This is a genomic window from Stenotrophomonas sp. FW305-C-20-S1, assembly GCF_058783335.1.
Window position 1 is genome coordinate 1 of record NZ_JBYTEK010000028.1, and the last position, 54,884, is coordinate 54,884.

Genomic DNA, 54,884 nt, shown 5'->3' on the forward strand with positions numbered 1-54,884 from the left:
CCTCATGACCGTAGTGTGCATGCCGTTGCCGGCCAGCGGCCGGCACGACCAGGCGCAACACCCATCCACGCATGGCGTGAACGGGCATTGCCAACCAAGGTTGGCATCTACCGGAACAGGCCCAGTAGATCCACGCCATGCGTGGATGCCCTTCCACTACCGGTCAATCGCCGGCAACGCATCGGACAACAACAACCGATCGATCCGCCGCAGCGCGTTTTCCAGTTGCCGCCGGTCCGCAGCCAATCCCAACGACAGCCGCACCCCGCTCGCGAATGGCGCGCCCGGCGGACAGAACGCCGATGAAGGCGCGATCGCCAGGCCCTGCAGCTGCGCCGTACGCACCAGCGTGGCGTCGGTCCACGGCGCTGGCACCCGGCACCACGCATGCAGCCCATCGGCGCGCTCCAGCAACGAGGGCGCCAGCAGATACCGCGCCATCCGCGTGCGCTCGCGCGCTTCCTCGCGTACCTGCGCCAGCAGCGCCTGCGCCGAGCCATCCAGCAGCAGCTGGCTGGCCAGCGCGGATACCAGCGGGTGACCCATCAACCGCGTGGCACGCAGTGCGGTGGTCATCGCCTCGGCATGGGCGGCGCCCGGGCATTGCACGAACGCGGTACGCAGGCCAGGGCTGATCACCTTTGAAAGCGTGGCCACATGGAACACGTGTCGCGGTGCCAGCGTCGCCAGCGGAATGGGCGCGGTGACGGCCAGGTGCCAGTACGGATCGTCCTCGATCGCCAGCAGGCCTTCGCGCTCCAGCACCCGCGCCAACGCTTCGCGCCGCGTGGTGGGCACGGTCAGCGCCGTCGGGTTCTGGCAGGTGGGGTTGAGGTAGACCAGTCGCGCGCCACATTCCCGCGCCCGGCGGGCCAGCGCCTCCGGGCACATGCCATGTTCGTCGCCCTCCACTGTGACCAGCCGCCGTCCCAGTGCGGCGGCGGCCTGCAGCAGACCCGGATACACCAACCGGTCGCAGAGGATCGCATCGCCCTCGCGCCCCTGGCTGAGCAGGATCGCCGCCAGCGCCACCTGCGCGCCTTCGGTCAGCAGCAGGCGTGCGTCGTCCACCGTGCCCAGCATCGGCTGCAGCCAGCGCGCCGCCGCGTGGCGGTCGGTCGGGTTGCCACCGCCCAGGTGATAGGTCATCAGGTTCGGCGCATTGCTGCGCGCAAGCACCGCCGCGGCGCCTCGACGCAGCATTTCCGCCAGTGCATCGGCGTCGGGTACCGGTGGCACGTTCATGCTGAGATCGACGGCCTGGTCAAAGCCCGCCTTGGGCGGCGCGATGAAGCTGCCCTGTGGCCCGCGTGCTTCGATCAGTCCACGCTTGCGTGCTTCATCGAAGGCGCGGGTCACCGTGGTCAGATCCACGCCGAGCTGCTGCGCCAACGCGCGCTGCGAGGGCAGCCGTTGCCCGGGGGCAAGGCCACCGCGATTGATGGTGCGTTCCAGCGTGTTGACGATGCGCAGGTAGATCGGGCCGCTGTGCACGTGCACGTCCTGCACCCAGCCCAGCCCTGCAATGCCAGGCCCTGCGACATCGGGTCGCGGCATGTACGGAGGATGTCGGGGCGTATCGTTGCTTCCAACGGCGGGAGCCTGTCCATAACCATCGGTCGGTTCGGACAGGTGACCGCCGTTGTTGTGTGTGGCGGCTGCGCCAGCCAGCGTCGGTGATGTCATCGCGCGTCCTCAGCGCTGGGCCTGCCAGGGGCAGTAGCAGCCCACGGCAAGCAGTCCTTTCGGGCGCACGGTTTCCCCGCGCACCAGTCTGTCCAGCAACGGTTCGACGAAGCTGTTGGCCGAATTGCAGACCATGCCGATGCTGTAAGGGCCGGCATAGGCCAGGTGGCCCTGGCGGTCCCAGATCGCCACCGCCGGGCTGGCCGGAATGTTCCCGATGCCGTCGATGGTCGGCAGGGGGATCACCTTGTTGCGCAGCGGCTCGGGCAGTTCACCCTGGGTGCCGGGGCGGCGGATGGCATAGAAGTCGATGCCGGCGCGGCGATACATGCTGATCAGGTAGCTCAGGTGCGCACTGGTTTCGCGGTTGCACACGCCGCAGGCCGGGTCCCAGAAATGCACCACGCGGATGCGGCCGGTGTCGCCGGCCAGTTCCGCCGGCAACCGCAGCTGCGAGTCATCGAAGACGATGGCCTGTTCGGCGAACGTGGACTGCTCGCCATAGCCGAAGTACTGCCACAGGGCCGCCGCCACGCCGGCCATGAACAGGCAGGCGAGGGCGATCATCACCGGCAGCATCGAACGGCGTGGGCGCCGCGCGGCTGCGCCCATCAGGAGCCGTCCGCGCCGAACTTGTGCACGTACTGCTTGCGCATCTCGCGGCAGGAGTCGGCCTGGGCGCGGCGCTGGATCTCGCTGCGCCCCGCGTCCTCGCTGCGTTGCAGGCACTGTTCAATGGCGTGGCGCTCGGCGGCCTGCACATCCACGGTCTGCGGTTGCAGGCAGACCCAGGCCAGGGCGGCCAGCATCAGCACGACGAACCCGCCGCAGCCGGCCATCACCAGGTGGAACTTCAGTTTGTCGGCGGCCATCTGCGGCACATCCTTCGTCCATACATTGCATACAAGATATCATCTTGTATGGGTATGGCCCACGGGATGGCTCAGACGATCGCCGAATGCCGCGCGTCGGGCGCCTCGGACAGGATCTCGTTCAGCTTGGCCAGCGCGCCGGCCAGTGCCTCCTGGTCCACCGCACCGCCCAGCGACAGGCGGATGGCGTTGCCCGGTGGCGGTTCCTCCACGCTGAAGGCGTCGGAGCTGGCAATGCCCAGGCCCTGTTCCTGTGCCGCCTGGATCAGCCGGTACTGGTCCAGCCGCGGCGGCAACGGCAGCCACACATGCAGGCCGGCCGGGTGGGCCTGGCGGCGGGCGGGCAGGTAGCGGGCAGCAATGGCCTGGCGCTCGCGCAGTTCCTGCTGGAAGCGCTGCACCATCGCCTGCGCCTGGCCGGTGCGGATCCAGTGCGAGGCCACGGCCACCATCGACTGGGTGGGCATCAGCGCGATCGCACGCAGGGCGTCCAGCACCGGCTCCATCGGCTCGCCGCCCGGCACCACCAGGTAGGCCGTGCGCAGGCCGGGGGCCAGGCACTTGGACAGGGTGGAGATGTAGTAGACCGGGCAGCCACCGTCGGCCAGCGCGGCCAGCGGCGGGGCCGCATCGCCGGCCAGCAGCCAGTAGGGATCGTCCTCGACCACGGTCAGTTCGTGCCGCCGTGCCACCGCCAGCAGGGCCTGCCGGCGCTGCGCCGACATCGTCGCCGTGGTCGGGTTCTGGATGGTCGGCACCAGGTACAGCAGGCGCGGCCGGCGCTGCTGGCAGGCTTCGTCCAGGGCATCGGGCAGCATGCCCTCGGCGTCCATCGCCACCGGCACCACGCCCCGCTGCAGCACGCGCGCAGCGGCCAGCAGGCCCGGATAGGTCAGTTGCTCGGCAGCGATCAGTTCGCCCGGCTGGGTGCGGGCCAGGATCAGTGCGCACAGCGCAGTCTGCGCGCCGGGGCAGATCACCACCCGCTCGGCGCCCACCGGGCCGAGCACCGGCGCCAGCCATTGCACGGCCGCAGCGCGGTCGTCGCGGCTGCCGGCACCGACGTGGTAGCTCATCAGCTCGCCCTGGCCCAGCTGCTGGCCCAGGTGCTGGAACCCGGCCTCCATGCCCTGTGCGAACGGCGCGCTGCCCAGCAGCGGCGGGATGTTCATGCTCAGGTCGACCGAGGTGCTGCGGTTGCCGGCGGACATCGCAATGAAGGTGCCGCCCGCGCCCTGCGCGTCCAGCAGGCCGGCCTGGCGCAGTTCGGCGAAGGCGCGGGTGACCGTGGTCAGGTCCACCCCCACCTGCTGGGCCAGGTCGCGCTGCGGCGGCAGGCGATCGCCCGGGCGCAGCACGCCATCGTCCACCGCCTCGCGCACCTGCTGGGCGATCTGCAGGTACAGCGGTCCTGCGCCCTCACGGAACGGGCGGACCCAGGTCCGGTTGGGGTGTTTCAGGCGGCGGCCGGCAGCAGGAGGCGTCATCGGTCGGATTTTTCCATACGTGCAGATGCACAAGTCCATACAATGCTGTATCTTGTATGGGCTTGATTGGAGTGGCTCGCCTGTTTGTAGGCGACCTCGTACCCACAGTGTAGCCGCTCCACGCCCGGGCGCTGCGCGCAGGCGAGCCGGTCAAGCGCGCATCTTCAACAGGGTTGACCACCAATGAATATCTGCTGGAACCGCATCCGCCTGGCGCTGGTCGCCCTGGCCTGCATCGCCCTGACGGGCTGCGATTGGGTGCTGCTGGATTCGAAGGGCATGGTCGGGATCGCACAGCGCGACCTGATCCTGATCTGCATCGGCCTGATGCTGATCGTCGTCGTGCCGGCCATCGTGCTGACCTTCGTGTTCGCCTGGCGCTTCCGCGCCGGCAATACCAAGGCGAAGTACACGCCGGACTGGTCGCACTCCACCAAGGTGGAAGTGGTGGTCTGGGGCGTGCCGTTGCTGATCATCGCGGTGCTGGCGGTGATCGTGTGGAAGTCCACCCACGAGCTCGATCCGTACAAGCCGCTGGACGTGGCCGGCGAACCGCTGCACGTGGACGTGATCGCCACCGACTGGAAGTGGGTGTTCGTGTACCCGGACCTGGGCATCGCCACCGTCAACCAGCTCAACTTCCCGGCCAACCGCGCGCTGGCGTTCAACATCACCTCCAACTCGACGATGAACACCTTCTTCATCCCGCAGCTGGGTGGACAGATCTACGCGATGGCCGGCATGCGCACGCAGCTGCACCTGATCGCCAACGAGCCCGGCCAGTTCCGTGGCATGTCCGGCAACTACAGCGGCCATGGCTTCTCGAACATGAAGTTCATCGCCACCGCCAGCAGCAACGAAGACTTCGATCGCTGGGTGGCCGAGGTGCGCAGCGCACCGGATGCACTCAGCTTCGAGCAGTTCAAGGCGCTGGCCGCACCGTCCAAGAACGCGCCGGTGCAGCACTTCTCCAGCGTCGAACCGCTGCTGTTCAAGAAGGTCATCGACCAGTTCATCGGCGTCGGTGAGAACACCGCTGCTGCAACCCCGGCGGGCGCTGCCGGCGGTGCCCAGGTTTCCCAGGAGTAACGAACATGTTGGGTAAATTGACGTGGGAGGCCGTGCCGCTGCACGAGCCGATCGTCGTGGTCACGTTGGCGGCCATGGTGCTGGGCGGCCTCGCGCTGCTCGGCGCGGTGAGCTATTTCAAGCTGTGGGGCGTGCTCTGGCGCGACTGGTTCACCACGGTGGACCACAAGAAAATCGGCATCATGTACGTGGTCGTCGCGCTGGTCATGCTGGTGCGCGGCTTCGCCGATGCACTGATGATGCGCGCACAGCTGGCGGCGGCCGGGCCGGGCAGCGATGGCTTCCTGCCACCGGAACACTACGACCAGATCTTCACCGCGCACGGCGTGATCATGATCTTCTTCGTGGCCACCCCGTTCGTGGTCGGCCTGATGAACATCATCGTGCCGCTGCAGATCGGCGCGCGCGACATGGCGTTCCCGTTCCTCAACGCCTTCAGCTTCTGGATCTTCGTGGTCGGCGCTGCGCTGATGATGATCTCGCTGGGTGTTGGCGAATTCGCGATGACCGGCTGGGTCGCCTATCCGCCGCTGTCGGGCATCGAGTTCAGTCCCGGGGTCGGTGTCGATTACTACATCTGGGCGTTGCAGGCCTCCGGCATCGGTACCCTGCTGACCGGCGTCAACCTGTTCATCACCATCCTGCGCATGCGTGCGCCGGGCATGACCCTGATGAAGATGCCGGTGTTCACCTGGACCGTGCTGGTCACCAGCGTGATCATCATCGCCGCCTTCCCGATCCTGACCGTAGCCCTGGGTGCACTTACCCTGGACCGCTACCTGGACTTCAACTTCTACACCAACACGTTGGGTGGCAACCCGATGATGTACGTGAACCTGGTGTGGGCCTGGGGCCACCCGGAGGTGTACATCCTGGTGCTGCCGGCGTTCGGCATCTTCTCTGAAGTGACCGCCACGTTCTCGCGCAAGAAGCTGTTCGGCTACAAGTCGATGGTCGGCGCTACCCTGGCGATCGGCATCCTGTCCTTCATCGTCTGGCTGCACCACTTCTTCACCATGGGTTCCGGTGCCAGCGTCAATGCCTTCTTCGGCATCATGACGATGATCATCGCCATCCCCACCGGCGTGAAGATCTTCACCTGGCTGTTCACCATGTACGGCGGCCGCGTGGAGTTCAGCGTGCCGATGCTGTGGACCATCGCCTTCCTGGTCACCTTCACCATCGGTGGCATGACCGGCGTGCTGCTGGCCATCCCGGGCGCGGACTTCCTGCTGCACAACAGCCTGTTCCTGGTCGCGCACTTCCACAACACCATCATCGGCGGTGCGCTGTTCGGCTACCTGGCCGGCTTTGTCTACTGGTTCCCGAAGGTGTTCGGCTTCACCCTCAACGAGCGCCTGGGCAAGTGGTCCTTCGCCTGCTGGGTGATCGGCTTCTACCTGGCCTTCATGCCGCTGTACATGCTGGGCTTCATGGGCATGACCCGGCGCATGAACCAGTACGACAACCCGGCGTGGACGCCGTACCTGATCGCCGCCTTCATCGGTGCGCTGTTCGTGTTCGCGGGCATCATCCTGATGCTGGTGCAGATCTACGTCAGCGTGCGCGACCGCAAGCGCAACCTCGACCTCACCGGCGACCCGTGGAATGCACGCACGCTGGAATGGGCCACGCCGTCGCCGCCGCCGTTCTACAACTTCGCCGTGGTGCCCAAGGCCGATGAGCTGGACGCCTTCCACGAAGCGAAGAAGCGTGGCCTGCCGCCGCCGCCGAAGAAGTACGCGCCGATCCACATGCCGAAGAACACCGGTGTGCCGCTGATCCTCAACGTCTGGATCCTGGTGCTGTGCTTCGCCCTGGTGTGGCACATCTGGTGGATGGCCGGTGCCAGCTTCATCGCGATGATCGTCACCCTGATCGCGCGCTCCTACAACGAGGACGTGGATTACTACGTCAGCTCCGAAGAGGTGGCGCGTACCGAAGCGGCCAACCACGCCAAGCTGCAGGAGGCAGGCGCATGAACCTGTTGACCCGTCCGCAACTGGACAGCGATGTGCTGGTCCACGACGACCATCACGAGCACGATCACGCCCACGAACAGGGCGGCATGAAGGTGTTCGGCATGTGGGTATACCTCATGTCCGACCTGGTGCTGTTCGGCTCGCTGTTCGCCTCGTACGCGGTGCTCAGCACCGCCTACGCCGGCGGCCCGACCGGCAAGGAACTGTTCTCGCTGCCGTTCGTGATGGCCGAGACCTTCATCCTGCTGGTGTCCAGCATCACCTATGGCCAGGCCGTGCTGGCCATGCACCGCCTGGACAAGGCGGCGGTGCTGCGCTGGCTGGGCGTGACCTTCGTGCTCGGCGCCTCGTTCATCGGCATGGAGCTGTACGAGTTCTCGCACCTCATCCATGAAGGTGCCGGTCCCAGCACCAGTGCCTACCTGTCGGCGTTCTTCGCCCTGGTCGCTACCCACGGCCTGCACGTGGCCAGCGGCCTGATCTGGATGGCGGTGGTGATGCACCAGGTGTATCGCCGCGGCCTCACCCCGACCAACATCACCCGCGTGTCCTGCCTGAGCCTGTTCTGGCACTTCCTGGACCTGGTGTGGATCTGCGTCTTCACCTTCGTCTACCTGATCGGAGCCTTCTGACATGGCCCACGTCGAAACCTCGCGCGCCGGCAATGCGCACGGTTCCACCAAGTCCTACCTGATCGGCTTCGTGCTGTGCGCGTTGCTGACGGTGGTGCCGTTCGCGCTGGTGATGAACCCGGTGCTGTCGCGCCCGGTCACCCTGTTCCTGCTGGTCGGCTTCGCGGTCGCGCAGATCCTGGTGCAGCTGGTGTACTTCCTGCACATGGACCGCAAGTCCGAAGGTGGCTGGAACCTCGCCAGCTTCGTGTTCACCCTGGTGATCCTGTTCATCGTGGTCGCGTTGTCGATCTGGATCATCTGGAGCATGCACTACCACATGATGATCAACTGACCGTGGCCGGGGCGATCGGCAAGGAGTGCACGATCGCCCTGGCACCTCAGCCCTCTCTCCCCCCAGGGCAGGCCTGACCGAGACCGCGCCCACCTCGTGTTGGTGGTACCCGTGATGCGTGTTGCTTCCGTTGTTCGTTCCCTGCGCCTGCCGCTGCTTGCCGCAGGCCTCGCACTCGGCCTGCTGGCCGGCTGCAGCGCGCAGTCGCGCATGGATTTCTATTCCAAGGACATCGCCTGCGAGGAACTGGGCCAGCACTGGACCATGCCTGACAGCGCCGGCACCCTGCGTGGCCCGAAGGACCTGCAGGGGCAGGTGACCTACCTGTTCTTCGGCTTCACCAGCTGCCCGGACGTGTGCCCGACCACCATGGTCGAACTGAGCCAGGTCAAGCACCTGATGGGCAAGGATGCCGACCAGCTGCAGGTGGTGTTTGTCAGCGTTGATCCGGCGCGCGATACCCCCGAAGTCGCGCACACCTATGTGCACGCTTTCGATCCGAAGGCGATGGCGCTGGTCGGTGACGAGGCACAGCTCTCGGCGATGGCCAGTGACTTCAAGGCGTTCTACGAGAAAGAGCCCGGACAGCTGCCGGACACCTACACGATGAGCCACATCGCCGGCGGCTACGTGTTCGACCGCCAAGGTCGCCTGCGCCTGTTCGCGCCCTACGGCATGCCGGTGGAGCAGCTGTTCTCGGACGTGCAGCGGTTGCTGCTGGAGCCGGAACATCCGGCCGCAGGCAGTGAAGCGTTGGCGGCGTGCAAGCTGCCGCACAGCGCGAGCGTCGCCGCACGCTGAACGACGCATCGCCCTGGTAGGTGTCGACCTTGGTCGACACGCGATGAATGAATCTGGCGGATGCCGACATCCTGATTCTGGCGGGTGCCGACATTGGGAACCTGGTGCATGCCGACCGTTGGGATTCTGGTGGATGCCATTGGAATCTGGTGGGTGCCATTGGATTGTGGTGGATGCCATTGGATTGTGGTGGGTGCCGACCGTTGGTCGGCACGCCCTCCCGCTCGCCAATCCCCCGGCCGGCCAGGAGAGCCAACCGGCCGGGGGCACCACGCAACGCCCTAGATCACTTCTTCTCTTCCCACTGCACCACGTCTGGCTCGGCTGCGCGCACGCCCGCAGTCGACAGCAGCCGGGTGCTCGCATCCAGCGCCGCGTTCACCGACGGGTACTCGACGATGGCCAGACCGGCAGCCTTGGACACCTTCACCACGGTGCCGCCCGTGGCCTTCGCCGCGCGCTGTGCAGATGCCGCATCGGTAAAGAACACCTTCACCCGCGAGGTCGCCACCACCGGCGCACCATCGTTGGACACCGCAGCGGCGAACTTGCCGGCGCCGGCATCAGCGTCGGCTGCTGCCGCGCCATCCAGCGAACGCTTGCTGCGCGAACTGGTGGTGGCCGCCGCCTGCGGCGTGATCCGGAACTGGCCGCCCGCAGCCTGCTGCACCGTGGTCGACGGGGACAGCTGGAAACGCGTGCCGCCCACGTCGAACGAACGGCCGGTGGCCGAAGCTTTCAGTTCCTGTGCATCCACGGTGGACAGGCTCCGTGCCGGTGGGGTCTGCCCCGAGCTCTGTGCCCAGGCAGGGGAGGTCATCGCCGCGAAGGCGAGCGTGCTCAACAGAATGGTCGTTTTCATCATCAGTGCCCCAGAACGCGGATCTTGAAGAATTCGAGGTTGCCGCGCGATGCAGCATTCGCGGCCTGCCCCATGTCGGTCACTTCCAGCGTCCAGGTGCCGGTGGCACTTTCATCCAGGAAGGCATTGCTGGACAGCAGATCCCAGTTGGTGAAGTTGCGCTGCACGCCATTGGTACCCGAACCGATGGCGGTGAAGGCCGGCTGCACCACGCTGCGCGTACCACTGGGCGAAACAAGCACGAACTGCAGCTGGCGGGTATTGCTGTGGTTCACCCGGAAGCCCAGCTGCACCGACTCGATGTTGCGTGCGCCATTGGCCAGCTGGAAGGTCAACCGCGCGGCGGCGGCGGAGGTGTTGCCGATGGCCACCGTGCGCGTGGTGGTGCGCCAACCCGTATCCAGCAGCGGGCCCAGCGACTGGAAGTTCTCGGCGACCTGCACGGCGCGCGCCGCGTTGACAACACCGAAGCCGTACCAGTTGCTGTAAGCGCGGTTGGCTGCATTCACCGTCCAGCCCGGCACCAGTGTGCGGCCGTCGGCCAGGGTCACCGCTGGCTGGTTCGGATGGTTGCGGGTGGCAGTGGTGGCGAGGATGTACTTCACATCGCGGTAGGACAGGTTCGGGTTGGCCTCCAGCACCAGCGCCGCCACGCCCGACACCATCGGCGCCGACGCCGACGTACCGTTCATCTTCGCGGTGTAGTTGCAGGTGCTGTCGATCGCCGACAGGTTGCTGTCCAGCGTGTTCTGGCGGTTGGTGTTCTTGTTGCTGCCCTGGGTGCAGCCGGTCACGTCGGTGGTGACGATGGCCGGATCGTACGCACGTGCCACCAGGTTCGGGGCGTACTGCGCCTGCAGGCCGTACTCGCCACCAAAGGCCGACACCCACAGTGCCGAACCGGTGGACGAGTACGACGAACGCACGCCATCGGCGCGCACTGCACCCACGGTGATCACGTTGAACAGGTTGTTGCGTGGATCGCGGCCGGCCGGCACACAGCCGGTGTTGCGGTTCTTGGTATCGGTGGTGCAGACGTCCTGGGTCTGGCTGATCGAGGCGTTGTTGAAGTTGTTGCCGGCTGACTTCACGTAGATGCCGCCGCGGCCACCGCGCGTGCCCGACAGTGCCTGCTCGTACGAACTCACCGTGTTCTGGCTGTAGGCCACGGGCAGGTTGGGGTTGCCCGGGCCAGCGCCCCAGCTGTTGTTGAACACCTGAACATCGGCCGACTCGGCGCCATCCCACCAGGCGTATTCGATGTTGCTCTGCTGGTTGCCCTGCGCATTGGAGGCCAGCACGTTGAAGCCCTTCAGCGTTGCCGCCGGGGCCACGCCACGCACGCCCAGGTTGTTGGCGCCCACCGCACCGGCGATGCCGCCCACCATCGTGCCGTGGTTGTCAGCATCGGGATTGGACGGCGTGGGATTGTTGGAGCCGTTGGCGAAGTTCTTGCCCGCTACCGCCGCCACGTTCGCGGCCAGGTCCGGGTGGGCGATCTGCAGGCCGTCATCGACGATGCCGATCACCACGCCCTGGCCACGGATGCCATTGCGGAACAGGCCATCGACGTTGAGATCGTTGCCGGCCACCGGCAGCGTATCGGCCGGCACCGTCTGCCCGGTATTGAGCAGATGCCACTGGATACCCGCCAGTGGGTCGGCCTGTTGCGCCTGGGCGGTAACGGCCAGGCTGCCCAGTACCAGGGCAGTGGCCAGGGCCAGGCGCGCAGAGCGCGGTGGCGCGGAGCGTTGCGTGTGTCGCTTCATACACGAATCCTTCTGTTGTGAATCGGCATGGCAGGACGGCGGGGCGGATCTGCCCCATCGCAACGAGCCAAACGCGACACAACGAACAACCCCCTACCTCTTCACGCAGCCGATGTGCGGATGTGCCAAATACGTCACAAACACTTATGCCGCCTTGTAATGACGACTGCGCCGCTCTGGTCGGTGCCCCGGTAGGTGCCAACCTTGGTTGGCACAATCCACCCGCACCGAAACCCCACCGCCATGCCACCATGCCCAGGCTCCCCGGAGGACACCGGATGAAACGCCCCAATGCCCGCGCCCGCGCCGATCTGGCCCCACTCACCGTGGCCACCATCCGCAAGGTGGTGCTGTCGATGTATCACCGTGGCCACGATTACTGGACCGACGCGGACATCGCCGAGCTGCTGCCGGAGCTCAGCGCATTCAACATCACCACGGTGAAGCAGCTGCGCCTGCTGACGAAACGGCACCGCCGCGCGCTGCTGCGGGAGGAAAGTACAAAGATGCCCCGGGCACAGACGCTGGATCTGCTGGCAGGGGGCGGTTGGCATGGCATCGATGTGCACGCCAATATCAGCTGGTTCGCCATTGGCGGCCTGGTCCGCATCAGCATGGAACACGAATTCGGCTTCGAAACCATGCTGCCATTCCATGAGATACGGCACGCTGCCATGGAGCTGGATGCGGAGGCGCAGACGTGAAGAACCTGGCGTGGCTGTTGGCGATGGCAGCCGTGTTTTACGTGGGGGGATGCTCGGCTACTTCCATCCTGGCCGAGCGCGGCATCGCTTCCCTGCAGCCCGGGGACCGTCGAGAGGCGGTCATCGATGCGCTGGGCGCACCCGATGTCACAGAGCCGCGTGGACAACGGTTTTCCCGCTATGCCAGCACCCCATGTAGTGGCACCTGCGTGGAACGGCTGTGGTACGAAAATCCATTCCTGCCCCATATCGAGGCGTGGTCGGTGGAGCTGGATGGCACTGGCCACGTCGTGCGGACTTCGCATTGGGCATCGCCATAGCGTCGAGGCCATCCGATGCCCAGATCATCGCACCCCCTCCCGCCCCCCTGTGCTACTACAGCCCGTGCACCCCTTCCCCGAACGGAGCACGACCATGGTCAACCCCGTCGCCCAGGCCCATCGCGGCCTCGGCACAACACTCTTCAGCCTGTTGAATCCGATACCGTTCGGCTTCTTCGTGGCCGGCCTCATTTTCGACATCCTCTACCTCAACACCGCTGAAGTGATGTGGGGCAAGTCGGCGGCGTGGCTGATCACCTTCGGCCTGCTGATCGCCATCCTGCCGCGGCTGATCAACCTGTTCGCGGTCTGGCGCCGCAACGGCACCGCCACCGGCACCGACCGCCTCGATTTCCTGCTCAACCTGGTCGCCATCGTGCTGGCCGTCTGGAACGCCTTCGTGCACAGCCGCGACGCCTATGCGGCGGCGGTGCCGGGCACCATCCTCTCCGCGCTGACGGTGGCACTGATCGCGCTCGGCTTCATCGTGCTTTCACTGCAGCAGCCGGTGCTGCAAGGAGCCCGTCATGGCTAAGCGCATCCTGCCCGCCGTGGGCGTGCTTTCGCTGGCATTGGCGCTGGCCGCGTGTGCCGGCAAGGCCGAATACCACCCGGCCGACCAGTCCGGTGCACAGCCACCGCTGCCCGCGCCGCAGAACTACCTGATGCCGCCGATGCAGGTGCCCAAGGGCGTGGGCTGGGCCGAAGGCCAGGCACCGTCGGTGGCCGACGGCCTGAAGATCGAACGCATCGCTGCCAACCTGCAGCACCCGCGCCGGCTGCTGTCGCTGCCCAATGGTGATGTGCTGGTAGTGGAAGGCAACGGTCCCGGCGAAGAGCCGGTCACCACGCCCAAGCAGTGGATCGCCGGCAAGGTGAAGGCGCGCTCGGGCAAGGCCGGCAAGGGCGGCAACCGGGTCACGTTGCTGCGGCGCGCGCCGGGCACCGGCACCTGGACCCAGCACGTGTACATCGAAAACCTGCACTCGCCGTTCGGCATCCAGCTGATCGGTGACACGCTGTATGTGGCCAACACCGGCAACATCATGAAATACCGCTACGTGCCGGGCGAAACCCGCATGTCCGACAAGGGCAGCGAGTTCACCGACCTGCCCAGCACCATCAACCACCACTGGACCAAGGAACTGCTCGCCAGCCGTGATGGCAGCAAGCTGTATGTGGGCGTGGGCTCCAACAGCAACATCACCGAGAACGGCCTGGCCGTCGAGTACCGCCGTGCGGTGGTGCTGGAAGTGGACGTGGCCACCAGCGGCAGCCGCATCTACGCCTCGGGCCTGCGCAACCCCACCGGCCTGGACTGGGAGCCGAGCACCGGCAAGCTGTGGGCGGTGGTGAACGAGCGCGACGAGATCGGTGCCGACCTGGTGCCCGATTACCTCACCTCGGTGCAGGAGCATGGTTTCTACGGCTGGCCCTACAGCTACTACGGCCAGCATGTGGACGAGCGCGTGCAACCGCAGCGTCCGGATCTGGTGGCCAAGGCAATCCGCCCGGACTTCGCCATCGGTTCGCACGTGGCACCGCTGGGCCTGCTGTTCTACACCGGCCAGGCACTGCCGGCGAAGTACCACGGCGGTGCCTTCATCGGCGAGCACGGCAGCTGGGACCGCTCGCCACTGAGCGGCTACGAAGTGGTGTACGTGCCGTTCAAGGACGGCAAGCCTGCCGGCCGACCGGAAGCGGTGGTGAGCGGGTTCGCGTCCAAGGACGAGAAGACGCTGATGGGCGCGCCGGTGGGCATGGCCATTGATGCGGAGGGCGCGCTGCTGGTCGCTGATGATGTGGGCGACGTGGTGTGGCGGGTGTCGGCGAAGTAGCCGGTCGCCCGCGCATCACCCGTGTTGTAGAGCCGAGCCGATGCTCGGCTCTACAGCGCCGATGACCCGCTGCGGAAGCCACTGAACACCGATTCGGCCGCAAAGCCTACGCCGCCCAGCAGCACACCGAAGTACACCACCGACGCCACCACGAAGCCGTAGCCGGCCGCCACCGCTGCGCCATCGCGCTGGATGAAGCCGATCGCAAAGGACATCAGCGCCAGCGCCGGCAGCGTGTTGCTGAAGGGAATCGGCCCGGCCGGCAGCATCAGCAGGATCGTGGCGAACACCAGCGCCAGGTTGTTCAAGCGCATCATCTTCTTCGAGCGCACCATCGCTGCCAGCCGCATCGGCCGGGACAACCGCTCCATGCGGTGCACCCATTTCAGGGCACGGCCCAGGTTGGCTTTCAGCTTGTCGGTGGCGATCTGCTTGTCGGCCAATCGCTGCGGCACCCACAACGGACGGTCGCGCACGCGGCTCAGGCCGATCAGCAGGATGGACGCACCGAACACCGTGCTCAGCCCGGGAATCGATACTGGAATCAGGAAGATCGCCGACAGCAGGATCACCACCAGCATCAGGCCTTCGTCGCCCAGCGCATGCAGCAGCGTGCCGACGCGGATATGGTCGCCGGGCAGGCCGTCGATCAGGTCTTCAATCTGCTGGGCGAGAGGGGCGGTGTCAGTGGCGTCGGGCGCTTGGTAGGTCATGCGTCGAAAGAGTGTCCAGGGAAGGGCGGTCGATAGGGCCGTCCTGCGGTGGGGGACGCACAGGCCCCACGAGTATCCCCGGCCAGCGCCGCGCAGAGGTGAACGATGCATGAGGCCGGCGTTGCCAGGCGGCCTGGCCTAAAATGGGCGTCCCCCGCACTGGTTGAAGATGATGGACATGGGTCGCAGGCAATCGACCATCGAACTGGTCGCCATCGATATGGATGGCACCCTGCTGGACCCAGCCCACAAGCTCACCGCGCGCGTGAAGCAGGCCATCGCTCAAGCGCGCGCGCTGGGCGTGCACATCGTGCTGACCAGCGGCCGCCCGGTTCCAGGGCTGGCGCCGTTCCTGCATGAGCTTGGCATCGAGGGCGACGATGACTACTGCATCGCCTGCAACGGCGGCCTGGTGCAGCGCATCGGCCCGCGCGAAACCGTGGTCGAGTATCCGCTCAGCTTCGACGATTTCGTGTACTGCGAACAGGTCGCCCGCGAGCTCGGCGTGCACTTCCAGGCACTGGACGCGCAGCGCATGTACACGCCCAACCAGGACATCAGCATCTACACCGTGGCCGATTCGCATCTTTCGCGCATGCCACTGTCGTACCGCCGCGTGGCCGACATGGACCCTGGCATGTCCTTCATCAAGCTGATGATGATCGACGAGCCGGACGTGCTGGACGCCGCCATCGCGCGCCTGCCGGCCGCGCTGACCGAGCGTTTCGCGGTGCTGAAGAGCGCGCCGTTCTTCCTGGAAGTATTCGACCACCGCGCCGGCAAGGGGCCCAGCCTGCAGAAGCTGGCCGAGCACCTGGGCATCGACCGCGCCAACGTGATGGCCATCGGCGACCAGGAGAACGACCTCACCATGCTGCAGTACGCCGGCACCAGCGTGGCGATGGGCAATGCCATCGATGCGGTGAAGGCCGTGGCGCGCTTCGAGACCGCCACCAACGCCGATGAAGGCGTGGCCAGGGCGATCGAGCGCTTCGTGCTGCAGTAAGAAGCCGGCAATACGAAGAAGGACGCCGCCACGCACGGTGGCGGCGTCCCACCAACGGTTTTACTGGCAGACGTACTCGTTGCCCGACTGGACACTCTCTACATCGAGCTCATGGTTCTGGATCTCGATCGTTTCCATGCGGGTCGAAACAACCACCGCACGGGCACCGACGTTGCAGCTGGCAGGCAGGCCGCCAGCGTAAACCTGCCCATTGATCGCATACGCCAGGCCGTAGCAGGCCGAGCCGAGCTTCTGCGAGTCGAAGTGGCAGGCATTGAGCTGGTTGTTGGCCGATGCGCTGGCGGCGTTGTAGTTGGTCGTCCAACCGCTGAACGGATCGTTGGCGCAGGTGCCCGGGAAGTCCTGGATCGGCGTGCCGCCGGTCGTGCAGGTGTGTTCCCATGCGCTGGAGAAGGGGCTTTGCTTGAAGTACGCAGTGCGGCCGCTGTCGACCCATTGCGCGGCGGCGGCATTTTCGGCGAAGGCGGACAGGCCGAGCAGGCAAAGTGCAGTTGCGGCGAGCGGTTTCAATCCATTCAACATGACGTTCGTCCTTTGAAGTGTCGAGTTAACGCGTCGGAGCCTTGCATGGCAGCGCGTGCGGAAGGCATCGCAGATATCCGCGCGGCCGCCGCCGACATGATCATTCAGCATCCAGGGTGGCGCAAGTCGAGCCAGGCACGAATAGTCGAAAGGCTGACCGAGCGCACAGACATCACGCTGCAACGTGCAGGTGATAGCGCGGCATCGAAAGCGATACCTGCGTATAGCCGCGCTTTCCCACGGTGCAATGGCGGATGTGGCGGTCCGATGCAACACTTCCGCACGTCGAAATCACGCCATCGAATCGTTCGGCAGCTGATCGTCTTCGTCTGCCGCTGACCGGCGCGCGCGCAGCGCCGTTCCCGCCTTCAACGCAATCGCGTCACCAGCCACTGCATCGCCATCCGGCGCTGCATCGCGCTGGGCGTGCGCCTGCGTCCTCCTCTCCCCGCACCCTGGATCTGGCCATGAACACTCCACCTACGCTTCTTGCCCTGGCAATCGGCATCGCCCTCGTTGCACCGCTGCACGCTGCCGAATCCACCGACGCCGCGCACGACACCCCCACCACCTTGAACGCGCTGCAGGTCATCGCCACCCCACGCGGTGCTGCTGTCGCCCCCACCCAGGTGGTGGGCCCGAACCGCTACGTCATCAATGCCACCGACCTGGATGCGATGGTGACCGGCAACAACGGCCTGTCGATGCTGAAGAACGTGCCGGGTGCCAGCTACACCGCCACCGACGGTCTCGGCCTGGATATTTCTGCCACCAGCCTGTTCGTGCGCGGTTTCCGCATGAATGAAATGGGCATCACCTTCGAAGGCGTGCCGCTGAACGACAACGGCTTCCTCTCGCTTACCGGCACCAGCGTGGTCAACGTCGGTGTGCCCGATGGCATCGGTTCGATCACGGTCAGCCCGGGCGGTGCACCGGTCAGTGTGTTCTCCAGCAGCGTCAATGGCGGCAGCCTCGAGTACCGCCTGCGCGACCTGCAGGACACCCCCAGCCTGCGCATCAAGCAGGGCGTGGGCAGCAACAACACGCGGGTCACCACGGTCTCGGGCCAGAGCGGCCAGCTGGGCGAACACGGCCCGAAGCTGCTGGTCGACCTGCAGCGCGTGTCGGCCGACAAGTACCAGGGCGCCGGCACCCAGAAGTTCCTGCGCGGTGACCTGAAGGCGCAGCAGGATGTGGCGTGGGGTGACTTCACCGTGTTCCTGTCCGACAGCAAGGCCGCGGTGTGGGGCTACAACAACATCTCCTTCGACATGATCCGCAAGCTGGGCTGGAAGGCCGACAGCTTCTATCCGGACTATGCATGGGCGTACTACGTGGCCTCGCCGGAGAACGCCGACACGTCCTGCGGCGCCTACACCTGCGGCGAGCTGTCCGAGCTGATTCCCTACGACACCGGCCAGGTGACCCGCGACCGCGTCGCGTCGATCAACCATCGCTTCCAGATCACGCCCGCGCTCAGCGGCAACGTGCAGCTGTACAACGCCAACAGCCACACCCAGGCCACCTTGACCGACCCGACCGTGCCCTCGCCCAACGGCGCGCCTTTCTCCGAACAGGTGCAGACGCCGCACCTCAATCGCCTCGGTGGCATGTTCAACCTGCAGTTCGAGACCGGTGCGCACACCCTCACCACCGGCTTCTGGCAGGAGAAGAGCAAGGCGGCCGCGAAGACCGAGTGGTACCAGCAGCCGCTGCTGGGGCAGGGCAAACCACTGAAGGCGACCGGGCCGTTCGATGTGTACGGGCCGGCGTTCCAAACCGACAACGCATCCAGCTGGGTGACCCGCTCGCGGCAGTTCTACCTGCATGACAATTACGCCGTCACCGACACGCTGGTGCTGGGGCTGGGCTTCAAGGCCGTGGACTTCACTACCACCGGTGGTGGCATCGGCGACTCAGCGGAGCGCCCGGTGTCCGGCACGCTGCGCGCCAAGAGCAACTTCCTGCCGCACGTGTCGCTGTACTGGAGCCCGACCGAGCGGACCGACGCCTTCATCGACCTGGTCAACACCATGAACGGCTATCGCGTGGCCCAGCGCGGCAACATCGGCTATACCGCGTCGGCCTGGACCATCAGTGACCAGAAAGAGTTCGACCGCGTGGCCGGCACCCTGCGCCCAGAGAAGAACTGGAACCTGACCGTGGGCGCCAGCCACCGCTTCGACCGCCTGACCGTGACCGGTGATGTGTTCTACAACGACATCCGCAACCGCCTGCTGTCGGCGGCCATCGGCACACAATTCGCGCAGATCAACACGGTGCGCTTGATGCCGAAGATGCACGTGATCGGCGCCGACCTCGGCATCACCGCCGACCTGACCGACCACCTGCAGTTCTACCAGGGCATCGCACTGGCGCGCTCGTACTACGACAGCGATTTCGTGGTGGGCGATACCGTGTACCCGATCAAGGGCAACGCGCAGCCGGGCTACCCGCAGCTGTCGCTGGTCAGCGACCTGTCCGCGCACTTCGGCGGCTGGCGTTTCGGTGCCACCAGCACCTCATACCTGCGCCAGCCCTTCACCTATGAAAACGACATCCGCGTGCCGACGTTCTGGCAGGTCAACGCGTACACGGCCTACACCCTGGGCCCGGACAGCCTGCTGCCGGGGCTGGAGCTGCGGCTGGACGTAAGCAACCTGTTCAACCGCAACAACATCGGCACCGCCACCATCGCCGGCTCGTCGTTCTCGGGCGACTACCAGACCCTGCAGCGCAGCGCCCCCCGGCAGGTGATGTTCAGCACCTCGATAACCTTCTAAGTAGATCCACGCCATGCGTGGATGCACTTCGCGGCAGGCTGGGTAGCGCCGGGCCATGCCCGGCGGAATCCCTCCGGCGCCGACGCGCCTTGCCAACCAAGGTTGGCATCTACCCAAGCGTGGCCCTTCTCCGCACGCAATCCGGTAGCGCCGGGCCATGCCCGGCGAAATCCCTCCGGCGCCGACGCGCCTTGCCAACCAAGGTTGGCATCTACCCAAGCGGGCCCCCTCGCCGCACGCAATCCGGTAGCGCCGGGCCATGCCCGGCGGAATCGCTCCGGCGCCGACGCGCCTTGCCAACCAAGGTTGGCATCTACCCAAGCGTGGCCCTTCGCCGCACGCAATCCGGTAGCGCCGGGCCATGCCCGGCGGAATCGCTCCACCCAAGCGGGCCATCCGCCGCACTTTGCACAATCAGCACTGATATTCCGGCACCAACGCAAGGTTCCCACAATGTTGCTGGGTCATCCTGTACGCATGGCACAGCACAACCCCCGTTTCCCTCCGGTCCGCAGGCGCGCCCATGGACGTGCGCGTCCGGTGCCGTTCGCAGCACCGGCGGTCGACCTGGAGGCCGAATACCAGTTCTGGCAGGTCTATGACCGCGTAGTCCGCCCCCTGCCCGGGGGCGGGTTCCGCTTGGCCTGGCTGGTGCTGCAGGCCGTGTACCGGGCGCGGGCGCGCTATCCCGCCGACACCCACAAGGCGGCGCTGTCGCGGGTACTTTTCGGTACCAACATGACCGAGGCGCGCGCGGCCGAACTGGAAGAACTCTACGGGCTGGTCAGCCGCAGGCTGGCGGCGGTGGCCGTGCGCACGCTGACACCCGGCAGCACCGTCTAGCCCGCCTTGCAGGGCATGCAGATCCGTCCCACCCCACCGGCACCGGCGCGCAGGTCAGGGTCGAAGAACTCTTCCTGGCTGCGGATCTGCCCGCAGCGGCTGCAGACTTTCTTCTCTTTCGATTCCAGCCCCTGCACCTGCTCGATCACCTGATCGACCGCTGCCGAGCGGATCTCCGTGCCGGCCACTTCAATCAGGCGATAGAGCCGGTCGGACAGCGTCTGCACCGGGTCGCTGCCGAGGTTGAACCGGTTGATGCGCAGGAAGCGGTAGCCGTAGCTTTCCAGGGTCAGCTGGCGCTCGACGTCGGCCTCCACCAGATAGCGCTCGTGGTTGCCCACATGCACCGGCTTGTCGCGGCGGAAATGGAATTCGAAGCCGTCGTACTCGATCACGATCTGCAGCGCGCCACGCACGGTCTGCACGGTCACCAGGAAGTCCACGCGCCACGCCGGGTGCTGATAGGTCGGGTCAAGCTGGCGGAGGTAGTCACCCACCGGGAACTGCGGAATGATCTCGACCGCATCACCATGGGCAAGCACGAACGGCGTCTGCTGCAGCCACTGCAGCACCTTCGATTCCATCGGGCTGCGCGCATCGGTCTGCGCGGCGTTGGGCGCGGGACGGTCCAGCTGGCTGGCGTAGTAACGCAGCGCATGGCCAATCGCGCCGCGGAACGCATCCACCGGCATCGAATGGACGAACCAGATCGCCTCCTGCGCACGGGAGAAGCCGACATTCAGGCGCTGCACTTTCAGCTTGTCTTCCACCGCATCCACCGCGCCGCTCAGGCTGACCGGGAAGATGTAGTTCAGCGCATCCTGGCCGGCAGTCGCCACCATCGAATAGAAGATCAGCCCGCGTTCCTCACCCTGGCAGGAGTCGACCGTCATCACCTTCAGGCGAAGCCGCTCTTCGAACTCGCGGCCGCGCGGATGGTTGAACAGCGTCTTGGACAACAGCGTCTGCTGCTCGCGGAACGGGGTGATGATGCCCACCGTGGGCGGCGCATCCGTATCCAGCAGTTCCACCAGGCGCTCGGCGATGAAGGCCGCTTCGGCGTCGTTGGTGCTGCGGCTGGTGCGGTGCCCACTGGCATCGACCTGGCTGAAGCGGATCACTTCCTGCAGCGGCCGGCTGCGGATCTTCAGCGCCTGCAGCTGATGGTTGTAGAAGGTGGAGGACGAGAACCCGATCAGTTCCGCATAGCTGCGGAAATGCTTGCGCAGCATCACCGAGTACGAGGCTGAGAGCGAGCAGAACTCCAGCACCGAGCGCTTCACATCGAACATGGCCAACCGTTCCAGCACGTCGGCCTGCTGGCTGACGTTGGTGCGGAAATAGTTGATCAGGTCCGAGCGGTACTTGTCGTTCAGCGCGATGCTGGCGTTGGCGGCCTTGACGTTGGAGAACTGCTTGGAGTCGCCCAGCACCACCACCTTGCGCGCGCGCAGCAGCGCCGGCAGCGCCTGCGCCACCGAGACCTGCGAGCCTTCGTCGATCACCAGCACGTCGAACAGGTCCGGTGCCAGCGGCATGTATTCGCCGAACTCGCGGATGCTGGCGATCATCACGGGGAACGACTCGCGCACGCTCTCGAACTTGTCCACCGGGAATTTCTGCCGGTTGGCGATCACGCCCGCCAATGCCCGCGCATCGGCGCGGTGATGATCCATGAAGCTGATCAGGCGCCCATCCACATGGGCATTCATCACCGAGGTGTTCAGGCGCTCCAGCTTGGTCTTGGTGCCCACATAGTCGTACTGCGGCGCGTCGACGAAGGCCTTGCGCGTGGCCATCCAGCCCTGCAGGAAGCGCAGGGTCAGCGCCCACAGTGCGGGATCGTCCTTCGGCTCGGCCAGCAGGGCCTCGACGATGGCCGGATTGAGCCGCGCCAGCAGGGTCATCGCCTGCCGTGCAACCGCCGCACCCGGGCCCGGCGCGGCGCCGTGGGCGATCTGCCGATAGCTGGCCGGCAGCTGCGTGCCCAGGCCTTCGGCCTCCAGCTTCATGCGCAGCGCGTTTGCGCCCTGCACGATGTCCTGCAGGGCGGCTGCATCCTGCTTGAGCAGCAGCGGGCGGGTGGTGCCGAGCTGGTTGAGCTGAAGCTCCAGCCCGCGCACCGCATTGCCACGCAGCAGATAGCCCAGCAGCGGCATCTTCAGCTGCTGGTACTGCAGCAACAGCGTGCCCAGCAGCCGTAACTGCTCGGCATCCAACGACTCGAACAGCGCCCAGCCGTCAACCGGTCGGTCGGCGAGGAAGGCGGTGGTCACCGCATCGCGGCGGATACGTTCGTCCAGTGAGGCCGGCGTGTAGTCGGTGCTGCCGAACAGGTCGGCAAGATAGGCTTCCAGTGCATCCGCCTGCGCGGTCACCGCTTCCAGCTCGGACAGCACGTTGGCATCCATCACCGCGTGTACCTGCTGCAGCACCGCGGGGGCGCGCTCGCCCAGCGCCGCCTCCTGCTCGTGCATGGTCTTCACTGCAGCAAGCGATACACGCCCCAGCGTCTGCACGGTAGTGGAGATGGCCTGCCGCAGTGTCTGCGCCGTGTCCTGGCGCTCGCTTTCGAGGGCGGGCTGGTTGGCCTTCATGGCCTTGGCGAAGGCCGAAATCTGGCTGATCGTGCCGGTGGAAGTCAGGCGCTTGAAGTTGTCCGCCTGCTGGCCCAACCGCAGGATCGGGTTGGGGAAATCGCGATCATGGCGAACCCGGCTCATCGCATCGGACAGCTTGTCGTACACCACGTCCAGCGCTTCGGTCTTGTCCGACAGCACCAGGCAGCTCTTCTTGTTGAACGCACAGTCCGCAGCGATGGCGGTGATGGTGTGCGACTTGCCGGTGCCAGGCGGGCCTTCGACCACCACGATGCGGCCCTGTGGTTCGCGCACCGCCAGCAGGATCTTGCGCTGTTCCTCGTTCAACGGAATGGGCGAATCGAACACCATGCGCTCCACCAGCGGCAGCGCATCCCAGGCCGATTCCACGCGTTCCCCGATGGGCTCGGGGTTGCGCATCAGCACGCCTTCCACCATGCCGTGGAAAAGATCCACCAGTTTCGACCCCCCATTACGGGCCTGGTCGATGATCTCCTCGAAATCATTCAGCAGCGCCTCGTCGGCGCGCTCGAACGCAGCCAGGTGCAGGGCAGGCGACAGCGCCACGGTGGCGGTGGAAGCCTCGCTGGCAGACGAGGAAAGCGAGACGTCGCCGCCCAGATCCATCGCGTTGGCCACCTGCCGGAACAGCGACGCCGCCACTTCGAACAGGCTCTGCGCCGGGTCGAGGTACTGGATGCGCTCCTGGATCGGCGACACCCACTCGCGGGCCATGCCCACGGCCAGTTCCTGCAGCACGAAGTCGATCGCGCGGCGGTTGGCGAACAGGCGGTTGCTGAGGGTCAGGGTGTAGCCCGACCCATCCTTGGCCCGCACCACGTCCAGCGGCAGGTAGAACACCGGGTACTGCACGCCCGCGTACTTGAGCGTGCCCACGTAGAGATACAGCTGCAGGCCATCGCCGGTGGCGACATAGGTTTCCAGGTCGCGGAACTCATGGAAGGCGTCGGCCGCCACGAAGTTCTCGAAGAAGTCCATCAGCGCGCTGATCGTGCCGTCGCGGGTCAGCTGATGCTCGCAGGCCTGCTGCAGCGGCAGCTCGTCACCGGTGGCCAGCAAGCGCGCCAGCACCTCCGGCAGGGTCTGGTGCAGATCCACAACGGAGCGGGTGACCAGATCCGACTCGGCCGCGTGCAGCGAATCCATCACCCAGTACGCCTGGCCCTGCAGTGGGCCGGCCAGATGCGCGATCAGCGGCCGCACCACCTGCACGCACATCGCATCCACCAGGGTGCCCTGCACCGATTCCACCCAGGCTTCCGGGTCTTCCAGTGCACCGGCCATGCTGGCGCGCGCCTTGTCCAGCACGGCCACGCGCACCGTGGCGATGGCGGTCTGGGTGATGGCGTTGACCTGCTCTTCGACGATGCGGCGCAGCGTCGCGCTGATCGGCCGGGTATAGCTGCGCGGGCCGATGGTGAACGAAAGCTCCTCGCCGGAGGGCCGGCTGAGCAGCTTCCACAGCTCCTTGTCCAACGCCGGATACGGCGCGGTGCGCATGCCCGCGCGGAAGCCGGAATCGCTGGTCAGCACGATGCGGCGCCGCGGTGCCTGCGCGCGCTTGAAATCCGATTCAAGGAAATCGCGGAAGTACTGCGAGATCCGCACCGCGATTTCGCGCATCTTCGTTTCACCCAGAGGCCCGTCGCCGCCGGTTGCCGCAGGTGTCAGCGGGGTGGACGCATCGGAGGTCGGCAGGTGCGGCGGTTGCAGAGTGCTCATGGATCAGAAGGCCGGCCTGCTGGGACAGGCGACATCGTAGACAGGGCCTTGCATGGTCGCACGCGGCGTGTGTGGCGGGGAGGGGCGCCTCCCGCGCCGTTGCTTCTGCTCAGGCCAGGTCGCGGGCCCACACCTGGCTGGTCTGGTCACTGCCGAAGCTGTGGTGGTGCTCTTCCTCCACCAGCGAAAAACCGGTCTTCTCATACAGGCGCACCGCATCCAGCAGCACCTTGTTCGTCCACAGCACCATGCGGGTATAACCGGCGGCACGCGCAAAGCCGATGGCTTCTTCCACCAGGCGGCGGCCGACGCCCAGGCCCCGCGCGGTGGCATCCACGTACAGCATGCGCAGCTTGGCCGTGGTGGCATCGTGGCGCACCACGAACACCGAGCCCACCATCTCGCCCTGGCGGTCGGCGATCCAGCAGCGGTCGGAGGTAGGGTCGAACTCGCGCAGGTACTTGCCGACGATGTCAGCCAGCAGCGCCTCGAACTCCTGGTTCCAGCCGTACTCCTGCGCGTACAGCCGCGCCTGCTTGTGTACCACCAGGCCCATGTCACCCGGCTGCGGGGCGCGCAGCACAACATCTGCCGGGCGCGTATCCAGCAGTTGCCCGATGCGGTCCATCGCGTCCACCAGCGCCTGCTGCTGCGCCTCCGGCAACGGCGCCAGCATGGCCAGCACTTCCTGGCGCGACGCCTCCTCGAAAGGCTGGAACGTCTGCCGGCCAAGCGCGGTCAGCGCCAGCAACTGCGAGCGGGCGTCGTCCGGGTGGGGTGTCTTCTCCAGGAGCCCCTGGCTCTCCAGCGTGGCGATCACGCGGCTGAGATAGCCGGCGTTGAGGCCCAGCTCCGTGCGCAGGTCCAACGCCCGCGCTGCCCCGCGGCTCGACAGTTCGTACAGCACACGCATTTCCGTCAGGGAAAACGGGCTGCCCAGCAGGTGGTCCTGCAGCACGCCAATGCGGCGGGTATAGAAGCGGTTGAAACGACGCACCTGCTCGGCGCGGTCGAGGGCTTGGCTGTGCTGGGCGGGCATGGCGGGTGTTCTTTGATTGCCTGAGGCAACTAATATTGTGTGCCTCAGGCAAGCAAGTCAACAGTGTGAGGACGGGGCCGCTATGTGCCCGGCTTGCCCCGGTCCAGCTGCCGGTAGCCGATGGCCTCGGCCAGGTGCGCGGTCTGGATGGTCTCGCTTTCGGCAAGATCGGCAATGGTGCGTGCCACGCGCAAGATGCGATGCATCGCCCGCGCCGACAGCTGCAGGCGCTCGATGGCTTGTTCCAGCAGATCCTGGTCGGCTTCGCTCAAGCGCGTGCACGCGCGCAGGGCAGCAGGCGGCAGGTGCGCGTTGAGGCCACCACGCGCCTGTTGCCGCGCATGTGCCGCTTCCACCCGCGAACGCACGCTGGCGCTGGGCTCGCCCAGCGGCGTGCTCTCGCGAAGCTCCACCGCATCCATGCGGCTCACGTTGATGTGCAGGTCGATGCGGTCCAGCAACGGGCCCGATACCCGTGCGCGGTAGCGGGTGATGCGCTCGTCGCTGCACAGGCAACGGTTGCTGCGGTCGCCGGCCCAGCCACAGGGACACGGGTTCATCGCCGCCACCAGTTGGAAGCGTGCCGGGTAGACCACGCTGCGCGCTGCGCGGGAGATGCGGATGTGACCCCACTCCAGCGGTTCGCGCAGGGTTTCCAATGCGCTGCGATTCCACTCCGGCAGTTCATCCAGGAACAGCACGCCGTGGTGCGCCAGCGAGATCTCGCCGGGGCAGGGCGGATTACCGCCGCCCACCAATGCCGCCGCGCTTGCGCTGTGGTGCGGCGCCCGGAACGGCCGCTGTCGCCAACGCTTCGGGTCCAGCCCTTCGCCGCTGACCGAGGTGATGGCCGCCAACTGCAGGGCATCGATCTCTTCGGAATCCGGCAACAGGCTGGGCAGGCGCGAGGCCAGCAGGGTCTTGCCGCAGCCGGGGCTGCCGATCAGCAATAGATGATGACCACCGGCCGCCGACACTTCCAGTGCCCGGCGCGCGAGCGCCTGTCCACGAACGTCGGCCAGATCGGGCAGTGGCAACGGTGTGGTGTCCACGCGTTCCACCTGCGGTAGCAAACGCGGGTTGCCCAGCCCGGCGCAGCATTCCAGCAGCGTGCGCGCCACGCGCACATCGGCGTGCTGGGCCAGCGCGGCTTCAGCGGCATTCCCCGGTGGCACGATCAGGATGCGCCCCGCTTCGGCGGCGGCCATGGCGGCCGGCAGCGCGCCGGATACGGGACGCAGCTCACCGGTCAGGCCAAGTTCGCCGAGGAACTCGTACTGCAGCAGCGACTGCGGCTCTACCTGACCGCTGGCCGCGAGGATGCCCAGCGCGATGGCCAGATCGTAGCGACCACCTTCTTTCGGCAGGTCCGCGGGGGCCAGGTTCAAGGTGATGCGCCGCTGCGGGAAGTCGAAGCGCGCGCAGAGCATCGCGGCACGCACGCGCTCGCGCGACTCGCGCACGCTGGTCTCGGCCAGGCCGACGATCTGGGTGACGGGCAGGCCACCAGAGAGATGTACTTCGATGCGCACCAGCGGGGCGTCGACCCCGGCGCGCGCACGGCTGTGGACCAGCGCCAGGCTCATGTGTGGTTTCCTGCGGAGGGGCGCTTGATGGTGAGGGGGCGGTGCGCCGATCACCATCGGAGTACTCCGGCGGGGTATATAGGATTTGTCCGGCCAGCCACTACGTGTGGTTCAGTCGTCGGGACGACGTCAGATATGGCGTTCGGCAGACCTCATCAACTCAACAATGTTATCGAGGAGGGAGATCGGAAGGTTGCGCGATGCCGTCAACATGTGGGCTTCCATTTGCAGGCGCATACCTTCTGGCTTCCCACCGTCGGCGATGGTGTCCCCCGTAATCAGCCAAGATACGCTCACGCACGTGACCCTGCTCAGCGCATGCAGATGGTCGATGGACGGCACGAAGCCTAGTTCGCGTTCCCAGTGGCCCACCGTCGCCCGGTTTACGTTCAGGGCTTTGGCGAGATCGGTTTGAGATAGCCCGTTGCTGATACGCGCAACGCGGATCCGGGCGGACAGTGAATCAGTGCGGAACTCCATGAATACTCCCCTTCCTATGCTGCCTTGCACAGGGTGTGCGGGGAAGTGTGTGAGCGCCAATACAGATCGTCAATTCTGTAGCAGTTCTACATATGTCGGTTCTCGCATGAATCTCTTCTTGAATGCGCTGAGGAGGCTGCTTCTGACACGTGGCGATGCGGGATGAACGCCGCGTCCTCCCTATCCTTGGCCAAGACGTTAGCGACAGTGACGTCCTTTCAGGGCCAACACGCAAGTGCAAATGCAAGCACTCGCCCCGTGATGGTTGCCCTCTGCACGTAGTGAAAGCTGGGGCGCAACCGCCCAAGCGCGGCGGAAGCTGTGCGCGGCACAGCAGCGAGGTTGCAGCTGGATGCCGGCGGGCCGTTGAATCAAGTTGAGCCACAACGCTGATCACGTTCGCAGCTCAGAAGATCAAATGCCCACCATTACATGGAGTAAAGAAAAATGACCCAACGCACTGCTGTGAAGACTCTCTCGTCCCTCACGCTGATCATTGCGGGTGTCGCGGCCGCAGGTTCGGCTTCTGCTGCTGCATCGAACGGAACTTTCGCCAATGACATTGCGGCGTCGACGTCCATCCAGGCGGATATGCAGTCTCTGAGCATCAGTGAGTTCAGAGACGAAAAATCTGCGCTTCTCGCAGATGGGCACCATCACTCCGATTCTTTCGGATCCCATCACCATCATGACACGGCGAGCAAGCAGATGGCATTTGCCTCGCGCATCGCCGCGGATTCCCGATTCGACGTCTGAAGAGAGAGGGGCGGGGATCTCTCCGCCCCTTGCACGTGAATCACTGTCATGCAGAGCCTATGGAGGCCGGAGGTGGTTTTTTATATTGGGCCTCAAAGTGGATTTGAAGGGTGGATAAGAGCGGCCAGGAGCAAGTGGCGAGGACGGCGATCACCACATGGAGTAGGAGAATGAGTTCGATGGCCCAGGCGCAGCCGCCAGATGTAAAGAACCCGATCTGCCTGATGGAAATCGCAGATACAACAGAAAGCATGGAGCCGGTCGTCGAGGGCATCCTCTGGTCAAGACTCCGCAGGATGAGAGCGCGACTTCAGGAAGTGCTTGCCGACCAGCAGTACGGGGCCATGGCTCGTGCCATGCACCAGATGTACCAGTCAATCAGTGCCGATCGCCAGGCTCGCGTACTGCTGAGTTCCGAGTTCTGCGAGCAGTATCTGTGCCTGGAGTCCGCGCGGAAGGGCAGGCTGGAGGCCGGAGCCGACGAGCAGGAGAGGGCAGAGGAACAGGCCCGCGCGCTTGGCGCGCTGCACGACATCATCGCTCGGGAGAAGTCGATCGCCGAACTGGCACAGGGACGGACCGGCAGGTACCTGAGGGAGGCGCGGCAGTGGCAGCTCTACAGTCCGGTTGGAGACTGCGTTGCGGAAAAGGATGCCACGGGCGTGTGGACCCTTCGGCAGTTGCCGAAGCTGGGTGACTGTATCGCGTTGGATCTTGAGAGCCCACCGGCGCGGCACCATGAGCCACGCTCTGGAGTGCTGAGCCAACCGTGCCTGCCGCTGACCGATGCGGAGCGTGAGCATGTCTCGCGAAAGCTGGCAGAGGCGCTGGCGGCGATTGATCGGTCAGAACCCATGTACGGCCTTCTCATCCGCAACTTCGTCCGGCGGATCACCGTACGCAAGTCGGCAGACGTCACCTCCGACGAAGCCGGCCGCTACGGCTCCGAGCATGTGCCGAGGCAGCCGGGTTCCATTCGGCTGCTGAACACGCATAACCCTGAGCTTCTGGTTGAGGCGTGCATGGAGAGCATCATGCATGAAAGCACGCACAACTATCTGGCCGCGTGGGAGCTTGCCAACGGGTTCTTCGTTGCCAATGACTACCAGCACCGTGTCGTGTCTCCGTGGTCCGGCAATCCCATTCCCAACTCCTCCTACATCCACGCGGTCTTCGTCTATTACGTGTGTCATCGCCTGCTCAAGCGTCATCTTGAGATCTCTCCGGGCCTGGGTGAAGCCGCCAAGCGCCACGTCCAGCGCAGGTTGGCCGTCTGCGCCGCCGGCTTCCTGATCGAGCAGGATCTGAGCGGTCGGTTGATGACCAAGGACGCCATCAATGGCGAGGTCGGGCAGATGATCGATCAGATGCAGGCCGAGATGAAGCGTCAGTATCGCTACGGGGAGTGGCAGCAATGAGCAGAACAGTCGTCATCCACGCGGATCACCTTGACCCGGTCGCGCTGCGGGCGCTGGCCACGGGTGTCCCCGCCATACACATTGATGAGCTGATACCAGTAATGGAGGGTCAACCCTGGCCTGAGGTTCTCCGGCTGAGCCCAGGTGCGCATCTTGAGAGTCTGTTCCGCGGAACCAAAGTGGTGAACCGGGTCTTCTCCCTGGAAGGAACGCAGGTCGAACGGTTCCTGGCCGAGCACGGAGTGGACGCCCGCTGGTTCCATATCCGCCTGCAGCCGCTTCTGGCACTGGGGGTGAGCCTCTGTCACGACACCGGCACGCGCGGCGTATCCCGGTGTCTGGCCCCGCTGAATGTGCAGTGGTTTGAACTCGAACGCGCTCTTCCCGAGGCGAATACGCCTGACTTCGCCTATAGCTTTGGCTACGAAGAACCAGACCTGTCCCGCATCGAGGACCCCATGCAGAAGTCGGTCTGGTCGCTTTTTGACTGGCGACAGGAACGGCAGCTTGATGACGAAGAGCGCCGCAGGCATCAGTTCCACGTGTCCAGGCCGAAGGGCGTCCCCGTGATCGCCTGGTTCCTTGGGCGGGACTACAACGGAATCCACTTTCCCCGTGGAAGCGTTGAGGTCGATGATGCTGTGTGCGGGCAGCTGACGCGAGCAGCTGCACAGGCCTTCCGTGCCGAAGCAGGAGAGATGCTCCTGTATGTGACGGACGAGGCGGTCACCTTCCATGCATTCTCGCCTTACCTTCGTTCCGTCGCCGCCGACGCGGCAGTGCAGGATGCGTTGGATGCGTGGTTGCTTGCCGGCAACGCCGGAGGTGTGAATGCTGCTTGAGAAGCTGAGCTCGCTGCGCGAGTCCATGGGCTGGGTCTACGGAAGCGAGGACCTGTGCGTACTGTTGTACAGCCTGGTCAAGCGGACCCGCCCGCGCATCGTGGTCGAACTGGGCACCGGCTTTGGCGTCACTGCGGCCTGGATGGCCGGTGCATTGCGGGAGAACGGCAGCGGTGTCATTCACACCTACGATAATGGCTCGCACTTCTCCAGTGAGCCAGGCATCAGGTTTGTCGAGGGCCTGCAGGGGCCGCTTGCCGATTCACTGCGGGAGATGGGGCAGGACTATCCCGCTTTCCTGCAGCACGTATTCCAGTGGGCCGGGGTCGAGAATCACGTTGTCGCCAATTGGCAGGAGATCGGCTTTGCCGATATTGCCCGGGCCCCCGCCTTTGACGGCGGAATAGACATGGTCTTCTCCGACTTCAACCACTCCCAGGACAGCATCCAAGCCTTGCTGGCGGCGTTTCTGCCGCGCATGGCGGAAAGCGCTTCGATCTTCATCGACAGTGCCTCCACCCAGCGGCTTGGTTACCTGACCCTGGAAGCCGTTGTGGACGCCCTGAATCAGAATAAGATACCCAGGGCGTTCATCAAGGATCGCAGCGAGCAGGACATTGACGCGCTGCTGCGTATGGTCCAACGCTCGCGCTTCCGGCTGATGCATCTGCTGGAAGCCTGCGATAGGGCGCAGAACAGCACGGCGTGGATCTCGATTGAACCGGTGGACGTGATTCCGACTGCGGCCACCTTCCTGCATTAGAGAGATGTATATGTTCGGCTATTACTTTGCGCTGGCCCGCACCAGGCTTCTGGAAACCAAGGGAATGAGCGCCGCGCTGATCCTGGCGCTGGGGTTGGGCATTGGCGCGAGCATGACGATGTTGACCGTCGTGCGGACAATGACGTGGGATCCACTGCCGGGGCGAAGCGAGCATCTCTATCACCCCTTCATTGACGCGCTTCCCACCTCCTACGACGTCAGGCCTGGCATGGACCCGCGGGTGGCCCTCACCTGGGTAGATGCGCAGAACCTGCTGCGGCAGGCCCCGGCATCCCATCAGACCGCGCTGGCATCTGCTCGTCTATTGGTGGATGCGCAGCGCAGCGTGCAGATTCCATTCTTCACGCAAGGGCAGTATGTCACTGCAGATGCGTTTGCCATGTTCGGCATCCCAGTGGTGCAGGGCAGGGCCTGGACGCGTGAAGATGATGCTGCCCACGCCCGGGTTGTCGTGCTGGGTCAGGATCTGGCTGCTCGTCTGGGCGGTGAAGGCCTGGTGGGAGCCACCGTCCGGCTTGGCGGCCAGGCATTCAGGGTGGTCGGTGTCGCCGGTCCGTGGAGCCCGCGCCCCCGGTTCTATACGGACCTTCAGCAGGATGTTTTCAAGGGGCGCGAAGACTTCTTCATCCCGATTGGTGTTGCAGCGGAAATGCAGATGGCGGTGTCCAGCAGCGTCTTCTCATGGAGCAGTGACAAGCCCCTCAATCGCCTGCAGGACGCCCGCACATCATGGGTCCAGTTCTGGGCCGAGTTGCCTGAAGCGGCCAGTGTCGAGCAGTACGAGCGCTTCCTGGGCAACTACGCACGTACACAGCACCAGGCGGGAAGGTTTGACAGGACAACTGCACCGCGGATGGTGTCCCTGAAGGACTTCCTGGTCGAGCATCGCATCATCCCCAACGAGGTGAAGCTGCAGCTGGCGCTGTGCCTGGGGTTCCTGATCGTTTGCCTGCTGAACATGAGTGCCTTGATCTTCGCCCGCTTCATCCGCCGGTCCCATGAAATATCGGTCCGTCGGGCGCTGGGTGCGCGTCGGCAGGACGTCATCTATCAGCTCTGCACTGAAGCACTGATCATCGGCGGCTTGGGCGGGGCGGTAGGGTTGATCGTTGCAGAAGCCGGCCTCTACCTTGTGCGGATGCAGCCGGAAGACTACGCCTCGCTGGCCAACATGGATCTGAGCATGGCCGCTCTCACCGTGGGCCTGGCGTGTGTCTCCAGTGTTATCGCTGCGTTCTTCCCTGCGCTGCGCGCTACCTCAGGCCGTCTGGCCATGCAGATCAAGGCGTCAGAATGAGCATTGCAGAAGTCCCCCTTATCGTCCGCGCGCTCACCCGCAACCGCTTCATCGCGTCCATTCTCCTGGTGCAGGTGCTGGTTGCCACGGCGTGCGTGACGAACCTTGCGTTTCTGCTGTCCGAGCGGCTGGGAACCCTCACCTACAAGACGGGCCTGGAAGAGGCGAACCTGGGCGTCATCGAGACCGAATACCTGGGGCCTGCAGCAGCCAACCCTGCAGCCTCGATCAGGACCGACCTGGAGGCCATCCGCCAGCAACCAGGCGTCGAACAGGTAATCGCAGCAGAGTCGCTTCCCCTCTCCCAGCGCAGCTGGTCGGTGGGATTCACCAACAAGGTGCTTGAAGGAAATGATATCTCCGGCATCGTCGAGGCAGAGCCGACTGTCTACACGGCATCTTCGCCAGCAGTCCAGGTGTTGGGCCTGACCCTTGTTGCCGGCCGTGACCTGTCTGCGGGAGCGTTCGTGCCGATGGAGGCCGGCGCCGACTATGCCGGGCTCTACAAGGCAAGCGAGGCCGTTGTCTCGCAGGCACTGGCAGACAAGCTGTTTCCGGAGGGCGGCGCAGTCGGCAAGTTCCTGTATGCCGATGCGCAGCACCCCATCCAGGTGGTCGGCATCGTCAAGACGCTTTCCCGGCCTGTTCTGAAGACCGATGCAGACAATGACATGTCACTCATTCTGCCGCTGATTCCGGACGGGCCTCGCGTGATGTTCGCCATCCGTGCCGCGGATGGGCGAGTGGCGGATGTGATTGCGTCCAGTGAGGCGACCTTGTCGCAGCGCGACGCAAACCGCACCATCGCCCGCAGCACCTCGTTCCGGGAACTGCGCGCCGACTACTTCCGCCACGATCAGACCATGGCGATCATGTTCCTGAGCTCCGGGTTGGCGCTGTTGGTGGTAACGGCTACGGGCGTGTACGGACTGGCCAGCTTCTGGGTTCGCAAGCGGTATCGTCAGATCGGTATCCGGCGCGCATTGGGCGCCCGGAAATCCGACATCCTCCGGTACTTCCTGGTGGAGAACCTGATTCTCACCGCCACCGGGTCTGTTGTCGGCACCGTACTGGCCATCGGCCTGAACAGGGCCGTGGCCCGGTACTACGAGGTGGCCAGGATCGAGGCGCCATTTCTCGCCATTGGCGTACTGACCGTGCTTCTGTTGGGCCAGGCCGCAGCATTTGTTCCGGCTCGACGAGCAGCCAAAGAAGCCCCGGTGGCGATCCTGCGTAGCGCCTGACCCGGACGGGTCTGTCATCCGGCCCGTGCTCGCGCCAAAGCACCGTTCCTTACGGCTACGCGATGGCGACTCGGAGGAGCTGCGATGGACAAGGCGTGTAACACGGCAGTGGAAGAAAGGAGTAACCGGCAATGCGATGCATTCGGATACTAACCCTCCTCTCGCTCGTCCTGGGCCTGCTGGGGTGCAGGAACGAGGTGGAGAGTTCAACGTATCCCGTGGGTCAGAGTGGAAAGACCTGCACTGCCGACAAGGGCTTTGATCGCTACCCCCCTGAAGGGGTTGTTGCCGAGCCTTCCAGGCGGGGGTTGGATAGTCGCAGGTTGATTCATAAAACAGTCTGCGGTTCGATCACCAGCTGGGAGATCCTTCCTGCGGGGGCGTCGATCAATCGGATACCTCCGCCAGATGTGTATGTAAGCGTCCGGCTGAGGGAAGACGGCTCCGTTTCCGTCAGTACGGACCGCCCATGATGTCGGCGCTGCCCCTGATGGTCGAGCATCGGGCCAGCGTCACTGGACGGTAGGATTGCTACGTGGGGCGCTGGGTTCGTCCAGTACCCGGAGAGGTCAGGCTCTGGCCGGACGCGAATCTGATCAATGACGGCGTCGCAATTCGTTTAATGCGACGGAGCCCAATCTGATGGTCTGCGGAGGGTGGACAGAGAACGCACGATGGTGCGACGGGCACTCTGCGGGCTGCGATCGGGAGTCGTTGGCGGAGCGGCTAGAGGGGATTACGACCAACGGCGGCCCGCGGTCCCCAACAAACAACGCTACTCATCAGGCACGTACTCATTGAAGCGCCCAAACAGCGCTTCGTTCCACGATGTTCCTGCACTCTCCACCAGCAACTCGCCCTCGTTCTGGTGGTAGTCCCACCATCGCTCGAAACTGAGACGCAGGCGTTCGATATCCGGCGCCCGCGTAAGTGCATCTGCGGGCATCCGGTTCAGCACGTGTGACGGGGCGTTTTCCACATCTATCACCAGATGGTGAGCCACACACGTGGTTGGTGGGTCTCACAATGGATGGAGTGGCCAAGACAAGTACCTCCATTGCATGGCAAACTGCCAAGCCGCACAGAAGGGCATGGGCGGATCTGCTGCTTCTCAGTGCATAAGCGACGGGCGCGAGTGGTTCGATCAGAACATCAAGGGCGACTCTGCCGCCGACTCCGCTGCGGATCAATTGGCAAATCGCCTTGGACGATCATCTGGACGAATAGCCTTGCTGGGAGTTGCTCGCAGATCTGCGGGAGCTATCGTCCCGGTGGAAACTTCCCCTACTGATGACTTGCATGCCTCCAATGAACACTCGCAAGCTCTTCCTGATGGTCACGCTGGCACTCGCACTTTCTGGCTGCTCGGAAGTTGCAAGCACTCAATATGCAGACCGAAACCAAGCCGTTTCGAGACAGGCAATCGGCGAATCGAAGTGGTTGCCCGGCTGGTTGCCTGAGGATGCTGTCAACATACAAGAGACGCACGACATGGACACCAATGAGTCGTGGTTGGTCTTTCGTTTAACCAGCGGGATTCTTACCTTGCCTGAAGACTGCACGCTGGCAAGCAGGCCGGAGATGCCGGACGCGCGAGTCATGCGGCGGTTTCCCCAGTTCGCCCGAAGCGCTTGGTCGCGCGCTTCAAATTACGCCGAAAAGTTCTACCTGTGTCCGGAGGGCAATGCTGGTCGCTGGGTCATGCATGATGAAGAAATGGACCTTGTTTACAGCAGAGTGAAGTTCTGAGACCGATGTCCGGGCGCTCAAGTTCGATCACGAACGGCAACCCTCTTCGTCCGAACGTGGACTCCCTCAACGTAGTCAGGCCGACGTCCCCCCGATTTTGAGTAGCATGGCGATTTGGAGTTCAAGCTCTAGTTGGACACCGCTGCCCATCAGGAACCGCCCCACTGAAGCGCCCAAACAGCGCTTCGATCCACGATGTTCCTGCACTCTCCACTAGCAACGCGCCCTGGCTCTGGTGGTAGTCCAACCATCGCTCGAAACTGAGGCGCAGGCGCTCGATATCCGGTGCCCGCGTAAGTGCATCGGCGGGCACACGGATCAGCACGCGTGAGGGGGCATTCTCCACGTCCATCACCAGGACGCCCTTGCAGCGGATCTCGAAGGACGTCACCCCGGCATAGCGCGTGTGCAGTTCAAAGCCCTCATCTGCTTTGGCGGTCACGAAGCCGAGTGCATCACTGTGCAGCAGCCGGTAGTCGGCTGGCTGCAGCTTCTGGTAGGCCCACACCTGATCGCCCGCTGGCTCCGGCCACCCCGCCCATACCGCGCCGATCACCGCGATGCACACCGCCGCCGCGGCAAGCCCACGCTTCTTCATTCATCACCCCGCACAAAGACAGAACGTCACGCCCACAAGCGCGCCCTCAGTCCTGTGGCCGCACGCGTTCGTGGATGAAGGCCGTGAGTGCGATGTCGGCCATCACCAGCCCTTCCATCACCCGGTCGCCCACGTACTGGTCGGGCTCGCCGTTCTGGCGCGTGCGTTCGGCCGCCAGCAGGATCTCCTGCACAATGCGCTGGCCCGTCAGCGCGCAGTCGGCGTCGGACAACGCCATCTGCCGGCTGCGCAGATGATGGCGCTCGGGCCAGGGCTGACCGTTTGCGGCAGCGCCGGCACCGATGCTGTGCAGGATGGCGATGAGGCTGTTGGGGTCCAGGGCAGGGGTGGGCGAGGGCGCTTCCTGGATGGGGCGTGGGGGAGGGGAGTGCGGCTTGGTCATGGCAGGCTCCGTGCAAGCAGGCAGAAGCCGCCACCGATTAAGGTGGCGGACGATGCGTGGCTCGAAAACCGGGCTAGGGACAAACCGGCGGGTACAAGACCCCCACGCACCGCCCGCCATAGCCGGCAGACGGATTGCCAGCCGGCACCACGCGTGGCGGTGCCGGCTGACAAGCGTAAAAACAACATCCCTAGAACTCGGGTTTTCGACGCCCGGCCACCCGTTGTCGGTGGCTCTACCAGAGTTGCCTGATGTTGTTTGGAATGCCAAGGGGTTGGGGCCAAAGCCGCCAAAGCCTGAGACGTTTTTGGCATTGTCGCATAGCGTGTAAAGTGGCGAGAGCGTTGTGTTACGGGAAGACTGGCACTTCTGGAACGGAGTCGTCAGAACCTTCCGCCAAAGACGCAGGGTGCGGCAAATGCGACAGCATTGGTCCGACGGCAATGTGTGATCGCCCGCGCGATGGAACCGGTGCGACGGCCGCTGATGGGTGCCGCGTACTTCGCGACTTTCTACCTACTGGTCCGACAGGGCGTCAGGCAGAATCCGACTGCCGCTGTAGACACCCGGAGTGGCGCTGCCCGCAGTGGGAAGGTTTTGTAGCATTTGAACGGATTCCACCGACTGGCGCATTCCAAAGATGGACCACTGTGTCACGCCGCAGCTGACTTCTCGCTTCCACAGGTCTGATCCCCCTTCCCTGGTTTCTGGCCTGAACCCGCGTTGCCCCCGAGTTTACGCCGGGTCACAACCAGCTTGTGCGAGCTGCTACGGGCAGTCGCTCCTCCAAAAGTTTGCGCCAAGATCGCCGCTAGCGGCTGTGGCATGAGGTTCGTCGCGTTTGCCACCGGGTTATGGTGGGAATCCGGTCGGCGGATTGCCGTCAGTGTCGCCTGCTGGACGGTACTTGGCATTTCCGCGTTGGTCTGGCCCATCGACCGGACGACACATATTTTTAATCCATCGGTATTGCAAGCATCATTGCGGTTTCGCACATCAGGACTGAACTCGTGCTTTGCCAATCGAGCATGGCAGTAGCCTCGGCTATACGCTGGCTTGTTAACTAGATCCGACCGGCCTAAGATTGATCTAAGTCCAGGGGAAATCCCTCCATACGATGCCTTTCGTGTAGGCGATATGAGCTGTCATATGGGTCCCTCTGCTAGGTAGCTTGGCCAACAAGGAGAGTTCAATGCTGTATCCACTTTTTGACAAAGATTGCGATCTCGTAGGTTGGATTTCGCCCAATCAGCACATCTTTGATACTGACATGGATTGGGTTGCTTACATCTCAAGCCATCACGCGTGGTCTGCCGAATCTGGGGATTGGTTGGGTGCTGTCCACAACCTCCTTTGCCTGGACCAGGCCGGTCATCCGGTCGCCTGGAATCCTCAACAATCGGTGGCTGGCACTGCTAGGCCCGCGAGACCGGCTCGCGCGGCTCGCGCAGCCCGACCTGCTCGCCCCGCGCGTCCCGCAAGGCCCGCACGCCCAGCTCGGCCTGCCTCCCCTGCTGGCGGTTGGTCTGTGTTGTCGTTTTCAGCGTGGCTCGCGCAGTAGGCCTGACAGTTCATTTAATTCGAGTCCGCCGCGCGGGTCAGAATCAAAGTGCTCTGTTTGGGGCTCTGATTTGTGCGCATTAGTTGACACGCCCAGCGAGGAGCAGGGCGTGCGCTAGGTCGTAGTAAGGGATAGCACCGCCGCAATGGGACATATATAGCCTTCGTCTGGGTGCGCTGGGATGGATATTCGGGATGTCAAGTGATTGAATTTCTTATTTTTTCATAAATTGCCCATGTTCGCGAGCCGAAAGCGGAACTCGTGCTGGGTCGAAGGTGGTCTGGCCAGTAAAACTATAATTAAAAAATCATGTCAATCTCCGTAAAAACACAAAAGATGCTTTGGGGGCGTGCCGCGAATCGTTGCGCTATCTGTCGCGATGAGCTTGTGATGGATGCAGGTGAGACTGATGACGAGTCTGTTGTAGGAGAGGCATGTCATATTGTCGCGTCTAGTGTTGATGGGCCACGTGGAGATTCGCCGCTTGCGCCGGAACAGCGGGACAAATATGCAAATCTGATATTGCTCTGCAATGTCCATCATAAGCAGATTGACGACCAGTTCAACGAGTTTTCAATCGAGAGGCTAGTTACGCTCAAAAGAACTCATGAAAATTGGGTCCGAGCGCAGCTTGGATTTGACACGGCAAAACAACGCGATGATGAATTCTATGCGGGAGTTGTCGATGAGTGGGGATCGCGTATCGATTTAGATCGCTGGATTAATCGTGCCTCCCCCATCCTTTGTGGTGGCCAGCCGTCAATCGACAAGGAGCTTCTTCAGTCTTTGGAGGACATCAGAGCATGGCTGCTCTCTAGGCATTGGCCAGGCAGATATCCAGCTATTGAATCTGCTTTTCTAAACTTCAGAATGATAGCCCAAGATTTCTGTAGGACGTTCAATGAGCATGCCGTGCCTAGGTGGGAAACCTCGTGGCATACGGAGAAATTTTACAAGATCCCTCAATGGGATCCGCCGCTCTACAGCAGGCTTAGCGCGGAATTTGACTACCATGTTTCGCTTGTTTGCGACCTCATGCTTGAGTTGACTCGTTCCGTCAATTACGTTGTTTCATCTGTTCGGGACGGATTAATGCCTAGCTACAGGTCAAAAGAGGGGGTTGTATTAATTCAAAGTGGCCCGCTTATGGATCTTTCATACAACACTTATCGCGTCGAGTATCGTGGCACGGAAAGAACTGCGCAGCCTTACCCGGGGCTCACTCAGTTCAAAGTCGATCGAGAAGGCAGAGATATCAACTTCGGTAAAGAGTTGGTAGAGGACTAATAATTAATTTAGCTCGACGCTGCTTCGTGATACGAGCGGATTCAGGTGGTGGGTCTCACAGGGGGGGCATGTGGCGAGCTTCGAGTTCATGGTAAATCAGTCGTTTCTGCACGCTTCTGGCCATCCCATTACCATTCCAAGGAGTCAGCTCGCCCATGACGAGTTGCTATCTCTCAATCTGGATCACAAAGATGTCCTAGTTATGCTCCCGCAAGGGGAGCGGTACGAGGCCGAGATCTATCATGGCACTGCCGGATATGGTGAGTACTATCAAATCCGCTTCATCGGTAGCAGCCGTGGCCTTCCAAGCTACCTGAAGCTCAATGACCAGCTGCTTGTCATGCTAGAGAAGGCTGCGGGCCGTAGTCACGCAACGTTGGCGTATCGGGCGTGAGCTTCGCGATTCATTCTGACTGAGATCACTTCGTGAGTGGCCTGAACTTGGCGTTGCGAATGTCCGCTTTGCGGCGAAAGCTCACAGTGACGAGGCGTACGGATTGTAAGAGCTCCAGAAGATGACAACTGGATCCCAATGGCAGCATTCGATCATTCTCTGGTAACACTCCGATTCTTCGGGAGCGACCTCCTGCCAGATGAAATTACTGCCTTGCTTGGGGCGACTCCAACCGCTTCGTATCACAAGGGCCAGGAACTTAAAGGCAGCCAATCAGGCGTCGTACGTGTCGCCAGGACCGGAGGCTGGCGACTTGATGCGGAGCGTCGTGAACCTGAAGACTTGGAAGTTCAGATCTTCGAGATCCTTGATCAGCTCACCAGTGATCTCGCCATATGGAACTCACTTGAGCGGTTTCGACCTGATCTGTTCTGTGGTCTTTTCATGGGAAGCAGCAATGATGGTGTCTCGCTTTCCCCGCGGGTTCTGCTCGCGCTAGGTCAGCGCGGCATCGAGCTCGGGCTGGACATCTATGATGCCGAGGAAGAGGTGCGCAACGCCCAGCGCCAACAGGTCATCAATTGATGATCTCCCCACTCCCCGAAGCCACAAACGCCCTCAACTGCCGAACGAACTCCGCATCGTAGGCTTCCCACTCCGCAATCTCCCCAACAATCCGCAACGGCTCCACACTCCGATACGACCGCGTCGGATTCCCAGCAAACTTCTTGTTGGTCACATTCGGATCGTCTTCAAACGGCCCGGTCGGCTCCACAACATACACACGCGGTCGCCCCTCACCTCGAGCCATCTCTGCAGCCAGCCCGGCGCCCTTGGCAATCGTGGTGAAGTAGATGTGGTTCATCACCACGCTGTGGCGATAGTTGGAGCGGAAGCCCGCGCTCAGCAGCTCGCCCACCGCGAGATCAGCGCGGGTGCCGTGATAGAACGGCCCCGTAACCTGGTCGCAGGTGTCATGCGATACGGGTGTCCATTCGGTGTCCGGTGTCATCAGCACTGCCCCTACCTGTCCTGCCGGATCGACAGGCCGGCGAGTCTAGGGCGCCGGGCGGGCCTTGCGGCAAGGCCCCATCAGGGAAATAATCTGTAGGTGGGAGGCGCGGTGCGCCTCCTTTTTCATTCTGCCTTGCCGCGGCCTTCCAGCTCGCGCACCGCCGTTTCCAGCGCATCCAGCTTCTCGCGGGTCTTCAATAACACGGCGCGCTGCACTTCAAATTCCTCGCGGGTCACCAGGTCCAGCTTGGCCAGGCCGGCCTGCAGCGCGCTCTTGAAGGTGGCCTGCAGCTCCTCGCGGGATTCGCGCGGGCTCGGCGGCACCCGGTGGTTTCGCGCCGGCTGCGTGCAAGCGCTATGCTCCGGGCCGGGGTACAGCAGAACGCCGCCGTAAGGGCGTGTCGTGTACACGCTGTTTCGGGCCTCAGCCCAAGAGCGTTGAGGGTTCCGTCAAGTGCTGGGAAGCACGTCAGCAAAGGACCGCGAAGGACAAATGACCATGAAGCCAGCGTGTGCCGCGTTTGTGCTGACCCTGATGCTGCCTGCATGCGCGCATCGTGTCGCGACCACGGTGGAGGTAGAGCCCCGCGACGAATTACTGTGCGCCATCGCGGGCAACCCCAGCCAACACGATGGGGAAGAGGTTGTGTTGTCCGCAACTTACATAACGGATAACCGGCACTTCGAGATGTTGCGCAATTCCCATTGCGGCGAGGGTGGGCACATCCTGGTGATCGGCAGGCATGGGTCGTCCGATTCGGTCAAGCGGTTCTACGCGGAACAGAAGCGCATCTGCTTGAAGCGCGATGCTCCAGCGGTGTGCAACACCACGGCCGTCGTGGAGGTATCTGGGCGGGTACGGCTGCAGCCGGAGGGCCTCGTTGTCTTGGACATTGAGGAGGTCCGGTCGTTCCGGTTCAATGAGTAAGCCGCTGCCCCGGGCAGATACTGCGTGTAGACCATGCTGGAGTGAGCTCGTTGGGCATGACACGAAAAGGCCTGCAATCGCGGGCCTTGTTGTTCACCGCCGCAGGGGCGGTCCACTCAGCCGGCGTCGCTGCGGCCCTGTTCCAGCTCGCGCACCGCCGTTTCCAGCGCATCCAGCTTCTCGCGGGTCTTCAGCAACACCGCACGCTGCACTTCAAACTCCTCGCGGGTCACCAGGTCCAGCTTGGCCAGGCCGGCCTGCAGTGCGCTCTTGAAGGTGGCCTGCAGCTCCTCGCGCGATTCGCGCAGGCCCGGCGGCACCAGGTCGCTGAGGCGACGGGCGAGGTCATCGATTTGGTTCAGGTCGATCATGGGTGCTCCGTGGGGTGGTGGGCCTGCGCATCCGGCGCGGCCACGGCTGTTCGGCGCTAAGGATACTGCCGGCCTCGGCCTGCCGGACAGGCGCTGCGGGTTTCGCACCGGCCGCGTTCAGGCGCTATCCTCCACGCCGGAATACAGGAGATAGACGATGAAGATGGTCATGGCGGTGATCAAGCCGTTCAAGCTCGACGACGTGCGCGAAGCGCTGGCCGAGCGCGGGGTTACCGGGATCACGGTGACGGAAGTGAAGGGCTTCGGTCGCCAGAAGGGCCATACCGAGCTGTACCGCGGCGCCGAGTACGTGGTCGACTTCCTGCCGAAGGTGAAGCTGGAAGTGGCGGTGACCGACGATCAGGTGGAGCTGGTGGTGGAAGCCATCGTGAAGGCGGCCGGCACCGGCAAGATCGGCGACGGCAAGGTGTTCGTGTACGACCTGGGCAGTGTGGTGCGTATTCGTACCGGTGAGCTGGACGCGGACGCGTTGTAAGCCGGTTGTGCGCGTAGGGCGGGGTTTGCGTCGCCGGAACGAAGAGCGGTCGAGCAAGCTCGACCTCTACCGGTAAAGCGGGTGAAGCGGTCGAGCAAGCTCGACCCCCACCAGAGCGAAGCGCCTACCGACGCTTGGCCCACTTGTAGAACCGCTTCCAGCCTTGGCGCACAGCCGCCACCCAACCGGGGTCGGCCACCATGGCCGCCTGCGCAGGGCTCGGCGCCTGCCCGGTCACGCGCTGGCGCATCTTCAGCAGGTTCTTCATGTCGCTGCGGCTCAGCTGCCGGCTCAGCGGGTTGCGGCGCAGCCAGCGCGGTACGCGCCAGGCTGAGGTGAAGTCGAGCAGTACCGGTACGCCGGCGCTGACCACCACGTTGGTGCCATGCAGGTCGTTGTGGGTGATGCCGGCGGCATGCAGGCGGCTCAGCGCGTGCTGCAGCTGTTCGAACACTTCATTGCCCACGGCCTGCGCGGTGCTCAACGTCTGGCCGGGGATGAATTCCATGCCCAGGGCCAGGCCACCGAGTGTGCCGAGCAGGGCCGGGGCGTGCTTCCAGCCGCCCAGCCGCTCCAGCATGCGTGCCTCGCGGCGCACCATCAGCCGGGCGATCGGCGACACCGGGGTGCCACGGTAGCGGGAGTAGTCCTTCACCACCGCCGGACGGCCGTCCAGGCAGGTGCGGTAGACATCGGGAGCGAGGAAACGCTCGCCGCGCTTGAGCAGCAGCGGCGCCACGGCGTCATCGCCGCAGGACGGGGAGGGAGTGATGGAAGGGATCATGTGGGGTCTCGGGCGACCCGGTGGGCGGCGCTGAAGCGTCAAGCGAACCGGTACGACGGGGGGAACTGGCTAAACTTTCGTTAAGTCAATTTTAGTACCGGCAAGTTCGCTATTCCACGATTTGTCGGAGAAATGTCGGCGTCGTGGCTGGAACAGTTCGTCGCGCTTTTTCGGACAATTCTGTCTCACTTTTAGAAAAGCAATTTAATTTCAATAGCTTGCAGATGCGTCCGGCAGCGCTCGCGGCGCAGCGCTGCGGCGCACGCACGCTTGGCTTGACCCCGGCGCACGGCCTGCCGACCATAAGCTGTTACACGCGACATCGACGGCCGCACCCACCCGGCACGTCCCCGTCTCCTGCCGCGTTCCCCCACTGATGCCGGCCCTGCGGCCGCATCGCCCTGTTTCCCTGTCCGGCGCGTGCTGGAGGAAAGTGCTTTGATCATCAAAATCGTACTTGCGGCGCTGTTCGTGTCCTGCGTGCTGTACATCCACTTCCGTGGCAAGGTCCGTGCGCGCTGGTCGCGCCAGCTGCTGGACCACTCCAGCTTCATGGCTCCGATCAACGTGGTCATGTACATGTTCTCCAAGGTGCCGACCACGCCGTTCCTGGACCCGGGCAAGGAATTCCCGCAGCTGGAGCCGCTGCGGCAGAACTGGCAGATGATCCGCGACGAGGCACTGGCGCTGCGCGATGCGCAGGCGATCGCTGCCTCCAGCACGTTCAATGATGCCGGCTTCAATTCGTTCTTCCGCCGCGGCTGGAAGCGCTTCTACCTGAAGTGGTACGGCCCCTCGCACCCGTCGGCCAAGGCGATGTGCCCCAAGACCACCGCGCTGCTGGAATCGCTGCCGGACGTGCGCGCGGCGATGTTCGCGCAGCTGCCCTCGGGCAGCGAGCTGCGCCCGCACCGCGACCCGTTCGCCGGTTCGCTGCGCCTGCACCTGGGCCTGGCCACGCCCAACAACGACGCCTGCTACATCGAAGTGGACGGCATCAAGAAGAGCTGGCGCGACGGCGAGTGGATGATGTTCGACGAAACCTACATCCACCATGCGCACAACGAGACGCCCGATGACCGGGTGATCCTGTTCTGCGATATCGCCCGCCCGCTGCGCTTCGGCCTGCCGGGCCTGTTCAACCGCTTGGTGGCGTCCACGCTGCTGGCCGGTGGCGCCTCGCCGAACCTGCCGGGCGACCCGACCGGTGGCGTCAACAAGGCCTTCGGCAGCGTGTACAAGGTGCGGCTGAAGGCCAAGGCGCTGCGCGAGCGCAGCGTGGTGGCGTACCAGGTGATCAAGTGGGGCCTGGTGGTGGCGGTGATCGCCGGTATCTGGGCGCTGTAAGCGGACGGCCGCCGGGCATGGCCCGGCGCTACCGGAAAACGAAAAAACCCGCGCTGTCGCCAGCGCGGGTTCTTCTTTGGGTGGGTGCCGACCGTTGGTCGGCACGCCTTACTTCAGCGCCGCCTTCACGAACGGCGGGGTCACCAGCACGCCGGTGTGCAGCGCGGCGGTGTAGTACAGGGTATCGAAGGTCTTGGCGGCCGAATCGGCTTGGCGGAAGTCGAAGCTGCTGTCGCCCTTGCGCGCCAGGGTCACGCTCCACCAGCCGGTGGGGTAGCACGGCTGCGGGAACGGCAGGGTCTTGAACGAGCCGAAGCCGGCCTTGCCCATCTCGGTGCGCATTTCGTTGATCAGCTCCAGCTGCATCAGCGGCGACTCGGACTGCTGCACCAGGATGCCATCGTCCTTCAGGGCCTTGAAGCAGCTCTCGTAGAACGCCTTGTTGAACAGGCCTTCGCCCGGGCCGACCGGATCGGTCGAATCGACGATCACCACGTCCACGCTGCCGGCCGGGCAGTTGGCCATGTAGGCCACGCCGTCGTCGAACATCAGCTCGGCGCGCGGGTCGTCGTTGGAATCGCACAGTTCCGGGAAGTGCTTGCGCGCCATCACCGTCACCTGCTCGTCGATGTCGCACTGGGTCACGCTCTCCACGCCCTTGTGCTTGAGCACTTCGCGCAGGGTGCCGCAGTCGCCGCCGCCGATGATCACCACGCGCTTGGGCGCGGCGTGGGTGAACAGCACCGGGTGGCTGATCATCTCGTGGTAGAAGAAGTTGTCCTTGCTGGTCAGCATGATGGCCCCATCGATGGTCATCAGGTTGCCCCAGTCGGTGGTCTGGAAGATCTCGATCTTCTGGAACGGCGACTGCACTTCGTCCAGCTTGCCGGTGATGCGGTAGCCGATGGCCGAGCCGGTGCGCTCGAAGTGTTCGATGTACCAGTTGCTGTTGTCAGTCATGGGAAAGCATTCCTGTTCGGAGGGGATGGAGCCGGGCTGAAGGCGGGGTGCCACGCATCCGGACGGATCGGCCCGTTCAGGTTCAGACCTGCCACGGGCGCGGGCGCGCATGATAACGAACCTGTGGGCATATAGGCGTTATCATGCCCCCCCTTTTATTTGCCACAAGGCCGACTGCAATGACCGATTGGTCCCTCGACCAAGCCCGCAAGACCTACTCGATCCCGCACTGGGCGGATGGCTATTTCGACGTGGATCAGGCCGGGCACATGGTGGTGAGACCGACCGGGGCGGATGGCCCGGTGGTGTCGCTGCCCAAGGTGGTCGATGCCGCGCGCGCGGCCGGTGCCAAGCTGCCGCTGCTGGTGCGCTTCCCGGACATCCTCGGCCAGCGCCTGGGCAAGCTGCAGGCGGCGTTCGCCCAGGCCCAGCAGGATTGGGACTACCCGGGCGGCTACACCGCCGTGTACCCGATCAAGGTGAACCAGCACCGCGGCGTGGCCGGCACCCTGGCCAGCCACCACGGTGAAGGCTTCGGCCTGGAAGCGGGCAGCAAGCCGGAGCTGATGGCCGTGCTGGCGCTGTCGCGCCCGGGTGGCCTGATCGTCTGCAACGGCTACAAGGACCGCGAGTACATCCGCCTGGCGCTGATCGGCCGCAAGCTGGGCCTGCAGACCTTCATCGTCATCGAGAAGCCGTCCGAGCTGAAGCTGGTGCTGGAAGAATGCAAGGCGCTGGACGTGAAGCCGGGCCTGGGCGTGCGCATGCGCCTGGCCTCGCTGGGCGCCGGCAAGTGGCAGAACAGCGGTGGCGACAAGGCCAAGTTCGGGCTGTCGCCGCGCCAGCTGCTGGACCTGTGGAAGTCGCTGCGCGATACCGAATACGCCGACTGCCTGAGCCTGCTGCACTTCCACATGGGCTCGCAGATCTCCAACGTGCGCGACATCGCCAACGGCATGCGCGAAGCCACCCGTTACTTCGTCGAGCTGTCACAGCTGGGTGCGAAGATCACCCACGTCGACGTGGGCGGTGGCCTGGGCGTGGACTACGAAGGCACCCGTTCGCGCAGCTTCTGCTCGATCAACTACGGCCTCAATTCGTACGCCAGCAACATCGTGCAGCCGCTGGCCAATGCCTGCGAAGAACACGGCCTGACCCCGCCGCGCATCGTCACCGAGTGTGGCCGCGCGATGACCGCGCACCACGCGGTGCTGATCGCCAACGTGTCTGAAGTGGAACAGGCGCAGGAAGGCCGCGTGCCGGACCAGCACGACGACGAGCCGGCCTCGATCCGCCACCTGCGCGAGATCCACGAAGAACTGGACGTGCGCCCGGCGGTGGAGCTGTTCCAGGAAGCACAGCACTTCCATGCCGAAGGCCTGTCCAGCTATGCGCTGGGCCAGATCGACCTGCCGCAGCGTGCGCGCATCGACGATCTGTTCTATGCCATCGCCCATGGCGTGCGTGCGCGCCTGAGCTACGACGAGAAGAGCCATCGCCCGGCGCTGGATGAACTGAACGAGCGCCTGGTCGACAAGTACTTCGTCAACTTCAGCGTGTTCGAATCGATTCCCGATGCGTGGGCGATCGACCAGGTGTTCCCGATCGTGCCGATCGAGCGCTTGAACGAGATGCCGGATCGCCGCGGCATCATCGCCGACATGACCTGCGATTCCGATGGCATGGTCAAGACCTACGTCGAGAACGAAAGCCTGGACAGCTCGCTGCCGCTGCACGCGATCAAGCACGGCGAAAGCTACCGCATCGGTTTCTTCATGGTCGGTGCCTACCAGGAAATCCTCGGCGACATCCACAACCTGTTCGGCGATACCGACGCGGTGGAAGTGCTGGCCGATGCCGATGGCTATGCCATCACCCAGCAGCGTCGCGGCGATACCACCGACGTGATGCTGGACTACGTGGGCTACAAGCTGGATGACCTGCGTGCGGCCTACGCCGAACGCGTGGCATCGGCGGACCTGTCGCCGGAGCGCGCGCAGGAATTGTCCGAAGCGCTGGAAGCGGGCCTGACCGGTTACACCTACCTGTCCGACGAACCGTTGATCTGAGGGTGACGGGAACGCCGGGCATGGCCCGGCGCTACCGGTGCTGATGAGCGCCCGCGCGATCTTTCATCTGTTCCTGCATGCCGCCGTGCCAGCCCTGCTGGCATGGCTGTTCTGGCGCAAGCGCTTCGCCTCGGCGTGGGTGTTGCTGCTGCTGGGCTGGATCATCGATCTGGACCACCTGCTGGCCGATCCGATCTACGCCCCGAACCGCTGCAGCATCGGCTTCCACCCGCTGCATACCGCACCGGCGATTGCCGTGTATGCGGGCCTGTGCGTGCCGAAGAAAACGCGGCTGGTGGGCATCGGTTTGATGATCCACATCGTGCTGGATGCCATCGACTGCTGGTGGATGCATCACCGTTGAGGCTTGGTAGATGCCGACCTTGGTCGGCGCTCTTGATGCGTGTCGACCACGGTCGACACCTGCCGGCGCGCGCATGATCCGGTAGCGCCGGGCCATGCCCGGCGAGCGCAGCGGCGCGTCACCCCATCGGCAACCACAACGTGGCGCGCAATCCCGGGTGTGCATTCTCCAGCGCCAGCCATCCACCATAACTGGCGGCGATATCACCCACGATGGCCAGGCCCAGGCCGCTGCTGTTTTCGCGCTCATCCAGCCGCACGCCACGCTGGGTCACCTGCGCCAGCGCCTCGGCTGCCAGCCCCGGACCGTCGTCGCGCACATCAATGCGCAACTGTTCGTCGTCCACGCGCGCAGTGACTGTCACCTCCCGCTGTGCCCACTTGCCGGCGTTGTCGAGCAGGTTGCCAAGCATCTCTTCCAGGTCGGCGCTGGCACCGGCGAACTGCAGGTCGTCGGCAATGCCTTCGGCCTGGAACTGCAGCGCACGGTCGCCATGCACGCGCGCCATCAACCCGCACAGCGCCTGTGCCACCGTGGCCACCGGCGTGCGTTCGCGATGGTCGGCGGTCAGCCCGGCGGCAAGGTAGCGATCGACGCTGGCCTGCATGCGTGCGCCCTGTTCGCGCAGCGTCGCGCGCCACGCGCGGCCCTCGCCATCGGCTTCGGCGGCGAGCACGCTCAGCGGTGTCTTCAGCGCATGCGCCAGATCCTGTGCGCTGGTGCGGGCGCGGCCCACCATCCGTTGCTGGTGGTCGAGCAGGGTATTGAGCTCTTCGCCGAGCGGTGCGATTTCAGCGCCCAATCCGGCCGTATCGATGCGCTGTGCATCGCCGCGGCGCACGCGTTCCAGCTGCGCACCGAGACGCTGCAGGGGCCGCAGACCGAAATGTACCTGGCTGGCCAGTACCGCCAGCCACGCCGCCACCAGCACGGCCAACGCCATTGCGCTGCGCTGGCGGAATGCGGCGACGTCCGCATCCAGTGCACTGCGGTCGGTGGCGACCACGGCGACATAGGGTTGGTTCGCGCGGGGCAGGCGCACCGGCTGCACGCGCGCGCGCAGCGATTGCTGCAGCGGGCCCGGCAGATTGCGTTCGGCTGCGCCAGTGGCGGCCACTGGCAGCGTTTCGTCCCACAACGAACGTGACTGCAGCAGCACCTTGCCGCTGCCATCGGCGATCTGCCAGTACGCGCCGGAGAACACGCGCTGGAAGCGCGCATCGTTGGGTTCCTGGCGCAGCTGCAGCTGGCCATCGGCATCGATCTCGGCCTGCGCCAGCAGGGTCAGCATGTCCTGCTGCAGTTCGTTGTCCAGGCGGTCGCGCGCGCTGCGCTTGAACAGTTCGCCCAGCAGCGCACTGGCCAGTGCCGAGACCAGCAGCAGGCCAATGCCACCGGCCAGCAGCAGCCGGCGTCGCAATGACGGTTGCCGGCTCACGGCGCGGCCAACCGCCAGCCCTGGCCGCGTACGGTCTGGATCAGGTCGGTGCCGAGCTTGCGGCGCACCCGCCCCAGCAATACGTCCAGCGCATTCGAATCGGGGTCGTGACCGCCATCGAACACATGTTCGCCCAGGCGGTCGCGGCCGATCACCTGGCCGCTGTGGTGGATGAAGTAGCTCAGCAGGCGGAATTCCTGCGGGCTCAGCGCCAACGCCTGGCCATCCAGGTCGAAGCGCCCGGCATTGACGTCCAGCTGCAGCGGACCGCACTGCAACCGTGGACTGGCATGGCCGTGGCTGCGGCGGATCAGCGCGCGCAGGCGCAGCACCAGTTCGTCGGCCTGGAAGGGTTTGGTCAGGTAGTCGTCGGCGCCGGCGTCGAAGCCGGCCAGCTTGTCGTGCCAGCGCCCGCGCGCGGTCAGCACCAGCACCGGAAAGTCGCGGCCGTTGCCGCGCCAGCGTTCGATCACGCTCAGGCCGTCCAGCCCGGGCAGGCCCAGATCGACGATGGCGGCCTGCAGGTCTTCCACCTGGCCGATCTCCTCGGCCTGGCGACCATCGGCCACCACCTCGACCACGTAACCGGCCTGCTCCAGCAGCGGCTGCAGGCGCTCTGCCAATGCGGCATCGTCTTCGGCCAACAGGATGCGCATCAGTCGTCCAGCTCCGTCTTCAACAGCCTGCCGTTGCGCGCATCATAGTCCAGCTCCACCACCACGCCGTCGGCGCGCAGGATCTCCACTTCGTACACGCCATCGTCCAGTTCCACTTCCAGCAGCTGGCCGGGGTGGCGCTTGAGTGCATCGCGCACCACGCCTTCCAGCGGCACGTAGCGGCCCTGCTGCACCGCGCGGCGCGCGACCTGCTGCGCCGGGTCTTGGGCAGGGCCGGCGGCGGTCGGGGCGCTGGCCAGGGCCAGCAGCAGGGACAGGGAGGGCAGGATCGGCACGTGAGTGGCTGGAAGCATGGGGAACAAGTGACAGGCGCGAGTGTGCCGCGGCCGACTAACGGTTGGCTAACAGCGCCGGCTAGGCCGCTGTTAACCACGCCGTGCATCGTGGCGTTGCCGGGATGGTCCGGCACCGAACAGGAGAACCCCCATGTTGAAGTCGCTCACCCTCGCCACCGTTGTCGCCCTGGCCGTGGCCCCCGCCGTACAGGCGGCACCGCTGGGCATGGCCCAGGTCGAACAGACGCTGCGCAAGGCCGGCTACACCCAGATCCATGAGATCGAGCGGGATGATGGCCTGTGGGAAGCCGATGTCAGCCGTGCCGATGGTCGCTTCAGCGAGGTGTATGTGGACCCGAAGACCGGCGAGATCTTCGACGAGCACGATGGGCGTGCGCAGCTGAGCACCGAGCAGGTGCTGGCCAAGGCGCAGTCGCAGGGCCTGCGCGAGATCCATTCGCTGGAACGCGATGGTGCGACGTGGTCGCTGGAAGCGCGCAATGCCCGCAACCAGAAGGTGGAAGTGCGCCTGAGCGGTCATGACGGCCGCATCCTGCACAGCGAGCGCGATGGCTGGCTGGATTGACGCCTGCTTCGGGATGGGGCGTGTCGCTGGTAGCGCCGGGCCATGCCCGGCGAGCGCAGCGGACGCATCAGGCCGCCGGGCATGGCCCGGCGCTACCTTCCGCTGTTACCAGTAGAGGCCGACCTTGGTCGGCCCAGGCCCGACGCGGGGCTTACCAGCCGTAAGGCGGCGGGTAATCCCAATAGCCCGGGCCACCACCGTAATACCCACCACCGCCGTACGGCCCGAAGAAGCCCGGGCCCTTGCCTTCGCTCACGTGGATGTTGACGTTGACCCCACGGGTCTTGCCTTCATCGTTGGTGTAGTTCTTGCTGAGATTCAGCGTGGCGGCGTTGTAGTGGGTATTGCCGTAATTCTTGGCATAGCCGATGCCGGTGGTGAAGCTGCCGGAGACCTTGACCTTGTCGTCCTGCACGTCGGCGATCCTGCCGTCGCCGTGCACGCGCGGGCCGGTCTTGTCGCCGTAGAACGTGCCGGGCGGATCCTGTTGCAGCGTCGGATCGTTGAGATAGCGCATCGGCGTCTGCGGCACGGACAGGTCCAGGCCGGACGCCTGCGGCGCGGTGGCGCCGGCGGCGGACTGCGCCAACGCGGTCCCGGGCAGGGCGGCCAGGCACAGCAGCAGGGTCAGGGGGCGGATCATGACGGCACTCCAGCGCAGAGGGGCCGCGCAGCACGCGGCGGTACAGGCCGACGCTAGCAGGCGTTGCTTGAATGATGCCTGTCGGCGCCCGTTTGCGGTAGAGCCAGGCCATGCCTGGCTTCACGCTACAACCGCCCGAACCCGAACAGGTCCTGCAGCGGGTGCCGGCGCCGCTCGATCCGCGCCCGCAGCAGCCCGGCGCCGATCATCGAATAGGTGATGCCATTGCCACCATAGGCCATGGCGAACTGTACCCGTGGCCCCCATTGCGCATGCGGCCCGAAGAACGGCAGGCCGTCAGCGGTCTCGGCAAAGGTGCCCGCCCATGAAAACGCCGGGGTCGGCTGCAGGTGCGGGAACCATTGCAGCAGCTGCTTCATCAGTTTGCGGGCCTTGCTGTCCACCCGGCCATCGCGGCGGGCGGGAATATCGATGGCATCGTCCAGCCCGCCCACCAACAGCCTGCGGTCGCCAGTGGCACGCAGGTACAGGTAGGGGCGCGCGCTCTCCCAGACCATCGTGCGCTGCAGCCAGCCCAGTTCATCGGCGTTGATCGGGTCGGTGATGAACGCATAGCTGCTGCGGTTGCGGGCGACGCGCGGGTCCAGCCACTGCTGGTTGGCATAGCCCATCGCCAGCACCACGTGGCGGGCGCGGATCTGCATGCCGGATTCAGTGCGGGCGGTTACGCCGCGCGCGGTGGGGGTGAGGGCATGCAGCACGGTGCGGTCATGCACAGTGCCGCCGCGCCGCTGCAACCGCCGCAGCAGCCCGTAAGTGAAGCAGTAGGGATCAACCCGTGCGGCTTGGCGGGTCAGCAGGGCGCCTCCGGCATCGACGCTGAAACGTTCCTGCAGCGCATCCCGGTCCAGCCAGCGCGCATCCAGGCCGATGCCACGGCGCGCCTCGCCTTCGGCCATCAGCCGCGGTACGTCACGGCGACGGCTGGCCAGGTACAGGCTGTCCATCTGCTTGAAGTCGACGTCCTTCAGGCCGCGCGCGACCTCGCCCAATGCAGGGATCGCGTCCGCACAGGCCTGGTAGGCCAGCGCCGCAGCATCCTGGCCATACTGCGAGGCCAGCTCCAGCAGGTGGGTATCGATCTCGTACTGCAGCAGCGCGGTGCTGGCTGCGGTGCTGCCCCAGCCGATGTCACGCTGCTCGATCAGCGCAACGTCGTGGCCATGGGCCGACAGCTCATCGGCGATCAGCGCGCCGGTGATGCCACCACCGACCACCAGCACATCGCACTGCAGATCCCGTTCCAGCAGCGGAAAGGCCTGGATCAGGCCGTTGCGCACCGCCCACCACGGGTAACCACTCTTCAGGTCCATGCGAGGTCAGGCTCAGGCGGTGGGGTGGCCGGTATGCGGGGTCAGGATCAGTTCGGACAGATCGAAGCCCTGCAGGCGTGCACTGGCCAGATAATGTTCCTGCACGGTGGCATCGAGCCGGGGCTCACGTGCCAGCAGCCACAGGTACTTGCGATCCGGGCTGCCGACCAGGGCAACGCTGTAGTCCGGCGCCACCTGTATCACCCAGTAGTCACCCTTGGCGAAGGGCAGCCAGCGCAGGCCCTTGGGCAGGAAGCTGACTTCCAGCCGCGCGCTGTCGTTGTCGATCGCGCAGGCCTCACCGGTGGCTTCCTCGATCTCGCCGTCCATGCGGCAGCGGTTGGTGACGCCCACGTTGCCGTTGTCGAGCAGCTGGTAATGGGCCGACACGTCGGTGCAGCCCTCCGGCTCGTGGCGCATCGGCAGGCGGGCGATCTCGTACCAGGTGCCCAGGTAGCGGGGCAGCTTGAGGTCGGTGACGGTCTTCAGGGGAGGCAGGTCGGTCATTGTCAGGCGTGGCAGGAGAGGACCTCCACGATGCCGAGGACACTGCCACGGGCGGGTGAAGCCGGGGCGAGGGCCATGTCCAGAACATTCCGTCGCCCGGGCGGAGCGCGTGCCGTCATCGGCGCAGCGGTATGCTTCCGCCAGCGCCGCGTTTTTCCGATCCAACCGAAGTGGAGGTGCCGATGTACCAGGTGATCCTGTTGAAGAGTGAAACCCAGTTCGCCCGCGAGCAGTGGCCGCAGGTGGACGATCTGGTGGACTACGAAGGCGTGGCCTACAGCCTGCGCGCCGGGCCGCGCCAGCCGTTGCCGACCGACCACGCCTGGCACCCGATCGCGGTGTATGCGCCGGATGAGATCACCGAGGAAGAATTCCAGGACTGGTACGCGCTGCAGCAGCCGCAGGTGGAAGAGCTGCGCCTGAAGTACTGAGCCGCAACCAGCGGCCAGCGCCTGCGCATCCGCCGTTTACAGTACCTGCCGTATAGTCGCGCGCAGGCGCGGTGGTCCGCGCAAAACGGTGTGGCTGGCTTGTCTTCCTTCTTCCGAACGATCCTGGTGCGTGGCCCCTGGTTGGCCCTGCTGTTGTGCTGCACGCTGCTGCTGGCTGTGCCGGCGCTGGCCCAGGATGACGACCCCACGCCCAAGCAGCAGCTGGCGCAGATCGACAGCACGCTGAAGGATGTTGAGCGCAAGCGTGTTGATGCCGAAGCCACCGAAACGCTGGGCACGCTTTCGGAAAATGCGTCACAGGCCAAGCGTGATGCCGAGGCGCTGGAAAAGACCCTGCAGCCGCAGCTGGACCAGCTCAACGAGCAGCTGACGCAGCTGGGCGAGGCGCCCAAGGACACCACTGAACCGCCGGAGCTGGCGGCGCAGCGGCGCACGCTGACGCGCCAGCGCGATGCCCTGGCGGCATCGATTGCCCAGGCCAAGTCCAGTGCCGTCCGTGCGCAGCAGTTGAGCGCGGACATCGACAAGCAGCGCAACGCGCAGCGCACCGAGGAACTGGGGCGCAAGGTCGCCTCGCCACTGTCGCCAACGCTG

The 54,884-nt window shown here is 64.6% G+C and carries 56 protein-coding genes and 2 pseudogenes (1 of these 58 running past the window's edge); 32 read left to right on the forward strand and 26 right to left on the reverse strand.

All coding sequences use genetic code 11. The features are described from left to right. Positions 1-156: 156 nt before the first annotated feature. The 4 genes from AC3WTC_RS14730 to AC3WTC_RS14745 all read right to left on the reverse strand — a co-directional run bounded on the left by AC3WTC_RS14730 (position 157) and on the right by AC3WTC_RS14745 (position 4,045). The gene (locus tag AC3WTC_RS14730) at positions 157-1,686 is read right to left on the reverse strand and encodes an aminotransferase-like domain-containing protein (protein WP_492711756.1); all 1,530 of its coding nucleotides are present in this window, start codon (positions 1,684-1,686) and stop codon (positions 157-159) included. 9 nt (positions 1,687-1,695) lie between these two features. After that, positions 1,696-2,298 (reverse strand): DUF6436 domain-containing protein, encoded by a 603-nt coding sequence (locus AC3WTC_RS14735; RefSeq protein ID WP_492711757.1) that lies wholly within the window; start codon positions 2,296-2,298, stop codon positions 1,696-1,698. Next, the gene (locus AC3WTC_RS14740; RefSeq protein WP_492711758.1) at positions 2,298-2,558 is read right to left on the reverse strand and encodes a hypothetical protein; all 261 of its coding nucleotides are present in this window, start codon (positions 2,556-2,558) and stop codon (positions 2,298-2,300) included. The genes AC3WTC_RS14735 and AC3WTC_RS14740 overlap by 1 nt, the downstream gene beginning before the upstream one ends. 71 nt (positions 2,559-2,629) lie before the next feature. Continuing rightward, positions 2,630-4,045, reverse strand: a complete 1,416-nt coding sequence (locus AC3WTC_RS14745; RefSeq protein ID WP_025877430.1) for an aminotransferase-like domain-containing protein — start codon at positions 4,043-4,045, stop codon at positions 2,630-2,632. Positions 4,046-4,228: 183 nt separating this feature from the next. Here AC3WTC_RS14745 and cyoA point away from each other — a divergent pair, with 183 nt between their 5' ends. The 5 genes from cyoA (at position 4,229) to AC3WTC_RS14770 (ending at position 8,883) form a co-directional block, all read left to right on the forward strand. Continuing rightward, a complete protein-coding gene (gene cyoA / locus AC3WTC_RS14750; RefSeq protein WP_025877429.1) occupies positions 4,229-5,134 on the forward strand; it encodes a ubiquinol oxidase subunit II in 906 nt (301 codons plus the stop codon). 5 nt (positions 5,135-5,139) lie between these two features. Further along, a complete protein-coding gene (cyoB, locus tag AC3WTC_RS14755; RefSeq protein WP_105165057.1) occupies positions 5,140-7,116 on the forward strand; it encodes a cytochrome o ubiquinol oxidase subunit I in 1,977 nt (658 codons plus the stop codon). Next, positions 7,113-7,748: a cytochrome o ubiquinol oxidase subunit III gene (gene cyoC, locus AC3WTC_RS14760; protein ID WP_080278337.1), complete on the forward strand. Its 636-nt coding sequence runs from the start codon at positions 7,113-7,115 to the stop codon at positions 7,746-7,748. Before cyoB ends, cyoC begins: the two co-directional genes overlap by 4 nt. 1 nt (position 7,749) lies before the next feature. After that, positions 7,750-8,082 carry a cytochrome o ubiquinol oxidase subunit IV gene (gene cyoD / locus AC3WTC_RS14765; protein WP_025877422.1) on the forward strand — a complete coding sequence of 111 codons (333 nt, stop codon included), beginning with the start codon at positions 7,750-7,752 and terminating at the stop codon, positions 8,080-8,082. A 114-nt stretch (positions 8,083-8,196) separates the two neighbouring features. Beyond that, entirely contained in the window at positions 8,197-8,883 is a 687-nt protein-coding gene (locus AC3WTC_RS14770) for an SCO family protein (protein ID WP_051501687.1), read from the forward strand. Between the two features lie 286 nt (positions 8,884-9,169). Here the strand turns inward: AC3WTC_RS14770 and AC3WTC_RS14775 are convergent, their stop codons facing one another. After that, complete coding sequence (locus AC3WTC_RS14775) at positions 9,170-9,748, reverse strand: S8 family serine peptidase (RefSeq protein ID WP_492711760.1); 579 nt, start codon at positions 9,746-9,748, stop codon at positions 9,170-9,172. Beyond that, complete coding sequence (locus tag AC3WTC_RS14780) at positions 9,748-11,514, reverse strand: S8 family serine peptidase (protein ID WP_025877415.1); 1,767 nt, start codon at positions 11,512-11,514, stop codon at positions 9,748-9,750. Before AC3WTC_RS14780 ends, AC3WTC_RS14775 begins: the two co-directional genes overlap by 1 nt. Positions 11,515-11,792: 278 nt before the next feature. Between AC3WTC_RS14780 and AC3WTC_RS14785 the strand changes: the two genes are divergently transcribed. From AC3WTC_RS14785 to AC3WTC_RS14800, 4 genes are all read left to right on the forward strand, one after another. Continuing rightward, positions 11,793-12,218, forward strand: a complete 426-nt coding sequence (locus tag AC3WTC_RS14785; RefSeq protein WP_492711761.1) for a hypothetical protein — start codon at positions 11,793-11,795, stop codon at positions 12,216-12,218. After that, a complete protein-coding gene (locus AC3WTC_RS14790) occupies positions 12,215-12,538 on the forward strand; it encodes a hypothetical protein (RefSeq protein WP_080149642.1) in 324 nt (107 codons plus the stop codon). Before AC3WTC_RS14785 ends, AC3WTC_RS14790 begins: the two co-directional genes overlap by 4 nt. Positions 12,539-12,632: 94 nt before the next feature. Further along, positions 12,633-13,073 carry a DUF2231 domain-containing protein gene (locus AC3WTC_RS14795; RefSeq protein ID WP_025877408.1) on the forward strand — a complete coding sequence of 147 codons (441 nt, stop codon included), beginning with the start codon at positions 12,633-12,635 and terminating at the stop codon, positions 13,071-13,073. Beyond that, the gene (locus tag AC3WTC_RS14800) at positions 13,066-14,376 is read left to right on the forward strand and encodes a sorbosone dehydrogenase family protein (protein ID WP_263928993.1); all 1,311 of its coding nucleotides are present in this window, start codon (positions 13,066-13,068) and stop codon (positions 14,374-14,376) included. Before AC3WTC_RS14795 ends, AC3WTC_RS14800 begins: the two co-directional genes overlap by 8 nt. 50 nt (positions 14,377-14,426) lie before the next feature. Here the strand turns inward: AC3WTC_RS14800 and AC3WTC_RS14805 are convergent, their stop codons facing one another. Then, entirely contained in the window at positions 14,427-15,089 is a 663-nt protein-coding gene (locus tag AC3WTC_RS14805) for an exopolysaccharide biosynthesis protein (RefSeq protein WP_025877405.1), read from the reverse strand. A 172-nt stretch (positions 15,090-15,261) separates the two neighbouring features. Here AC3WTC_RS14805 and yidA point away from each other — a divergent pair, with 172 nt between their 5' ends. Then, entirely contained in the window at positions 15,262-16,095 is an 834-nt protein-coding gene (gene yidA / locus AC3WTC_RS14810) for a sugar-phosphatase (protein WP_492711762.1), read from the forward strand. 60 nt (positions 16,096-16,155) lie between these two features. On the opposite strand, the gene AC3WTC_RS14815 is transcribed toward yidA, so the two are convergent. Continuing rightward, positions 16,156-16,638, reverse strand: coding sequence for a hypothetical protein (locus tag AC3WTC_RS14815; RefSeq protein WP_032976916.1), 483 nt, complete (start codon positions 16,636-16,638; stop codon positions 16,156-16,158). 45 nt (positions 16,639-16,683) lie between these two features. Between AC3WTC_RS14815 and AC3WTC_RS14820 the strand changes: the two genes are divergently transcribed. The 3 genes from AC3WTC_RS14820 (at position 16,684) to AC3WTC_RS14830 (ending at position 20,264) form a co-directional block, all read left to right on the forward strand. Then, entirely contained in the window at positions 16,684-16,977 is a 294-nt protein-coding gene (locus AC3WTC_RS14820) for a hypothetical protein (RefSeq protein WP_481462662.1), read from the forward strand. A 128-nt stretch (positions 16,978-17,105) separates the two neighbouring features. Continuing rightward, positions 17,106-19,421 (forward strand): TonB-dependent receptor, encoded by a 2,316-nt coding sequence (locus AC3WTC_RS14825; RefSeq protein ID WP_492711764.1) that lies wholly within the window; start codon positions 17,106-17,108, stop codon positions 19,419-19,421. Between the two features lie 540 nt (positions 19,422-19,961). Further along, positions 19,962-20,264: a hypothetical protein gene (locus AC3WTC_RS14830; RefSeq protein ID WP_492711766.1), complete on the forward strand. Its 303-nt coding sequence runs from the start codon at positions 19,962-19,964 to the stop codon at positions 20,262-20,264. Here AC3WTC_RS14830 and AC3WTC_RS14835 read toward each other — a convergent pair. The 4 genes from AC3WTC_RS14835 to AC3WTC_RS14850 form a co-directional block, all read right to left on the reverse strand. Next, the gene (locus tag AC3WTC_RS14835; protein WP_492711768.1) at positions 20,261-24,607 is read right to left on the reverse strand and encodes an AAA domain-containing protein; all 4,347 of its coding nucleotides are present in this window, start codon (positions 24,605-24,607) and stop codon (positions 20,261-20,263) included. The two genes, AC3WTC_RS14830 and AC3WTC_RS14835, sit on opposite strands and share 4 nt — an antisense overlap. Before the next feature lie 109 nt (positions 24,608-24,716). Next, entirely contained in the window at positions 24,717-25,646 is a 930-nt protein-coding gene (locus tag AC3WTC_RS14840) for a bifunctional helix-turn-helix transcriptional regulator/GNAT family N-acetyltransferase (protein ID WP_312400653.1), read from the reverse strand. A gap of 80 nt (positions 25,647-25,726) precedes the next feature. Beyond that, on the reverse strand, positions 25,727-27,232 hold the full coding sequence (locus tag AC3WTC_RS14845) for a YifB family Mg chelatase-like AAA ATPase (RefSeq protein WP_492711769.1): 1,506 nt from the start codon (positions 27,230-27,232) through the stop codon (positions 25,727-25,729). Positions 27,233-27,361: 129 nt separating this feature from the next. After that, entirely contained in the window at positions 27,362-27,712 is a 351-nt protein-coding gene (locus AC3WTC_RS14850; protein ID WP_025874546.1) for a helix-turn-helix domain-containing protein, read from the reverse strand. Between the two features lie 447 nt (positions 27,713-28,159). Between AC3WTC_RS14850 and AC3WTC_RS14855 the strand changes: the two genes are divergently transcribed. The 6 genes from AC3WTC_RS14855 (at position 28,160) to AC3WTC_RS14880 (ending at position 34,053) form a co-directional block, all read left to right on the forward strand. Then, complete coding sequence (locus AC3WTC_RS14855) at positions 28,160-28,468, forward strand: hypothetical protein (RefSeq protein ID WP_059065428.1); 309 nt, start codon at positions 28,160-28,162, stop codon at positions 28,466-28,468. A gap of 170 nt (positions 28,469-28,638) precedes the next feature. Next, positions 28,639-29,886: a hypothetical protein gene (locus tag AC3WTC_RS14860; protein WP_492711771.1), complete on the forward strand. Its 1,248-nt coding sequence runs from the start codon at positions 28,639-28,641 to the stop codon at positions 29,884-29,886. Beyond that, positions 29,883-30,728, forward strand: a complete 846-nt coding sequence (locus tag AC3WTC_RS14865; RefSeq protein ID WP_492711772.1) for a hypothetical protein — start codon at positions 29,883-29,885, stop codon at positions 30,726-30,728. The genes AC3WTC_RS14860 and AC3WTC_RS14865 overlap by 4 nt, the downstream gene beginning before the upstream one ends. Then, a complete protein-coding gene (locus AC3WTC_RS14870) occupies positions 30,718-31,491 on the forward strand; it encodes a class I SAM-dependent methyltransferase (RefSeq protein WP_492711774.1) in 774 nt (257 codons plus the stop codon). The genes AC3WTC_RS14865 and AC3WTC_RS14870 overlap by 11 nt, the downstream gene beginning before the upstream one ends. Positions 31,492-31,495: 4 nt before the next feature. Further along, complete coding sequence (locus AC3WTC_RS14875; protein ID WP_492711776.1) at positions 31,496-32,809, forward strand: ABC transporter permease; 1,314 nt, start codon at positions 31,496-31,498, stop codon at positions 32,807-32,809. Then, positions 32,806-34,053, forward strand: a complete 1,248-nt coding sequence (locus AC3WTC_RS14880) for an FtsX-like permease family protein (protein ID WP_492711777.1) — start codon at positions 32,806-32,808, stop codon at positions 34,051-34,053. The genes AC3WTC_RS14875 and AC3WTC_RS14880 overlap by 4 nt, the downstream gene beginning before the upstream one ends. Before the next feature lie 775 nt (positions 34,054-34,828). Here the strand turns inward: AC3WTC_RS14880 and AC3WTC_RS14885 are convergent. Beyond that, positions 34,829-35,044: pseudogene (locus AC3WTC_RS14885) on the reverse strand (cold-shock protein); the annotation flags it as partial. A 16-nt stretch (positions 35,045-35,060) separates the two neighbouring features. On the opposite strand from AC3WTC_RS14885, the pseudogene AC3WTC_RS14890 reads away from it, so the two are divergent. Next, a pseudogene (locus AC3WTC_RS14890) lies at positions 35,061-35,261 on the forward strand (hypothetical protein); the annotation flags it as partial. 100 nt (positions 35,262-35,361) lie between these two features. After that, the gene (locus AC3WTC_RS14895; RefSeq protein ID WP_032976924.1) at positions 35,362-35,802 is read left to right on the forward strand and encodes a YbbD-related protein; all 441 of its coding nucleotides are present in this window, start codon (positions 35,362-35,364) and stop codon (positions 35,800-35,802) included. A 121-nt stretch (positions 35,803-35,923) separates the two neighbouring features. Here AC3WTC_RS14895 and AC3WTC_RS14900 read toward each other — a convergent pair whose 3' ends face one another. Next, positions 35,924-36,400: a hypothetical protein gene (locus AC3WTC_RS14900; protein WP_025874555.1), complete on the reverse strand. Its 477-nt coding sequence runs from the start codon at positions 36,398-36,400 to the stop codon at positions 35,924-35,926. Between the two features lie 46 nt (positions 36,401-36,446). Next, positions 36,447-36,803 (reverse strand): hypothetical protein, encoded by a 357-nt coding sequence (locus AC3WTC_RS14905; RefSeq protein ID WP_492711779.1) that lies wholly within the window; start codon positions 36,801-36,803, stop codon positions 36,447-36,449. Positions 36,804-37,995: 1,192 nt separating this feature from the next. On the opposite strand from AC3WTC_RS14905, the gene AC3WTC_RS14910 reads away from it, so the two are divergent. The 3 genes from AC3WTC_RS14910 (at position 37,996) to AC3WTC_RS14920 (ending at position 40,630) form a co-directional block, all read left to right on the forward strand. Continuing rightward, positions 37,996-38,364, forward strand: coding sequence for a 4-fold beta flower protein (locus AC3WTC_RS14910; protein ID WP_492711780.1), 369 nt, complete (start codon positions 37,996-37,998; stop codon positions 38,362-38,364). A gap of 309 nt (positions 38,365-38,673) precedes the next feature. After that, positions 38,674-39,651 carry an HNH endonuclease gene (locus AC3WTC_RS14915; protein WP_492711782.1) on the forward strand — a complete coding sequence of 326 codons (978 nt, stop codon included), beginning with the start codon at positions 38,674-38,676 and terminating at the stop codon, positions 39,649-39,651. A 532-nt stretch (positions 39,652-40,183) separates the two neighbouring features. Further along, positions 40,184-40,630: a DUF4279 domain-containing protein gene (locus AC3WTC_RS14920; RefSeq protein WP_492711783.1), complete on the forward strand. Its 447-nt coding sequence runs from the start codon at positions 40,184-40,186 to the stop codon at positions 40,628-40,630. On the opposite strand, the gene arr is transcribed toward AC3WTC_RS14920, so the two are convergent. Both arr and AC3WTC_RS14930 read right to left on the reverse strand, forming a co-directional pair. Further along, positions 40,623-41,057 (reverse strand): NAD(+)--rifampin ADP-ribosyltransferase, encoded by a 435-nt coding sequence (gene arr / locus AC3WTC_RS14925; protein WP_492711785.1) that lies wholly within the window; start codon positions 41,055-41,057, stop codon positions 40,623-40,625. The two genes, AC3WTC_RS14920 and arr, sit on opposite strands and share 8 nt — an antisense overlap. A 125-nt stretch (positions 41,058-41,182) precedes the next feature. Next, entirely contained in the window at positions 41,183-41,383 is a 201-nt protein-coding gene (locus tag AC3WTC_RS14930; RefSeq protein WP_317219929.1) for an accessory factor UbiK family protein, read from the reverse strand. A gap of 175 nt (positions 41,384-41,558) precedes the next feature. On the opposite strand from AC3WTC_RS14930, the gene AC3WTC_RS14935 reads away from it, so the two are divergent. Further along, positions 41,559-41,987: a hypothetical protein gene (locus AC3WTC_RS14935; RefSeq protein ID WP_492711786.1), complete on the forward strand. Its 429-nt coding sequence runs from the start codon at positions 41,559-41,561 to the stop codon at positions 41,985-41,987. A 116-nt stretch (positions 41,988-42,103) separates the two neighbouring features. Here AC3WTC_RS14935 and ubiK read toward each other — a convergent pair whose 3' ends face one another. Continuing rightward, positions 42,104-42,358: a ubiquinone biosynthesis accessory factor UbiK gene (gene ubiK / locus AC3WTC_RS14940; RefSeq protein WP_080149656.1), complete on the reverse strand. Its 255-nt coding sequence runs from the start codon at positions 42,356-42,358 to the stop codon at positions 42,104-42,106. 157 nt (positions 42,359-42,515) lie between these two features. On the opposite strand from ubiK, the gene AC3WTC_RS14945 reads away from it, so the two are divergent. Then, positions 42,516-42,854: a P-II family nitrogen regulator gene (locus tag AC3WTC_RS14945; protein WP_079223976.1), complete on the forward strand. Its 339-nt coding sequence runs from the start codon at positions 42,516-42,518 to the stop codon at positions 42,852-42,854. Between the two features lie 124 nt (positions 42,855-42,978). Here the strand turns inward: AC3WTC_RS14945 and AC3WTC_RS14950 are convergent, their stop codons facing one another. Beyond that, positions 42,979-43,638, reverse strand: a complete 660-nt coding sequence (locus AC3WTC_RS14950) for an RIO1 family regulatory kinase/ATPase domain-containing protein (protein ID WP_032951715.1) — start codon at positions 43,636-43,638, stop codon at positions 42,979-42,981. A 441-nt stretch (positions 43,639-44,079) separates the two neighbouring features. Here AC3WTC_RS14950 and AC3WTC_RS14955 point away from each other — a divergent pair, with 441 nt between their 5' ends. Next, positions 44,080-44,985 carry an aspartyl/asparaginyl beta-hydroxylase domain-containing protein gene (locus tag AC3WTC_RS14955; protein WP_049465655.1) on the forward strand — a complete coding sequence of 302 codons (906 nt, stop codon included), beginning with the start codon at positions 44,080-44,082 and terminating at the stop codon, positions 44,983-44,985. 108 nt (positions 44,986-45,093) lie between these two features. Here the strand turns inward: AC3WTC_RS14955 and speE are convergent, their stop codons facing one another. Further along, positions 45,094-45,945: a polyamine aminopropyltransferase gene (gene speE, locus AC3WTC_RS14960; RefSeq protein WP_025874562.1), complete on the reverse strand. Its 852-nt coding sequence runs from the start codon at positions 45,943-45,945 to the stop codon at positions 45,094-45,096. Between the two features lie 179 nt (positions 45,946-46,124). Between speE and speA the strand changes: the two genes are divergently transcribed. Together speA and AC3WTC_RS14970 are read left to right on the forward strand one after the other, a co-directional pair. Further along, on the forward strand, positions 46,125-48,014 hold the full coding sequence (gene speA / locus AC3WTC_RS14965) for an arginine decarboxylase (protein WP_431602191.1): 1,890 nt from the start codon (positions 46,125-46,127) through the stop codon (positions 48,012-48,014). Positions 48,015-48,057: 43 nt separating this feature from the next. Then, entirely contained in the window at positions 48,058-48,378 is a 321-nt protein-coding gene (locus AC3WTC_RS14970; RefSeq protein WP_025874564.1) for a DUF6122 family protein, read from the forward strand. 118 nt (positions 48,379-48,496) lie between these two features. Here the strand turns inward: AC3WTC_RS14970 and AC3WTC_RS14975 are convergent, their stop codons facing one another. Genes AC3WTC_RS14975 through AC3WTC_RS14985 form a run of 3 tightly spaced genes read right to left on the reverse strand, consistent with a single transcriptional unit; the run spans position 48,497 to position 50,762 of the window. Further along, complete coding sequence (locus AC3WTC_RS14975) at positions 48,497-49,816, reverse strand: ATP-binding protein (protein ID WP_492711788.1); 1,320 nt, start codon at positions 49,814-49,816, stop codon at positions 48,497-48,499. Continuing rightward, on the reverse strand, positions 49,813-50,472 hold the full coding sequence (locus AC3WTC_RS14980) for a response regulator transcription factor (RefSeq protein WP_025874566.1): 660 nt from the start codon (positions 50,470-50,472) through the stop codon (positions 49,813-49,815). The genes AC3WTC_RS14975 and AC3WTC_RS14980 overlap by 4 nt, the downstream gene beginning before the upstream one ends. Further along, on the reverse strand, positions 50,472-50,762 hold the full coding sequence (locus AC3WTC_RS14985; RefSeq protein ID WP_025874567.1) for a PepSY domain-containing protein: 291 nt from the start codon (positions 50,760-50,762) through the stop codon (positions 50,472-50,474). The genes AC3WTC_RS14980 and AC3WTC_RS14985 overlap by 1 nt, the downstream gene beginning before the upstream one ends. A 157-nt stretch (positions 50,763-50,919) precedes the next feature. Between AC3WTC_RS14985 and AC3WTC_RS14990 the strand changes: the two genes are divergently transcribed. Continuing rightward, positions 50,920-51,354, forward strand: coding sequence for a PepSY domain-containing protein (locus tag AC3WTC_RS14990; RefSeq protein WP_025874568.1), 435 nt, complete (start codon positions 50,920-50,922; stop codon positions 51,352-51,354). A 151-nt stretch (positions 51,355-51,505) separates the two neighbouring features. Here AC3WTC_RS14990 and AC3WTC_RS14995 read toward each other — a convergent pair whose 3' ends face one another. The 3 genes from AC3WTC_RS14995 to AC3WTC_RS15005 form a co-directional block, all read right to left on the reverse strand. Continuing rightward, positions 51,506-51,997 carry a hypothetical protein gene (locus tag AC3WTC_RS14995; protein WP_025874569.1) on the reverse strand — a complete coding sequence of 164 codons (492 nt, stop codon included), beginning with the start codon at positions 51,995-51,997 and terminating at the stop codon, positions 51,506-51,508. Positions 51,998-52,122: 125 nt separating this feature from the next. After that, a complete protein-coding gene (locus tag AC3WTC_RS15000) occupies positions 52,123-53,331 on the reverse strand; it encodes an NAD(P)/FAD-dependent oxidoreductase (RefSeq protein WP_492711790.1) in 1,209 nt (402 codons plus the stop codon). Between the two features lie 12 nt (positions 53,332-53,343). Then, positions 53,344-53,838, reverse strand: a complete 495-nt coding sequence (locus AC3WTC_RS15005; RefSeq protein WP_025874571.1) for a lipocalin family protein — start codon at positions 53,836-53,838, stop codon at positions 53,344-53,346. Between the two features lie 182 nt (positions 53,839-54,020). Here AC3WTC_RS15005 and AC3WTC_RS15010 point away from each other — a divergent pair, with 182 nt between their 5' ends. Then, positions 54,021-54,269, forward strand: coding sequence for a hypothetical protein (locus AC3WTC_RS15010; RefSeq protein WP_025874572.1), 249 nt, complete (start codon positions 54,021-54,023; stop codon positions 54,267-54,269). A gap of 90 nt (positions 54,270-54,359) precedes the next feature. Then, positions 54,360-54,884, forward strand: partial view of a DUF3772 domain-containing protein gene (locus AC3WTC_RS15015; RefSeq protein WP_051501681.1) — the beginning only. Its footprint extends 1,902 nt past the window's final position; the window shows 525 of its 2,427 coding nt (coding positions 1-525); it begins with the start codon at positions 54,360-54,362; the stop codon falls past the right edge of the window.

Bases quoted from the DNA above. Each gene is read 5' to 3' on its own strand.
- AC3WTC_RS14730 (WP_492711756.1), bottom strand. From the start codon at position 1,686: ATGACATCACCGACGCTGGCTGGCGCAGCCGCCACACACAACAACGGC.
- AC3WTC_RS14735 (WP_492711757.1), bottom strand. From the start codon at position 2,298: ATGGGCGCAGCCGCGCGGCGCCCACGCCGTTCGATGCTGCCGGTGATG.
- AC3WTC_RS14740 (WP_492711758.1), bottom strand. From the start codon at position 2,558: ATGGCCGCCGACAAACTGAAGTTCCACCTGGTGATGGCCGGCTGCGGC.
- AC3WTC_RS14745 (WP_025877430.1), bottom strand. From the start codon at position 4,045: ATGACGCCTCCTGCTGCCGGCCGCCGCCTGAAACACCCCAACCGGACC.
- cyoA (WP_025877429.1), top strand. From the start codon at position 4,229: ATGAATATCTGCTGGAACCGCATCCGCCTGGCGCTGGTCGCCCTGGCC.
- cyoB (WP_105165057.1), top strand. From the start codon at position 5,140: ATGTTGGGTAAATTGACGTGGGAGGCCGTGCCGCTGCACGAGCCGATC.
- cyoC (WP_080278337.1), top strand. From the start codon at position 7,113: ATGAACCTGTTGACCCGTCCGCAACTGGACAGCGATGTGCTGGTCCAC.
- cyoD (WP_025877422.1), top strand. From the start codon at position 7,750: ATGGCCCACGTCGAAACCTCGCGCGCCGGCAATGCGCACGGTTCCACC.
- AC3WTC_RS14770 (WP_051501687.1), top strand. From the start codon at position 8,197: ATGCGTGTTGCTTCCGTTGTTCGTTCCCTGCGCCTGCCGCTGCTTGCC.
- AC3WTC_RS14775 (WP_492711760.1), bottom strand. From the start codon at position 9,748: ATGATGAAAACGACCATTCTGTTGAGCACGCTCGCCTTCGCGGCGATG.
- AC3WTC_RS14780 (WP_025877415.1), bottom strand. From the start codon at position 11,514: ATGAAGCGACACACGCAACGCTCCGCGCCACCGCGCTCTGCGCGCCTG.
- AC3WTC_RS14785 (WP_492711761.1), top strand. From the start codon at position 11,793: ATGAAACGCCCCAATGCCCGCGCCCGCGCCGATCTGGCCCCACTCACC.
- AC3WTC_RS14795 (WP_025877408.1), top strand. From the start codon at position 12,633: ATGGTCAACCCCGTCGCCCAGGCCCATCGCGGCCTCGGCACAACACTC.
- AC3WTC_RS14800 (WP_263928993.1), top strand. From the start codon at position 13,066: ATGGCTAAGCGCATCCTGCCCGCCGTGGGCGTGCTTTCGCTGGCATTG.
- AC3WTC_RS14805 (WP_025877405.1), bottom strand. From the start codon at position 15,089: ATGACCTACCAAGCGCCCGACGCCACTGACACCGCCCCTCTCGCCCAG.
- yidA (WP_492711762.1), top strand. From the start codon at position 15,262: ATGGACATGGGTCGCAGGCAATCGACCATCGAACTGGTCGCCATCGAT.
- AC3WTC_RS14815 (WP_032976916.1), bottom strand. From the start codon at position 16,638: ATGTTGAATGGATTGAAACCGCTCGCCGCAACTGCACTTTGCCTGCTC.
- AC3WTC_RS14820 (WP_481462662.1), top strand. From the start codon at position 16,684: ATGGCAGCGCGTGCGGAAGGCATCGCAGATATCCGCGCGGCCGCCGCC.
- AC3WTC_RS14825 (WP_492711764.1), top strand. From the start codon at position 17,106: ATGAACACTCCACCTACGCTTCTTGCCCTGGCAATCGGCATCGCCCTC.
- AC3WTC_RS14835 (WP_492711768.1), bottom strand. From the start codon at position 24,607: ATGAGCACTCTGCAACCGCCGCACCTGCCGACCTCCGATGCGTCCACC.
- AC3WTC_RS14840 (WP_312400653.1), bottom strand. From the start codon at position 25,646: ATGCCCGCCCAGCACAGCCAAGCCCTCGACCGCGCCGAGCAGGTGCGT.
- AC3WTC_RS14845 (WP_492711769.1), bottom strand. From the start codon at position 27,232: ATGAGCCTGGCGCTGGTCCACAGCCGTGCGCGCGCCGGGGTCGACGCC.
- AC3WTC_RS14850 (WP_025874546.1), bottom strand. From the start codon at position 27,712: ATGGAGTTCCGCACTGATTCACTGTCCGCCCGGATCCGCGTTGCGCGT.
- AC3WTC_RS14855 (WP_059065428.1), top strand. From the start codon at position 28,160: ATGACCCAACGCACTGCTGTGAAGACTCTCTCGTCCCTCACGCTGATC.
- AC3WTC_RS14860 (WP_492711771.1), top strand. From the start codon at position 28,639: ATGAGTTCGATGGCCCAGGCGCAGCCGCCAGATGTAAAGAACCCGATC.
- AC3WTC_RS14865 (WP_492711772.1), top strand. From the start codon at position 29,883: ATGAGCAGAACAGTCGTCATCCACGCGGATCACCTTGACCCGGTCGCG.
- AC3WTC_RS14870 (WP_492711774.1), top strand. From the start codon at position 30,718: ATGCTGCTTGAGAAGCTGAGCTCGCTGCGCGAGTCCATGGGCTGGGTC.
- AC3WTC_RS14875 (WP_492711776.1), top strand. From the start codon at position 31,496: ATGTATATGTTCGGCTATTACTTTGCGCTGGCCCGCACCAGGCTTCTG.
- AC3WTC_RS14880 (WP_492711777.1), top strand. From the start codon at position 32,806: ATGAGCATTGCAGAAGTCCCCCTTATCGTCCGCGCGCTCACCCGCAAC.
- AC3WTC_RS14895 (WP_032976924.1), top strand. From the start codon at position 35,362: ATGAACACTCGCAAGCTCTTCCTGATGGTCACGCTGGCACTCGCACTT.
- AC3WTC_RS14900 (WP_025874555.1), bottom strand. From the start codon at position 36,400: ATGAAGAAGCGTGGGCTTGCCGCGGCGGCGGTGTGCATCGCGGTGATC.
- AC3WTC_RS14905 (WP_492711779.1), bottom strand. From the start codon at position 36,803: ATGACCAAGCCGCACTCCCCTCCCCCACGCCCCATCCAGGAAGCGCCC.
- AC3WTC_RS14910 (WP_492711780.1), top strand. From the start codon at position 37,996: ATGCTGTATCCACTTTTTGACAAAGATTGCGATCTCGTAGGTTGGATT.
- AC3WTC_RS14915 (WP_492711782.1), top strand. From the start codon at position 38,674: ATGTCAATCTCCGTAAAAACACAAAAGATGCTTTGGGGGCGTGCCGCG.
- AC3WTC_RS14920 (WP_492711783.1), top strand. From the start codon at position 40,184: ATGGCAGCATTCGATCATTCTCTGGTAACACTCCGATTCTTCGGGAGC.
- arr (WP_492711785.1), bottom strand. From the start codon at position 41,057: ATGACACCGGACACCGAATGGACACCCGTATCGCATGACACCTGCGAC.
- AC3WTC_RS14935 (WP_492711786.1), top strand. From the start codon at position 41,559: ATGAAGCCAGCGTGTGCCGCGTTTGTGCTGACCCTGATGCTGCCTGCA.
- ubiK (WP_080149656.1), bottom strand. From the start codon at position 42,358: ATGATCGACCTGAACCAAATCGATGACCTCGCCCGTCGCCTCAGCGAC.
- AC3WTC_RS14945 (WP_079223976.1), top strand. From the start codon at position 42,516: ATGAAGATGGTCATGGCGGTGATCAAGCCGTTCAAGCTCGACGACGTG.
- AC3WTC_RS14950 (WP_032951715.1), bottom strand. From the start codon at position 43,638: ATGATCCCTTCCATCACTCCCTCCCCGTCCTGCGGCGATGACGCCGTG.
- speE (WP_025874562.1), bottom strand. From the start codon at position 45,945: ATGACTGACAACAGCAACTGGTACATCGAACACTTCGAGCGCACCGGC.
- speA (WP_431602191.1), top strand. From the start codon at position 46,125: ATGACCGATTGGTCCCTCGACCAAGCCCGCAAGACCTACTCGATCCCG.
- AC3WTC_RS14970 (WP_025874564.1), top strand. From the start codon at position 48,058: ATGAGCGCCCGCGCGATCTTTCATCTGTTCCTGCATGCCGCCGTGCCA.
- AC3WTC_RS14980 (WP_025874566.1), bottom strand. From the start codon at position 50,472: ATGCGCATCCTGTTGGCCGAAGACGATGCCGCATTGGCAGAGCGCCTG.
- AC3WTC_RS14990 (WP_025874568.1), top strand. From the start codon at position 50,920: ATGTTGAAGTCGCTCACCCTCGCCACCGTTGTCGCCCTGGCCGTGGCC.
- AC3WTC_RS14995 (WP_025874569.1), bottom strand. From the start codon at position 51,997: ATGATCCGCCCCCTGACCCTGCTGCTGTGCCTGGCCGCCCTGCCCGGG.
- AC3WTC_RS15000 (WP_492711790.1), bottom strand. From the start codon at position 53,331: ATGGACCTGAAGAGTGGTTACCCGTGGTGGGCGGTGCGCAACGGCCTG.
- AC3WTC_RS15005 (WP_025874571.1), bottom strand. From the start codon at position 53,838: ATGACCGACCTGCCTCCCCTGAAGACCGTCACCGACCTCAAGCTGCCC.
- AC3WTC_RS15010 (WP_025874572.1), top strand. From the start codon at position 54,021: ATGTACCAGGTGATCCTGTTGAAGAGTGAAACCCAGTTCGCCCGCGAG.